Source organism: Streptomyces sp. NPDC058231 (genome assembly GCF_042882275.1).
In the GTDB taxonomy this organism is placed as follows: domain Bacteria; phylum Actinomycetota; class Actinomycetes; order Streptomycetales; family Streptomycetaceae; genus Streptomyces.
On sequence record NZ_JBHVWN010000002.1, the window covers coordinates 219,819 to 277,489 of the forward strand.

Below are 57,671 nucleotides of genomic sequence, written 5' to 3' on the forward strand. Positions count from 1 at the left end.
TGTCGCTGCTGGGGCCCCCGGCGGCCGGGCCCGTTGGGGGGTTGGGCTTTCTCGTCAACCCCCCCCCCCCCCCCCCGACAGGCTGGTTCACGTCCAGCCGACGCCTGAGATCAGCTGCAACCGCTGGTCGAGCCGCAGCCCTCGCAGATGTAGCAGGACCCGGCGCGCTGCATCTTCGTACCGCAGGAGAAGCAGAGCGGCGCGTCCGCGCTGATACCCAGCTGCATCTCGACGAGCTCCGCCGAGGTGTGCGCCGTCCTCGGAGCAGGCTTCTCCGCCTCCTGCGGAGCGGCCACCACCTTCAGCGGCTCCGTCCGGAGCGGGGCGGACTGGGCCAGGCTCTCGATGTCCAGCTCCTCGTCCTCGAGGGACGGCTCGTACGAACCGGTGTCGAGGTGACGCTGACGCTCCTCGGCCGAGTGGATGCCGAGTGCCGAGCGGGTCTCGAAGGGCAGGAAGTCCAGCGCCAGGCGGCGGAAGATGTAGTCGACGATCGACTGCGCCATCCGCACGTCCGGGTCGTCCGTCATGCCGGCCGGCTCGAAGCGCATGTTGGTGAACTTCGAGACGTACGTCTCGAGCGGGACACCGTACTGCAGACCGACCGAGACGGCGATGGAGAAGGCGTCCATCATGCCGGCGAGGGTGGAACCCTGCTTGGACATCTTCAGGAAGACCTCACCGAGACCGTCGTCCGGGTAGGAATTGGCGGTCATGTAGCCCTCGGCGCCGCCCACCGTGAAGGAGGTGGTGATGCCGGGACGGCCCTTGGGGAGACGCTTGCGGACCGGGCGGTACTCGACGACCTTCTCGACCGCGGTACGGATGGTCTCCTCGGCCTTGGCGGTGACCTCGGCCTTCTCCTTCTCCTTGGTCTTGGCGGAGAGGGGCTGGCCGACCTTGCAGTTGTCGCGGTAGATCGCGAGCGCCTTGACGCCCATCTTCCACGCCTCGAAGTAGACCTCTTCGACGTCCTCGACAGTGGCCGTCTCGGGCAGGTTCACCGTCTTGGAGAGCGCGCCGGAGATCCACGGCTGGATGGCCGCCATCATGCGCACGTGACCCATCGCGGAGATGGAACGCTCGCCCATGGCGCAGTCGAAGACCTCGTAGTGCTCGGTCTTCAGGCCGGGGGCGTCGATCACGTTGCCGTTCTCGGCGATGTGGGCGACGACCGCCTCGATCTGCTCCTCCTGGTAGCCCAGGCGCCGCAGAGCCTGCGGGACCGTGCCGTTCACGATCTGCATCGAGCCGCCGCCGACGAGCTTCTTGAACTTGACCAGGGCGAGGTCGGGCTCAAGGCCGGTGGTGTCGCAGGACATCGCGAGACCGATGGTGCCGGTCGGCGCGATGACCGAGGCCTGCGCGTTGCGGAAACCGTTCTTCGCGCCGAGACGGATGACGTCCTGCCAGGCCTCCGTGGCCGCGGCCCAGATCGGGTTGTCCAGGTCGTCCACGTGGACGGCCGCGGCGTTGGCGTCGGCGTGCTGCTTCATGACGCGCTGGTGCGGCTCGGCGTTGCGGGCGTAGCCCTCGTACGGGCCGACGACCGCGGCGAGCTCGGCGGAGCGCCGGTACGACGTGCCGGTCATCAGCGAGGTGATGGCACCGGCGAGCGCGCGGCCGCCGTCGCTGTCGTACGCGTGACCGGTGGCCATCAGCAGGGCGCCGAGGTTGGCGTAGCCGATACCCAGCTGCCGGAAGGCACGGGTGTTCTCGCCGATCTTCTCGGTCGGGAAGTCGGCGAAGCAGATGGAGATGTCCATCGCCGTGATGACGAGCTCGACGACCTTGGCGAAGCGCTCGGACTCGAAGGACTGGTTGCCCTTGCCGTCGTCCTTGAGGAACTTCATCAGGTTCAGCGAGGCCAGGTTGCACGAGGTGTTGTCCAGGTGCATGTACTCGCTGCACGGGTTCGAGCCGTTGATCCGGCCGGACTCGGGGCAGGTGTGCCAGTGGTTGATCGTGTCGTCGTACTGGATGCCCGGGTCGGCACACGCCCAGGCGGCCTCCGCCATCTTGCGGAAGAGGGACTTGGCCTCGACCTCTTCGATGACGTCGCCGGTCATCCGGGCACGCAGCCCGAACTTGCCGCCGGACTCGACGGCCTTCATGAACTCGTCGTTCACGCGGACCGAGTTGTTGGCGTTCTGGTACTGGACGGACGTGATGTCGTCGCCGCCCAGGTCCATGTCGAAGCCCGCGTCGCGCAGGGCGCGGATCTTCTCCTCCTCCTTGACCTTGGTCTCGATGAAGTTCTCGATGTCGGGGTGGTCGACGTCGAGAATGACCATCTTGGCCGCACGGCGGGTGGCGCCACCGGACTTGATCGTTCCGGCGGACGCGTCGGCGCCGCGCATGAAGGAGACAGGTCCTGAGGCGTTGCCGCCGGAGGACAGCAGCTCCTTGGAGGAGCGGATACGGGAGAGGTTCAGGCCGGCGCCGGAGCCGCCCTTGAAGATCATGCCCTCTTCCTTGTACCAGTCGAGGATCGACTCCATGGAGTCGTCGACGGCCAGGATGAAGCAAGCCGAGACCTGCTGCGGCTGGGGCGTGCCGACGTTGAACCACACCGGCGAGTTGAAGCTGAAGATCTGGTGCAGGAGGGCGTAGGCCAGCTCGTGCTCGAAGATCTCGGCGTCGGCAGGAGAGGCGAAGTAGCTGTAGTCCTCGCCCGCCTTCCGGTACGTCTTCACGATCCGGTCGATCAGCTGCCGCAGACCGGTCTCGCGCTGCGGCGTGCCGACAGCTCCGCGGAAGTACTTGCTGGTGACGATGTTGACCGCGTTCACCGACCAGAAGTCGGGGAACTCGACGCCACGCTGCTCGAAGTTGATCGAGCCGTCGCGCCAGTTGGTCATGACGACGTCACGACGCTCCCACGCCACCTCGTCGTACGGATGCACGCCGGGGGTGGTGTGGATGCGCTCGATGCGCAGGCCCTTGGTCGGCTTGGATCCCTTGGCTCGGGAACCTCGTGCCGGGCCGCTCGCCGTCTCTGTCATGCCGCCTCCCATATGGGCAAAAACGCCCTGAAGTGCCCAGAACTTCCCGGGGCACAGTGTGTGTCTGATGCTTCGGATGCCGCGCACAGCACCCGGAGCAGGTCTGTAAAGCCGCCCTGCCGCCGATCCCACAGCCCTGTGAGATCAGCGGGTGTCCTGCTCAGTCGGCGGCGGCAGCAGGAACAGGGACCTCAAGGGGCTCGCCTGTCCCGCATCCCTGCACGGAAGGCCGTCGTTCGCGGAGTTCCGCGATGGCGGCCTCGAAGTCTTCAAGTGAGTCGAACGCCCGGTACACGGACGCGAAGCGCAGGTACGCGACGAGGTCGAGTTCCCGCAGGGGGCCCAGTATGGCCAGACCCACGTCATGAGTGGTGAGCTCGGCGCTCCCGGTGGCGCGCACCGCCTCCTCGACCCGTTGGCCGAGCTTGGCGAGGGCGTCCTCGGTGACCGGTCGCCCCTGGCACGCCTTGCGCACGCCGGAGATGACCTTGGTCCGACTGAAGGGTTCGGTCACTCCGCTGCGCTTCACCACCATCAGCGAGCAGGTCTCCACCGTCGTGAAACGGCGTGAGCAGTCGGGGCACTGGCGGCGACGCCGGATCGACGTGCCGTCATCGGTGGTGCGACTGTCGACGACCCGGCTGTCGGGGTGCCTGCAGAAGGGGCAGTGCATGGCTCCGAACCCTCCTTCACAGCACGACTGAATAGCCTCTTCAGGTCCCGTCAGGGGCCTTCGAAGCAGCCATAAGCATAGGCGATGACCACGACCGGATCGACCGCGGACCACAACTTCTGGGTGGCTGGAACAATCCAACCACTAGATCTTGGGTTTGGTGGCACATTCGGCCCTGGCGCGTGTCGCGCGCCCCGGGCGGCGTACAGGCGACGCGCGGCCGCCCACGAGGTTACGGGACAGCCCCGGCCACCCGGAGCGGGGGGCACCGGGAACAGGACCGCGACGACTGCCCGAAGACGCCCGGCGCCGGACCGTGACGAACACCGATGGGCACCCCGCGAGGGAGCGGCGCGGCGGCGAACGCTACCGTAATGGTCCGAATTGCCGCACGCCCGGAGCGCATGGCCGATCGGGCTCGACCGGCCCTCCGTTCCGGACCCGGACCCGGAGCGGAACGCAGCCGGACCGGCGCCCGGACCTCGCTCATACACCTCACAGTGAACACCGAACAGACTTTTATTCGTTTTTCACTCGAACGTGTGTTTGGCGCAACCTTTCGAAAGCTACTACCGTTGTCCAGCTAGGGAGACCATTCGAGAGGGGCCGACGTGACCACCACCGCAGACAGTGCCACCATCACTGCCCAGGACCGCTCCCAGAGCCGACTCCAGCCGGTGCATGCCATGAATGACTCAATCACGAACACGGAGCCGGAGCCGGCACGGCCAACACGCTCGTTGCCCGGCCGACCTCCAGGAATCCGAGCGGACAGCTCGGGGCTCACCGACCGCCAACGGCGGGTGATCGAGGTCATCCGGGACTCCGTGCAGCGCCGGGGGTACCCGCCTTCGATGCGGGAGATCGGTCAGGCGGTGGGCCTGTCCAGCACGTCCTCCGTCGCCCATCAGCTGATGGCTCTGGAACGCAAGGGTTTCCTGCGCCGCGACCCGCACCGCCCCCGGGCGTACGAGGTCCGCGGATCGGACCAGCCCAGCACGCAACAGACCGACACGACCGGCAAGCCCGCGGCCTCGTACGTGCCGCTGGTCGGCCGGATCGCGGCCGGTGGTCCGATCCTCGCCGAGGAATCGGTCGAGGACGTCTTCCCGCTCCCACGCCAGTTGGTAGGAGACGGCGAACTCTTCGTCCTCAAGGTCGTCGGTGACTCGATGATCGAGGCGGCCATCTGTGACGGCGACTGGGTCACCGTCCGCCGTCAGCCCGTCGCGGAGAACGGCGACATCGTGGCCGCGATGCTGGACGGCGAGGCCACGGTCAAGCGCTTCAAGCGGGAGGACGGTCATGTATGGCTGCTTCCGCACAACTCCGCGTACCAGCCGATCCCCGGTGACGAGGCGACCATCCTCGGCAAGGTCGTGGCGGTGCTGCGGCGGGTCTGAAGAGACACCGGCTCCGACCGGACCCCGGGATCCGCTGCGCCGGTCCCGGGGTCCTTTCTGTGCGGCCGGGGCCGGCCCGCCGCAACCAGGCGTCGTGGCCCGACTGCTCATCCCGATCGGCGGAGAGGAGCGGGAATCCCGGACGGAGACCGCGGTCACTTCCCGTCGGCCTTGGCGGCGGCATCGATCGCCGCGAGGGAGCGACGCGCCTGACTGCGGTCCGTCGTGTACCAGAAGTCGGGTAGCGACGCCCGCAGATAGCTCCCGTACCGGGCATTTGCCAGCCTCGGGTCGAGCACGGCGACCACGCCCTTGTCACCCGTGGCCCGGACGAGACGGCCGGCTCCCTGAGCCATCAGCAGCGCGGCGTGGGTGGCCGCGACGGCCATGAAGCCGTTGCCGCCCGCTTCCTCGACCGCTTTCTGCCGGGCGCTCATCAGCGGGTCGTCGGGGCGCGGGAACGGGATCCGGTCCATGATCACCAGCTGGCAGCTCGCTCCCGGTACGTCGACACCCTGCCAGAGCGAGAGCGTGCCGAAGAGGCAGGTCGCCGGGTCGGCCGCGAAGTTCTTGATCAGCTCCCCCAGCGTCTCCTCGCCCTGCAGCAGGATCGGCTTGTCGAGCCGCCCGCGGAGCTCCTCGGCGGCCGCCTGCGCCGCGCGCATGGAGGAGAAGAGCCCCAGCGTGCGCCCGCCGGCGGCCTCCACCAGTTCGGCGAGCTCGTCCAGCATGTCCGTGCGCGAACCTTCTCGGCCGGGCGTGGCCAGGTGCCTGGCGACGTACAGGATGCCCTGCTTCGGGTAGTCGAAGGGCGATCCGACATCGAGGCCCTTCCACTGGGGGATGTCCTCGCCCGCGGTGCCCTCGGGGGCCAGCCCCAAGGACGCGCCGACGCCGTTGAAGTCCCCGCCGAGCTTGAGCGTGGCCGAGGTGAGGACGACCGACCTTTCGGCGAAGAGCTTCTCGCGCAGCAGCCCGGAGACGGAGAGCGGGGCGACGCGCACGGAGGCGCCGAAGCGGTCGTGCCGCTCGTACCAGACGACGTCGTACTCGGATCCCTGGGTGATCCGCTCGGCGACCCCGTGGATCGTCTCCACCGAGGCCATGGCCTGCTTGCGGACGGCGTCCTCGTCCTGGACGGACTTGTCGCGGGTGGATCCCAGGGCTGTGATCACCGTACGAGCGGCGTCGCGGAGCGCCATCAGGGCGTATCCGAGGTCCTCCGGGACCTCTTCCAGGCGGCCGGGGAGAGCCAGCTCCATGACCCGCTCGAAGCCCTCCGCGGCGGTCTGCAGGGCGTCGGCGGCCTTCTCGTTGACCAGCTTCGCCGCGCGGCGCACGGCCCTGTTCACCTGGCCGGGGGTGAGCTCGCCGGTGGCCACTCCGGTGACCCTGGAGACCAGCTCATGGGCCTCGTCGACGATGAGCACCTCATGCTGCGGGAGCACCGGGGCCCCCTCGATCGCGTCGATGGCGAGGAGCGCGTGGTTGGTGACGACGACATCGGCGAGCTTGGCGCGCTCGCGGGCCATCTCCGCGAAGCACTCCGCGCCGTACGCGCACTTGCTGGCGCCGAGACATTCCCGGGAGGAGACCGAAACCTGCGCCCAGGCGCGGTCCGAGACACCGGGAGTGAGATCGTCACGGTCACCGGTCTCGGTCTCGTCGGACCAGTCACGCAGGCGCAGCAGATCCTGGCCGAGCTTGCTCGACGGCGCCGCCGCTTCGAACTGGTCGAAGAGCCCCTCTTCCTCGTCCTGCGGCACGCCTTCGTGGAGCCGGTGCAGACAGAGGTAGTTCGACCGCCCCTTGAGCATGGCGAACTGGGGCCGTCTGCGCAGCAGCGGGTGCAGCGCCTCGACCGTACGCGGAAGATCACGCTCCACGAGCTGGCGCTGCAGTGCCAGGGTCGCCGTGGCGACGACGACACGCTCCCCGTGCGCGAGCGCGGGCACCAGGTATCCGAGGGACTTGCCCGTGCCGGTACCGGCCTGGACCAGCAGATGGGCGTTGTCGTCGACAGCCTCGGCGACGGCCTCGGCCATGGCGGCCTGGCCGGGCCGTCCCGTACCGCCGACAGCGGTCACGGCGGCGTGCAGGAGCTCGGGGAGAGATGGCTTCGTCATAGCCGTTCCACCCTACGGGGCACCACTGACAACGGCGGTCACTCCCGGACTCACGCGCAGTGGTGGAGCGGGTTGGGGACCGAGCCGTGGACGGCGGCGTGCGGACGCTCCGGCCGGTCACGGTAGCCGTCCCGGTACAGACGGTTGCGGTTGAGACACAGGCGTGCAATGCGCGGTGTCAGCATGTCGAACATCTCGAACCTCTCTTTGAGCTCGGGAAAGCGGGCGTGGTGCCGCAGAATCTCGGCCCGGACGAGTGACCAGAAATCGGCCTCCGGAACTCCGAGCTGCTCCTTGCACAGCCGGGAGAGATAGCGGAAGACCCCGACGAAGAGTCCCGAGTGGATGAACTGGGTGAGGAACGCGGGCTCCTCCGCGAGGAGAATGCTGCGAACGCCCTCCGGCATCGTCGCGTGCTCGGGCAGCGGCTGGGCGCTGATGTTCACGTCATCGACGAAATCCTTGATCGCCAGCCGTACCGGCACGTCCTGGTCGTCGAAGACGACGATGGCGTTCTCGCCGTGCGGGGAGAAGACCGTGCCGTAGCGGTAGAGGAAGTGCAGCAGGGGCGGGAGCAGCGCCGCGAAGAGCCGGGTGAGCCATGCGGCGGGCGCCAGACCCGAGCGGGCCACGAGCTCGGCCGTGAAGGCGCGGCCGTGGGGATCCGTGTGGAGCAGCGAGGCGAGGGTGCGGGCGCGCTCCCCGGGCGTGAGCCGCGGGTGGAGCGGCTCTCGCCAGATCGCGCCGAGGATTTCCTTGAACTGGTAGGGCGTCTCCGGGAGACGGTCGTAGAGCGGGTGCTCGACGGTCACGGAGGCGACTTCGCCGAGCAGGACGACCCCACAGGTGTCGCGCAGAAACGGGTCGCGGTCACAGAGGCCCTGGACCCAGCCGGTGACGGCGGGGGCCGCGAGGGTGCGCTCGGTCGGGAGTCCCCGCCAGACCAGCGTGTTGAGGATCGAGAGCGGCAGTTTGACGGTGTGCCGGTCGGGGCGGCCCAGGTTGGTGAAAGTGCGGATCGACTGCTGCGGCAGCCGGAGGTCGTCGTCGGCGTGCAGCGGGACGATGTCATCTGCGGCGATGGCCGGCGCGAACAGCGGAACGATCCACTCGTCCCACTGCCAGGGGTGCACGGGAAGGAAGAGATAGTTGCGCGGGTCGAGGTCGCGTGCGCGGAGTTCGGCCGCGAAGGACGCGTGGACCGGGTCGTCGAGTTCCCGGGCGTAGAGCTGGTCCGGTGTGGCGAGTCCGGCCACACCTCGGTAGCCGGCGATCCGGGTGCTGACGGCGATCCACGGCAGTCGGACGGGCCGGCGGGCCTCGGGGGTGAAGACGGCGGCGTCGGAGGCGGAGAAGCCGAGGCGTCCCTTGTTGGCGACGAGCCAGGGGTGCCCGGTCTGGTGTCCTTCGAGCTCGGCGTAGTCGAGCTCGGCCAGCTGGGCCGCGGTGAGCGCGGTGTGGTCCAGCCGGGCGTCGGCGGCGAGCGTCGTGGTGATCTCGCGGATGAGGTGGCCGAGAGTGGGTCCGTCGAGGCCGAGGAGACGGTGGGCACGGGCCAGGAACCGCAGCGGGTCGCGGAACGGCACGGTCCGGGCGCGGAGGCCCTGACCGCTGCCCGGGGATGCGTTCCGGTCGCTGACGTGCATCGAGTCGGGGACGACGTGCCAGCCGCCGTAGACGCCCCGGGCGGCGCGGAAGCTCAGGGTCGCGCCGTCGTCCAGGACGAGTGCGTATGTGTCGCTGCCTGCGCTCCGAGGAGTTGCGTCGCTGCCGGTGGCCTGAGGAGTCGTGTCGCTGCCGACGGTCTGAGGAGTCGGCTCGACGATCTCTTCGTAGGCGAACTCGCCGAGCATCTTCGCCAGCAGGCGGGCGGCAGCCCGGTCCCAGACCGTCCGGCTGAGTTCTGGAGTGCTGAGCAACGCGGGCGGCTCCGCTGATTCATGGCTCGCAGGATATTTCGGCACGGGGACTCCTCGGGACGGAACCGATGGGCTTCGAGCGGTGTAAGTAATGCAGCAGGTCGTTCACAGCTGGGCGCGGTGGGCTCGGTCGCGGACCATCAGGGCGGCTCGCTTGTCGGGGAGTTCGACTTCCGCGGAGAACCGGAAGCCGGCGCTCAGGAAGGCGGAGACGGAAGGGGTGTTGCGCAGGTCGGGTTCCGCGACGACGCGTGCGCAGAGAGGACGGTTGTCGAGTACGAGGTCCGAGACGGCCCGGAGCAGTGTGGTGCCGACGCCGTGCCCGCGGTTGTTCACACCACCGATGAGGAGGTGGATTCCGGTGTCTTGCGGTCGGGCGGGGTAGTGGCGCGCCAAGGGGTCGAGGTCCGCACGGTAGATCTCCCAGTAGCTCATGGGGACACCCGCGAGCACACCCAGGCAGGGAACGCTGCGTCCGTCGCCGTCGAGTTGGGGACGTAGGTGGGCTGCGGTGACGGCCTCGGCCCCGGCGAGTTCCCAGAAGGCGGCGACTGCGGGGTCGTTCATCCAGCGGCTGATCACGGCCAGGTCGCGGTCGAGCCGCACAGGGACGAGCTGGAACACTCCGGCGGGTGTGGTGACCGGTCGCCACTCGGCCGGGTTGTCCAGCAGGTCGGAGGAGTCCAGCCTGCCCAGGGAGCCGGATGCGACGGCACCTGCTCCTCTGCCGTTGGCCGTGCCGGGGTTCACGTCGCCCGCCTCGGACGACGTGGATCCGTTCCGGGGCGGGAGTTCCTTCCGGGCCGGGGACTCCATCAGCGACAAGGATCTGCCTCCCGACGGTGGGCCGGTGGAGGGCGGGTCGGGGGTCGGTGTTGCTGCTGCCGGTGTGTTGTCTTCCCCGAACCGAGCGAGGAATTCCTCGGAGAGCCGCAGATCCAGTGTGTCCTCGGTGCCCGAACCGGCCTGGGGGACAGGGCCGGAATCGGCATCGGTATGCGCGTCGGCGGGGGGCACGGTCACGCTCTCCTCTCAGCAGTTCAGGCGGTGGTCATGGTCCTTCACGCACAAAGGGGGTTGGCGATGGTGACATAGACGGACTGGGTGTCGACGGGTCCGACGAGTTCGTCGAGGCCGTGCAGTCGCGTCATCAGGTTGGCCTTGCACCGCAGATACGGGTTCTGCAGCAGCTGCGCGGGAAGTGGGGATCCGAGATCGACGACTCCGGTGAGGAAGCGACGGAGCCCGGCGATGAGCACCCGTTCATCGGCTAGGTGCTGGGCGCCGAAGGCGCCGATCAGACCGAAGATGTTGTTGATGCCGAGGTAGTAGGCGAAGCGCTCGTCGGTCACCGCGTCGGAGACAAAGGTTTCGCTGACCGTGCCGATCCCGGGGAGCCTCTGCTCAAGGGCCGCACGGTGGGACTCACGGAAGTAGTAGCCCTGATTGTCCCGGTAACGGCCTCCGACGGGCCAGCCTTCGGAGTCGAGCAGCACCAGCGTGTTCTGCTGATGGGCTTCGAGGGCGACCCCGGCCGTGGCGTCGAGCCAGAGCACGGGGCGTACGACACGGTCGAGGTAACGCAGGAACCACTCGGCGGCGACGGCTCCCTTGGACCTGCCGGTGGTGCCGGCGAGGCGGAGGACGACGTCGGCAAGACGCGAATGCATGCCCGGCCGGTCGGGCCAGGGGCGCGGGGCGGTCAGCCCGGCGATGCACACCACATCGTCGTGCGGCCCGAACGGGTTGTGGCGCAGCATGACGTCGAGGCCGGCCACGGGTTCGCCGTCTTGCGCGTCCACGGCGAGCCATGCGGGGTCACGGACGATGTCGAAGCCGGGGTGTGCGGCGTGCCACTGCGTGGCGAGGCCGCTGCGGAGAAGCCGATGGACCTCCACTCCTCGGTGGAGTTCCTTACGGAGATTCTCACGGCGGGAGTTGGTGATGCGTACGCCGAGGGAGAGTTTGAGCATGACGTCGGCACCGGGCTGATGGACGGTGCGGACGGAGGAGGTGGGGTGCCAGCGCTCGCCGTGCGGTCCCAGGTCATGGAGGAGGCCCGCGTCGACAAGAGATCCGACTTCGGGCCGGCGGGCCAGTTCACGGGCCTGCCATGGATGGAGCGGAATCGGGACGGTACCGGCGGGCAGGCGCAGTCCGTCGGCATGGGGAATGACGAGATCTTCGGCCGGAACCGGCCGTCCTCCGTCCGTCCAGGAGGACTCGGTGGCCAGCAGCGAGCGGTCGACGGCCATCCAGTGCAGGGGGAAGGAGCCGTGCAACTCGGGCGAGTAGAGCCGCGATTCGGATTCGGAAAGGCCCTCGCGGCTCTTGGGGCTGGGATGCAGGGGATGTCCGAGCAGAAGCGACTGCTCGGCCGTGAGGAAGAGGTCCGCCTCGGCGGGAGCGGTGGGGGTGCGGCGCCGTTCGGTGATGAAGGCTGCCGTACGGCGCACCGAATCGGCGACCCTTCCCACCATGTCGGCACCCTCGTTGCGGTCCGCCTCGCGGCCCAGCAGAGCGGCGACGGTGACGGCATCGGTGGCCGGCGCGCCGTCCGGCGCGACCTCCAGGGTGGGCGGACCGAAACGGTGCCATCCGGCGGCGGACCAGTAGAGGACGGGGACGAGAAGGGCCGTGCCGCTGGCGGGGAGCGGAATGCGGAGCGTGTCCCACTCCGGACGCGGCAGGTCGTTCTCCCGGACCCAGCAACGCAGCAGGTTCTCGACTCCCGCCGCGTCCGCGGCCCGGAGCGGATCGGGGTGGTCGAGTGGATCCGGGTGATCCGGGAGACCGGTTGTCTCCTCGGTGGTGGGTGGATTCTGCGGGGTGAGGCACCCGCCACGGGGCGCTGCCTTCTGGCGTGGCACGGTCGTCTGCTCGACTGCGACTGTGCCGACGAGCGCTGACTGACCTCGCTGCTGGCCGACGGGAGAGCCGTCGGCCTCGGGCGCGGGGGTGGGATTCACGGCGGTCTTCCTTGTGATGATGTGCGGGGTCAGTGGGTCGCCCCGGTCGTGGTTCGGCGGTGGGGCGAACGCTCGGCGGCCGCCAGGGCATCGGCCAGGCGGTCGACGACCGCTGTTGCCTGCTCGTCGGTGAGAGTGAGAGGAGGAAGCAGACGTACGACGGTGGAGTGGCGTCCTCCGAGTTCGACGATGAGCCCGCGGCGCAGACACTCCTGCTGCACGACGGAGGCGAGGACCGGGTCGGGCGCCGGCTCTGAGCCGCCCCCGGCGCCGCCGGCGAAGGCGGACTCCGGGTCGACGAGTTCCACGCCGATCATCAGTCCCCGTCCGCGGACGTCTCCGATGCACGGATGATCCATGGCCAGTGCCTGGAGGCGGGCGAGCATGCGGGCGCCGAGTGTCGCGGCGCGCTCGGCGAGCCGGTTCTCACGTACGTAGGAGAGCGTGGCCGTACCGGCCGCCATCGCAAGCTGATTGCCACGGAAAGTGCCGGCATGGGCGCCCGGTTGCCAGGTGTCCAGCTCGGAGCGGTAGACGATCACAGCGAGCGGGAGGGAGCCGCCGATGGCCTTGGAAAGCACCATGACGTCAGGGATGATCCCGCTGTGCTCGACGGCCCAGAAGGCACCGGTCCGGCCGACGCCGGTCTGTACCTCGTCGGCGATCAGCGGGATGGACCGGGCTGCGGTGATCTCTCGCATCCGTCGCATCCAGCCGTCGGGGGCGGGGTTGACTCCGCCCTCTCCCTGGACCGGTTCGAGGATCATTCCGGCAGGCACGGGTGCGCCGCTCTTGGGGTCGTCCAGCAGATTCTGGGTCCAGCGGGCGGCGATCTCGGCGCCGCGTTCGCCGCCGATACCGAAGGGGCAACGGTAGTTCTGCGGGAAGGGAAGCCGGGTCACCCGGACGTCCTCGGCTCCGCCCGAGGCCGCAAGGGCTCCCTCCGTCATCCCGTGGTACGCACCGGTGAACGCCATGAGCCCACTGCGCCCGGTCGCGGCCCGGACCAGTTTGAAGGCCGCCTCGACGGCGTCGGTGCCGGCCGGTCCACAGAACTGGATCCGGGCATTGTCGGCGAACTGCCGTGGCAGTGTGGCGAACAGCTCCGTGGTGAAGGCGTCCTTGACCGGGGTCGCGAGGTCGAGGACATGCAGGGGGGCGCCCGAGTCGATGACCTTCTTGATCGCTTCCAGAACCACCGGATGGTTGTGCCCGAGCGCCAGCGTGCCGGCTCCGGAGAGACAGTCGAGATAACGCCGCCCGTCCGCGCCCTCGATGGTCAGACCACGGGCCCGCACCGGCACGATCGGCAGCGACCGCGCATAGGTGCGGGCGGCCGATTCCCGCATCGACTGCCGTCGCAGGATCCCCTCGTGCGCTGCGGGTGGTGCCACCGGAGCTGGTTCGGTCACGGCCACGGCTTCTGGTCCTCCCGCTGTAACAGATGCGTTGCACGTCGGTACGTTTCCGCAGGGACGGACTGCGCGGTTGAACGCTGTCCGTGAGTCCCTCGTACGTACCAACGACGCCGGGCGCAATGGATCACGGGTAAATCGGAAGATCCTTGCGGAGACGGAACCGCGGACCTGCTGCGTACCGTCACCACCGGCACCGGCATAGTGGGGGACCGTGTGCGGACTCCGGCCCACGGCGCGGAGTTCACGGCGCGTCAGGCAGTGCCCAAGTGCAGTACAGAAGTGTTGAGTGACGAAGTCCCAGGGGGATCACCACATGCGACCGATTCGACAGGTTTTCACCGCGCGTCAGAGGACGAGGACCCGGCGCACGCCCTCACCCGTGCTCGCCGCGGCTGCGCTGACCGCCGCCCTCGCGCTCACAGCCACCGCCTGCGGTCCGGGCGAGGACAGCGCGAATGCCAAGCCCAGCGCCTCCGCCGTCCAGTCCTCCGACGGAAAAATCACTATTCCGGATGACCTGAAGGACCGGCTCAAGGAGCACGGGGTCGACCTCGACAAGTGGAAGAACGGCGAGTGGAAGAACTGGGACAGGGACAAGTGGCTCCGTGAGGCCAAGGACTTCATCAACCCGATCATCGAGGGTCTCTGGGACCCGGATCGGATGCGGGACGCCGACAAGTCGCCCGAGCAGCCGGTCGAAAACGACATCTCGGGCGACAAGGGAGTGACGGACCCGACGCCCGCGCCGGTCCGGGCCACGGGTGTGCAGCCCCCGTACCACGACAGTGCCGCGGAGTCGGGCAAGCTCTTCTTCGACAGCCCCGAGGGCTCCATGGTCTGCTCCGCAACCGTGGTGCAGGACCCGGCCAATCCCGGCAAGTCCAACATGGTGTGGACGGCGGGGCACTGTGTGCACGCGGGCAAGAAGGGCGGCTGGTACCGCAACATCGCCTTCGTGCCGTCCTACAACGACAGCGGCCTGTCGCTCGCCGAGCTGAAGAACGCGCCCAAGGAGAAGGTCGCTCCCTACGGCGTGTGGTGGGGCCAGTGGGCGCAGACCTCCGACCAGTGGATCGCCGACGGCGGGCCCACCGGCGGCCAGGGCGCTCCGTACGACTTCGCGGTGCTGCGGGTCGCCCCGGAGAAGGGCTCGACCGGGAAGTCCCTGGAGGAGACCGTCGGTTCGGCGCTGCCCGTCGACTTCAACGCCCCGGCGGTTCCGAAGATCGACAGCTTGACGGCGACCGGCTTCCCGGCCGCCCCGCCGTACGACGGCCAGAAGATGCTGCAGTGCAAGGACAAGCCGGGCCGGCTCTCGCTCACCGAGGCCGACCCCACGATGTACCGCATCGGCTGCTCCATGACCGGCGGCGCCTCCGGCGGTGGCTGGGTCACGACCGGCCAGGACGGCAAGCCCGCACTGGTCTCCAACACCTCCATCGGCCCGGTGACGGCCGGCTGGCTGGCCGGACCGCGCCTCGGCAAGGAGGCCAAGGGCATCTACGACGCGGTCAGCAAGAAGTACGCGGGGCAGTGATGCACACGAACTGCCGCCTGCGGCAGTTCGACTGACTGCTGTTCAGGGGCCCGGGCGCGACAGCCGTTCGCCGGGCCCCTCGGGCCGAGCACCCGCACGCCCTGCGCGGCTTCCTTGGCGCTGCCGTGGCCCGGTGACAGAGAAGCTCCCCGGGCCGTCACGGGTGGGAGCCGACTCCTGGGTCGCCACCGGTCCGACCACACCTTTGAATGACACGTTCATGTCAGTGATTGAAGTTCAGGGGGAATTCCTTCCATGCGATCCATATGTCCGCTGCTCGCCGCGACCGGCCTCGTCGCGGCTCTCGCGCTGACGGCCACGGCCTGTGGTCCCAGCGAGGACGGAGCGGCCGACAAACCGGCCGCCGCTGAATCCGCCCCCGCCGCCGAATCCGCCGGTGGCGGCATCTCCGCCGATCTGGCCGAGACCCTGAAGAAGCATGGGGTCGACCCGGGCAGGTGGAAGAACGGCGAGTGGAAGAACTGGGACAAGGACAAGTGGCTCCGTGAGGCCAAGGACTTCGTCAACCCGGTGATCGACGGGCTGTGGAAGCCCGAGCGGATGAAGTCCGCCAAGGATCCGGCGAAGACGATGTCGGCCGGCGATCTCTCCGGTGACCGGGGTGTCACCGACCCGGAGCCCTCGCCGGTCCGGGCCGAGCCCGAGGACCTGCCTTACCACGAGCACGCGGCCCCGGTGGGCAAGGTCTTCTTCGACTCCCCCGAGGGCTCCATGGTCTGCTCGGGCACCGTCGTCAAGGACCCGAAGAATCCAGGCAGATCCAACCTGGTCTGGACGGCGGGACACTGTGTCCACGCCGGTGCGAAGGGCGGCTGGTACCGCAACATCGTCTTCGTGCCGGCCTACAACGACAAGGGCAAGTCCGCCGCCGCGCTGGAGAACGCCCGGCCGGAGGAGATCGCTCCGTACGGTGCGTTCTGGGCGGACTGGGCCACGACCTCCGGCGAATGGATCGCCGATGGCGGCCCCACCGGTGGCGAGGGCGCGCCGTACGACTACTCCGTACTGCACGTGAAGCCGGAGAGCGGCACCAAGTCCCTTGAGGAGACGGTGGGCAACGCCCTGCCTGTCGACTTCGACGCTCCCGAGATCTCGCAGATCAGCGCCATGGGCGCCTGGGGGTATCCCGCGGCCGCTCCGTACGACGGCCTGATCATGCACAAGTGCATCGACCGTCCCGGTCGGCTCTCCATCAGCCCCAGCACCCCGACCATGTACCGCATCGGCTGCACGATGACCGGTGGTTCGTCCGGTGGCGGCTGGTTCAGTGAGGGCTCCGACGGCAAACTGGCACTGGTCTCCAACACCTCCATCGGCCCGGTGACGGCCGGCTGGCTCGCCGGCCCGCACCTGGGCGAGGGCGCACGGAAGATCTTCACCATGATGAGCGACAAGTTCGCCGGCCGGTGAGGACCGGCCGGCGAAAGCCCGGAGGCCCGCTCCCTCACGACCAGGGAGCGGGCCTCCGGTCCGTACGGTCTCGCGCCGTCAGTGCGCCACCGGGACGAACGGCGCCAGGTCGGCGGCGAGTTCGGCGTGCACTCGCGCCTTGAGCAGGGTGCCCTCCGAGGTGTGCTCCTCGGAGATCACTTCGCCGTCGGCGTGCACCCGGGAGACGAGTCCCCCGTGGGTGTACGGAACGAGCGCCTCGATCTCGACCGAGGGACGGGGCAGTTCGGTATCGATGAGCGCGAGCAGCTCGTCGATCCCGGCTCCGGTCCGCGCCGAGACGGCGATGGCGTGCTTCTCGATCCGCAGCAGTCTCTGCAGGACCTCCGGGTCCGCCGCGTCCGCCTTGTTGATGACCACGACCTCGGGCACGTCCAGCGCGCCCACTTCACGGATCACCTCGCGCACGGCGGCGAGCTGCTCCTCCGGCACCGGGTGCGAGCCGTCCACCACGTGCAGGATCAGGTCGGACTCGCCGACCTCCTCCATGGTGGAGCGGAACGCCTCGACGAGGTGGTGCGGCAGATGCCGTACGAAGCCGACGGTGTCGGCCAGGGTGTAGATCCGGCCACTCGGCGTCTCGGCCCTGCGCACGGTCGGGTCCAGGGTGGCGAACAGTGCGTTCTCCACCAGGACGCCCGCACCGGTCAGCCGGTTGAGCAGCGAGGACTTGCCCGCGTTGGTGTAGCCGGCGATCGCGACCGAGGGCACCTTGTTGCGCTTGCGTTCCTGCCGCTTGATCTCACGGCCGGTCTTCATCTCCGCGATCTCCCGGCGCATCTTCGCCATCTTCTCGCGGATCCGTCGCCGGTCCGTCTCGATCTTGGTCTCACCGGGACCACGGGTGGCCATGCCGCCACCGCCGCTGGAACCGCCGCCGCCCATCTGACGGGAGAGCGACTGACCCCAGCCGCGCAGACGCGGCAGCATGTACTGCATCTGTGCCAGCGAGACCTGCGCCTTGCCCTCGCGGGACTTGGCGTGCTGGGCGAAGATGTCGAGGATCAGCGCGGTCCGGTCGACCACCTTCACCTTGACGACGTCCTCCAGGTGGATCAGCTGGCCGGGGCTCAGCTCACCGTCGCAGACGACGGTGTCCGCGCCCGACTCGAGAACGATGTCGCGCAGCTCCAGCGCCTTGCCCGAGCCGATGTAGGTGGCCGGGTCGGGCTTGTCCCGGCGCTGGAACACCGCGTCGAGCACCTGGGCACCCGCCGTCTCGGCGAGTGCGGCGAGCTCCGCGAGGGAGTTCTCCGCGTCGGTCACGGTCCCCGAGGTCCACACGCCGACCAGCACCACACGTTCCAGGCGGAGCTGCCGGTACTCGACCTCGGTGACGTCCTCGAGCTCGGTGGAGAGGCCCGCCACACGCCGCAGCGCCGCACGCTCGGCGCGGTCCAACTGCTCGCCGTCACGCTCTCCGTCGATCTCGTGGCTCCAGGCGACGTCCTCTTCCATCAGGGCGTCGGCCCGAAGGCTCTCGGTGAGGCTCTCGGTGACGTTCTCCGTGGCACTCTGCGCGTCCTGCGCGTCCTGGGGAAGGGAAGAAGAGGAGGTCATTGGATCCTTACGTCGATAGATGTCCGTTACGTCAGTCACAACGCGTGACCCCTCCGGAAGATTCCCGCTGAGGGGAATCTCCGGTCCGGCCGCGGCAGCGACCCGTCGATAGTGGCATGGCCCTGCTCGGCCCGTCACCCGGGTTTACCTGTGTCCTGCCTGCTTCGTGCTACGCCAGTCGGGGTGTCCGGGCATGGGCGGTGTCTTCTTCCCGTACAGCCAGCCCTGGAAGAACGTGGTCAGGTCGCGTCCGGCGATGCTTGAGGCCAGCCGGACGAAGTCGGCCGTGCTCGCGTTCGAGTCCCGGTGGGCCCTGACCCAACTGCGTTCCAGCAGATCGAACGCGTCCTTGCCGATCTCCTGGCGCAGCGCGTAGAGCACCAGCGCGCTGCCGTCGTAGACCACCGGACGGAAGAGGCTGATCTTCTGCCCGGGCGCCGGGGCGGCAGGGCGGGCGGGCGGGCCCCCGACGGCGCGCCAGGCGTCGGAACGGGTGTAGGCGTCGTGCATCCGCTTCACCAGCGACTTCTTGGCGTGGTCCTCGGCGTAGCGCGCCTCGTACCAGCTGGCGTGCCCCTCGTTGAGCCAGAGATCCGACCAGGCCTGCGGGGAGACGCTGTCCCCGAACCAGTGGTGTGCCATCTCGTGCACCATGATCGATTCGACGTACCACTCGGGGTATGCCTTGTCGGTGAACACCGACCGCTCGAAGAGCGTGAGGGTCTGGGTCTCCAGCTCGAAGCCGGTCTGCTCGTCGGCCACCAGCAGCCCGTACGTCTCGAAGGGGTAGCGGCCGACCTGGCGCTCCATCCACTCCAGCTGTCCGGGTGTCTTCTTCAGCCAGGGCTCGAGGCGTGCGGCATCGGCGGCCGGCACCACGTCGCGGATCGGCAGCCGGTGCGGCCCGGTCCGACGGGCGATGGCGGAGTGTCCGATGGAGACCTGGGCCAGTTCGGTGGCCATGGGGTGTTCGGTCCGGTACGTCCACGTGGTCGTGGCGTCCTGACGGACCCTGCCGGCCGGCAGGCCGTTGGCGACCACCGTCAGATCCTTGGGGGCGGTGACGTGGAAGGTGAAGTACGCCTTGTCGGCGGGGTGGTCGTTGCTCGGGAAGACCCGGTGCGCGGCGTCGGCCTGGTTGGCCATGACCAGACCGTCCGCCGTGCGCAGCCAGCCGCCGCTGTTCTGGTCGCCGCTCGGGTCGCTGGTGTGCCGGACGGTGATACTGATCGGCACTCCGGCCGGAAGCGGGCCGAGGGGCTCGACGACCAGGTCCTCGCCCACGACGGCGAAGTCCGCGCGCAGACCGTTCACCGCCACGGAACGGACGGTTCCACGGGTGAAGTCGAGATTGATCCGGTCCAGCGGCTCGGTGGTCCTCGCCTGGATCGTGGTGACGGCGTCCAGGGGTTCGCTGTTCTTGCCGTGGTAGACGAGCCCGATGTCGTACGAGAGGACGTCGTACCCCGGGTTGCCGAGGGTCGGGAAGAGCGGATCTCCGATGCCGAGCGGCACGGGAGCGGGCAGGGTGGCGGCAACGAGGGCGGCCGATGCGGTGGCCAGCAGGGCGGCCCGCAGGCGGCTGGGGATGAACGGCATCCCCAACGGCTACCAGTCATTACCACGGTGAGGGGCGCGGCGCGCTTCGGGCCACCCGAACGAGGTCACCGGCGCGGGCGACGCCGGGGCGGACGGCGGCAGGATCGGGGTGCGGGGCGCCGGGGGCCGGCTCAGACGGCGGCGGCCGGCCGCTGGGCGCGGTTCACGTCGTACACCCCGGGCACATCCCTCATCGCGCGCATCAGCGCAGGCAGTCCGGCGGCGTCCGGGAGCTGCAGGGTGTAGGTGTGTCGCACGCGCTGCTCACTGGGCGGTTCCACGGTGGCGGAGATGATCGCCGCGTCCGCCGACGCGATGGCCTCGGTGAGATCGGCGAGCAGCCGGGGCCTGCCGAAGGACTCGGCGACCAGCGTGACCCGGCACTCGGCCGCATCGCCCCAGCCGACCGCGACCGGAGTCCTGCCCGCGGCCTGCATCCGGGACACCGCGGGGCACTCCTGCCGGTGCACGGTGACGGCGCCCCCTCGCACGGTGAAACCGGTGACGGCGTCGGGCGGTACGGGAGTACAGCACCCCGCCAGCCGTACGGTGGCGTCCGGCCGGCCGGCGACGACTGTCGCGGCTCGGCGTGCGGCCCTGGTGACGGCGGGGTCCGCCCGGCTCTCGGGCTGCGGTTCGGGCCGGCGGCGTGCGGGCTGGCTGCCGTACATCCCCTGCGCCTCTTCCGGGTGGGCGTCGAGCCAGCCGGAGATGGCGATGCGCGCCGCGGGCGTGCGGGCGTGGTCGAGCCAGTCGGGCGAGGGCCCGGACGCGGAGTCCTCCGCGAGCAGCAGTTGCACGGTGTCCCCGTCGCTGAGCACGGTGGAGAGCGTGGCGAGCCGCCCGTTGACCCGGGCTCCGATGCAGCTGTGTGCCTTGTCGCCGTACTGCGCGTAGGCGGCGTCGACACAACTGGCCCCGGCGGGGAGCCCGAGTGTGCCTCCGTCGGTGCGGAAGACAGTGACCTCACGGTCCTCGGCGAGGTCGGCGCGGAGGGTGGTCCAGAAGGTGTCGGGGTCGGGGGCGGACTGCTGCCAGGCGAGGAGCCGGGACAGCCAGCCGGGCCGGGTCGGGTCGGCGCGCTCGCCGTCCGCGGGTTCGGCGGCCGGCGGGACCGGGGCGCCGTCCGCGGTGTAGGGGTTGCCGAGCGCGATGACGCCGGCCTCCGCGACCTTGTGCATGCGATGCGTACGGATGAGGACTTCGGCGACCGCGCCTTCCACGCCGACGACCGCGGTGTGCAACGACTGGTACAGGTTGAACTTGGGGGCCGCGATGAAGTCCTTGAATTCGGAGATCACCGGGGTGAAGCAGGTGTGGAGCTCGCCGAGGACGGCGTAGCAGTCCGCGTCCTCCGCGACCAGGACCAGCAGCCGCCCGAAGTCGGTACCGCGCAGTTCGCCGCGTTTGATCCGGACACGGTGCACGGAGACGTGGTGGCGGGGCCTGATGACCACCTCCGCGGGGATGTCGGCGTCCCGCAGCACGGCCCTCACGTTCTCGGCGATGGCGGCGAGCGGGTTCTCGGCGACGGCCGCGCCCGGATTCCCCGATTCCGGTGGAGCCGCTGCGGCGATCAGCGCGCGGGTGCGTTCATACTCCTCGGGATGGAGGATGGCGAAGACCAGATCCTCCAGCTCGGTCTTGAGCGCCTGCACCCCGAGCCGTTCGGCGAGCGGGATCAGCACGTCACGGGTGACCTTGGCGATCCTCGCCTGTTTCTCGGGGCGCATCACCCCCAGGGTGCGCATGTTGTGCAGCCGGTCGGCCAGCTTGATCGACATGACCCGGACGTCGTCGCCGGTGGCGACCAGCATCTTGCGGAAGGTCTCGGGCTCGGCCGCCGCCCCGTAGTCGACCTTCTCCAGTTTGGTGACGCCGTCGACGAGATAGCAGACCTCCTCGCCGAACTGCTCCCGGACCTGCTCCAGGGTGACCTCGGTGTCCTCGACCGTGTCGTGGAGCAGGGACGCGGTCAGCGTCGTCGTCTCGGCGCCGAGCTCGGCGAGGATCAGCGTGACCGCGAGCGGGTGCGTGATGTACGGCTCGCCGCTCTTGCGCATCTGCCCCCGATGGGAGGATTCTGCCAGGACGTAGGCCTTGTGCAGGATGCTGAGATCGGCTTCCGGATGGTGGGCCCGATGGGCCTCGGCGACATGGCCGATCGCGTCGGGCAGCCGGTCACGGGAGACCGGTCCGAGCAGCGCGACGCGGCCGAGCCTGCGCAGATCGATCCGGGGACGGCCCCGTCTGCGGATGGGAGCACCTGGGTTGGTGGCCTCTGCGCTCATGGGGGCACCTCCGGCAAACGTCGACCGGCGGTGGGGAGGTGCGGACGCGCCTCCGGGCCGGTGCTTGATGCTACCGACCCCACCACGTGGCGGAGTCCGGCTCTCGCTCAGCGTGAAACGGATCACCCATTCGAGCGAAGCTCTAGCCGGTCACCGTTTCGAGCCAGGCCGGATCGATCATGCCTTCGGCGACGATGACGGCGGCTCCGGTCATCTCGATCTCACCGTCGGGCCGCTCGGTGATCACCAGGGTCCCGCCGGGCAGATCGACGGTGTACGTGACCGGCGTGCCGGTCTCCGCTGGGTCCGCGCCGTCCCGCCGGGCGGCGGCGACGGCCACGGCGCAGGCGCCGGTACCGCAGGAACGGGTCTCGCCGGAACCGCGCTCGTGGACCCGCATCGCCACATGGCGGGGTCCGCGGTCGACGACGAATTCGATGTTGACGCCGTCCGGGTAGACCTCCGCGGGGCCGAACGGCGGTACGGCGAGCAGCTCGCCCGCGTGGGCCAGGTCGTCGACGAAGGCGACCGCGTGGGGGTTGCCCATGTTGACGTTGCGGGCGCTCCAGCTGCGGCCGTCCACGGTGACCGTGACGCCGTCCTCGGGGAGCAGTGCGCGTCCCATGGAAACGGTGATGTCGCCGCCCTTGGCGATGTGCACCTTCTTCACACCACCGCGGGTCGCGACCGTGAGGTCGCCCTCCTCGACGAGCGCGGCACGTTGCAGGTAGTGGGCGAAGACCCGCACGCCGTTGCCGCACATCTCGGCGATCGAGCCGTCGGCGTTGCGGTAGTCCATGAACCATTCGGCCTCGCCCGCCATGGCCACCGCCTCGGGGTGCGCGGCGGACCGTACGACGTGCAGGAGCCCGTCACCGCCGATGCCGGCCCGGCGGTCGCACAGCCGGGCCACGACGGATGCGGGCAGGTCGACGGCGTTGTCCGGGTCGGGAACGATCACGAAGTCGTTCTCCGTGCCGTGCCCCTTGAGGAAGGCGATCTTCGAGGTGCTCACAGGGCAACTGTACGAGGCCCCAACGGCAGCGGGCCAAGCCGGACCGCACGGCGGACGTCCGGAGCGGCACGGTGACCGGCCGGGACGCCGAGCCGGACTCAGCGGAGCCGGGCGACCCGCCAGACGGCCAGCGCGACCAGGGCGGCGCACACGGCCACGTACAGGGCGATCACCCGCCAGTCCGGGCGTTCCCCGGACCCTCTGGGCGGCAGGCCGGGCCAGGTGTGGCCCACACGCCGGGCGGCGGTCATCGCCCACCCCGCGGCGCAGCAGCTGATCAGCAGACCGAGCATGGCGACGACCGCGCCTCCGTCGCCGAACTCGAAGGCGAGCGGGAAGGCGAACATCAGCGAGCCGACGGCGGCGAGCGTGACGATCGGGGCGAGCTGCCAGATGCGCAGACGGCGCACGGGCCGCAGCTCGACCTCGACCTCGGGGGCCACCTGGGGCTCGTCCGGCCCGTCGGGGCTCAGGCGCGCCATCTCGTGCTGTGCGTCCGGTGCGTCGTGCTCCATGTCGCGAGGGCCGGCCTCCATCGCCACGCGCCCTCCCAACTCGGACTCCACTGATCGATCGATGCTCGATGATGGCACGCTCACGGTCGCCTTAATGACGGGCAGGGCGTCCCGATGCCATCACGTGATCAGGCTGTAACCGCCCGTTCGACCAACGCCAGCGCCTTGTGCGGGAGTTCTCCGCGGTGCTCCGCGGCGCCGCTCAGCCAGTGGACGCGCGGGTCGCGGCGGAACCACGAGTCCTGCCGACGCGCGAAGCGTTTGGTGGCGCGGACCGTCTCGGCGCGCGCCTCGTCCTCGGTGCACTCCCCGGCCAGCGCGGCGAGCACCTGCTGATACCCCAGCGCGCGGGAGGCGGTGCGCCCTTCGCGCAGGCCCCGCTCCTCGAGTGCGCGCACCTCCTCCACGAGACCTGCCTCCCACATCCGGTCGACCCGGAGCGTGATGCGTTCGTCGAGCTCGGGACGGGCCACGTCGACACCGATCTGAATCGCGTCGTAGACCGCTTCGTCACCGGGAAGGTTGGCGGTGAACGGCTTGCCGGTGATCTCGATGACTTCGAGGGCCCGGACGATGCGGCGGCCGTTGCTCGGCAGGATGGCCCGGCCGGCGCCGGGGTCCGCGGCGGCGAGCCGGCCGTGCAGCACCGCCGAACCGTGCTCCGCCAGCTCCTGCTCCAGCCTGGCGCGTACGCCGGGGTCCGTACCGGGGAACTCCAGGGCGTCGATGGCGCCCTTCACGTACAGCCCGGAGCCGCCGACCAGCACCGGGGTCCGGCCCTCGGCGAGCAGCCGGTCGATCTCGGTTCGGGCCAGCCGCTGGTACTCCGCCACGCTGGCCGTCTCGGTGACGTCCCAGATGTCCAGCAGCCGGTGGGGGACGGATCCGCGCTCGGCCGGGGTCAGCTTCGCGGTACCGATATCCATCCCCCGGTAGAGCTGCATGGAGTCGGCGTTGACCACTTCGCCATCGAGCCGCTGGGCCAGAAATACCCCCAGATCGGACTTTCCGGCTGCAGTGGGACCGACGACGGCGATGACCCGCGGTGCGGGAGATGGACTACTCACCGCCCCAGTCTCGCAAACGTCCGGCCGTCTCCCCGAACGAGTTACGTGACGGCACGGAGCCGGAGTCGTTTGCTGTTGCGAGGTTTCGCGTGCCGATCCGGCGCACGAGGGGAGACCGGTCGGCGAAGGTCCGACGGACCGGCGCGCCCGACTGGCGCAACGGGCACCCCGGGCGGCGCGGAACGTCGCTCACACGAGTAAAATATGGAGCAAATATGGGCATTTTTTCACGGTTTCGCCGTTCGTCCTCCGGGACGGTCGAGTCATCGGCCGAGGTCCCTCCCGCGTTGACGGCGGACGCCCCGCCCGAGGCTCCGGCTGACAGGTCGGCGGCCTCCGCCGGCCGGGAGCCCGCCGAGGGCGTGGACATCCCGAAGCAGCAGTCGGCCGGTGAAGCGGCGGACAACGAGGCCGCGGACGACGCCCGCACTTAGTCCCCAGCAGGGAAGGTGTCCGATGGGCTTCCTGGACAATCTGAAGGCCAAGCTGAGTCCGGCGAAGGAGAAGGTCGGCGATCTCGCGCAGCAACACGGCGCGAAGATCGACCACGGCATCGAGAAGGCTGCCCGCACGGTCGACCAGAAGACGAAGGGCAAGTACACCGACAAGATCGAGTCCGGCACGCAGAAGGCCAAGGACGCGATCGAACGTCTCTCCCACAAGGACGAGGGCGCCCGCGGGAACGAGCGTGGCACGCCGCCGCCCGCGGCCTGACCCCACGGGTTCGAGAGCCAGGCGTGTCCGCGCACGGGGGCGGCCGTGGAGCGATGTCGCCCACGGCCGCCACCTGTGTGATCCGGATGCGTCCGGCCCGGTCTCAGGACCAGGTGGCGACCATGTATCCCACGCCGTACGGGGCGTCCTCGTACAGCAGCCTGCCGCTCAGACCGGCCCCCTCCGCCGCGCCCGCCAGTACCTGCCAGGGCGCCCGGCCCGCCGCCTTCAGTTCGTACGCCAGCGACTCGTCCAGCGTGCTGAGCACGGCGAGGTCCGCGGCGCCCAGTGCCTGCGCCACCTCGGTGTCGAACGAGACGGCACGCTCGTCCAGGTAACCGGGGGCCTTGAGCGTGCGGCAGGCGCTGCCGTCACCCATCACCAGCAGGGCCACCCGACGGGCCCGGGCAGCCAGCTCCCGTCCGGCGTCGGTGCAGCGCTCGGCTTCGAGGGTCTCCCCCACGCCGAGCCCCTCGACCGGTGCGTCCGCCCAGTTCGCACGGGTCAGGAGCCACGCGGCGACCGCGAGGGACTGCGGCAGCGGTCGGCCGTCCGCGGCGTCGAGTCCGCCCCCGAGCCCCAGCCGTACGTCGATGTCGACACCGAATCCCCTGAAGGAGCCGGGTGCGCCTTCGGGGTGCGGTCCGCGGCCCTCGGGATCCGCGGGCCCGATCACGACCAGCAGATCGGGGCGGGCCGCGGCGAGCACGCCCAGGGCGTCGATACACGCGGTCCTCGCGGCCCGGAGTTCGGGCGCGGCACCGGCGGCGACCTCGGGTACCAGCAGGGGCGGACAGGGACAGACGGCTGCGGCGACAAGCATGCCCGGCAGCGTACTGCGTCGGCCGCTGCCCCCTGTCCGTGCAGTCCGCGGGGCCCTCTTCCGTCCCGCTACGGGGTCAGTCGCATCCGCAGCCGGGGGCCGCGGCGGGCGGGAGCGGCGCCGGGGCGCCGATACCGGGCAGACCCAGCATCACTCCGGCCGGCTTGGCGGCGGCTGCGGCCGTGCGCTTCTCCCAGGCGTCCCCGGAGCGGGTCCGGCGCACACCGAGCGGCGCGCCCTCGGCGAGCAGGTGATGAGGGGCGGCGTAGGTGATCTCGACCGTGACCACGTCGCCGGGGCGCACGTCCTCGTCCGGCTTGGTGAAGTGGACCAGACGGTTGTCGGGAGCGCGGCCGGAGAGCCGGTGCGTGGCGCCGTCCTTACGGCCCTCGCCCTCCGCGACCATGATCTCCAGGGTCCGGCCGACCTGCTTCTTGTTCTCGTCCCAGGAGATCTCCTCCTGGAGGGCGGACAGGCGCATGTACCGCTCCTGGACGACCTCCTTCGGGATCTGCCCCTCCATGTCGGCGGCCGGGGTTCCGGGGCGCTTGGAGTACTGGAAGGTGAAGGCGTTGGCGAAGCGCGCCTGTCGTACCGCATGCATGGTCTGCTCGAAGTCCTCCTCGGTCTCGCCGGGGAAGCCCACGATGATGTCCGTGGAGATGGCGGCGTCCGGCATCGCGGCGCGCACCTTCTCGATGATGCCGAGGAAGCGCTCCTGGCGGTACGAGCGCCGCATCGCCTTCAGGATCGTGTCCGAGCCCGACTGCATCGGCATGTGCAGCTGCGGCATGACGTTCGGGGTCTCGGCCATTGCCGCGATCACGTCGTCCGTGAAGTCCCGGGGGTGCGGCGAGGTGAAGCGGACCCGCTCCAGGCCCTCGATCGTCCCGCAGGCTCGCAGCAGCTTGGAGAAGGCCTCCCGGTCGCCGATGTCGGAGCCGTACGCGTTCACGTTCTGGCCGAGCAGGGTGATCTCGGAGACGCCCTCGGCGACCAGCGCCTCGATCTCGGCCAGGATGTCGCCGGTGCGGCGGTCCTTCTCCTTGCCGCGGAGCGCCGGGACGATGCAGAAGGTGCAGGTGTTGTTGCAGCCGACGGAGATGGAGACCCACGCCGCGTAGGCGGATTCGCGGCGGGTGGGGAGGGTGGAGGGGAACGCCTCCAGTGATTCGGCGATCTCGATCTGCGCCTCCTCCTGGATCCGGGCGCGTTCCAGGAGCACCGGCAGCTTGCCGATGTTGTGCGTCCCGAACACGACGTCGACCCAGGGGGCCCGCTGCACGATCGTGTCGCGGTCCTTCTGCGCCAGACAGCCGCCGACCGCGATCTGCATCCCGGGCCGCTTCGTCTTCATCGGGGCGAGCCGGCCGAGATTGCCGTAGAGCTTGTTGTCCGCGTTCTCCCGCACCGCGCAGGTGTTGAAGACGACGACATCGGCGTCACCGTCGGCGCCCTCGGGCGCACGCACGTACCCCGCGCCCTCCAGCAGCCCCGACAGCCGCTCGGAGTCGTGGACGTTCATCTGGCACCCGTAGGTGCGCACCTCGTACGTTTTCAAACCCTCTACCTCGCTCATCTCGTCCACCAGGGTACGAGGTCGCGGGGGCACCTCGCCGCCCCCTTCCGCGGGCCCGGCCCTGGCCATCACGGGGAGTGAGCTGGCAGGATCGCGCCATGCTCCGCGCACTGTCCCGAACCGGCCGCCGGCGCACCCTTCAGGGGGGCGCCGCTCTCGCCGCCGTTCTCGGGCTGCTGCTGTGGTGGGTACTGCCGCTCGGGGAGCCGACGCCCAGCGGATCGCTGACCTTCAGCACCGGCGTGCGCAGCGGGGTCTACCAGCGGTACGGGGAGCGGCTGCGGGGCGTGCTGGCCAAGCGCATGCCCGAGGTGTCGATACGGCTGCAGACCAGCGAGGGTTCCCAGCAGAACATCGAACGCGTGGCGACCGGTAAGGCCGACTTCACCATCGCCACGACCGACGCCCTCGCCACCTATCTGCGGGACGGCAAGCCGGGGGCCGAGCGGCTGCGCGGCTGCGTCCGTCTGTACGACGACTACATCCAGCTCGTGGTGCCCCGGGGTTCGGACATACGGAAGGTCTCCGACCTCGCCGGCAAGCGCGTCGGCGTGGGGCAGAGGGGTTCGGGGGTACGGCTGGTCGCTGACCGTCTGATGACGGCTGCGGGCCTCGATCCGACGCACGGCATCACCCCGGTCCCGGCCGGGATCGACACGATGCCGGATCAGCTGCGGAACGGTCTGCTCGACGCCTTCTTCTGGTCCGGCGGGCTGCCGACCACCGCGGTGCAGCAGCTGTCGGACCGGTTCGCGATCAGGCTGGTGCCGCTGGAGGCCCCGCTGATCAAGCAGCTCCGGGCGGCGGGTGGGCCGACCCGCTACTACCGCTCGGCGGTGATGCCCGCCGACGCCTACCGCAACGCCCAGCAGGGACGGGCCGTCACGACCGTGGCCGTCGCCAACGTGCTGGTCACCACGGACCGCACGGATCCGGCGATGACCGAGGCCTTCACCCGGACCGTGATCGACAGCCGGGACCGTATCGGGAGTGAGGTGCACGCGGCGCAGCTGGTGGACCTCCGGACGGCGATCTACACCGATCCGTTGCAGTTGCACGACGGGGCGAGGCGCTACTACCGCTCGGTCAAGCCGTGACGCACCCGGGCGGGGCGCCCGGGCGGTCTCCCCACGCCGTCGCCGCTGCCCGCCGCGTCCCTGGGACTGCCGTCGTCAGCCGTTGGGCCCGTTGCGCGGCACCGTGACCGTCACCCGCAGTCCGTTCGGTTCGTGCGGTGCGTAGCTGAGCTCACCGCCGCCCGCGGCGAGCAGCGCGCCCGAGATGGAGAGACCGAGACCGGATCCCCGGACGTTCTGGTGCTGGGAACTGCGCCAGAACCGGTCGCCGATCCGTTCCAGCTCCTGGTCGGTCAGCCCCGGCCCGCGGTCGGCGACGGCGACCGTGACGGTGTCGCGGCCGGCCGCGACCGTCACACGGACCTCCTCACCTGCGGGAGTGAACTTGCACGCGTTGTCGATGACGGCGTCCAGAGCGCTGGAGAGCGCGATGGGGTCGGCCCAGGCGGTCACCGCGGACGCCCCGTCCACCGTCAGCCGTACGCCGTTCTCCTCAGCGAACGGCCGCCACGACGCCACTCGCTCCGCGGTGAGCGCGCCGATGTCCGTGAGCCGGAGGTCGGCCGCGGTGTGTTCGGCCAGCGCCAGGTCCAGCAGGTCGTCGAGGACCTGCGCGAGACGTTTGCCCTCCGTGCGCACGGAGGCGATCTCCTCGTTCCCCTCGGGGAGTTCGAGCGCGAGCAGCTCGATGCGCAGCAACAGCGCGGCGAGCGGGTTGCGCAGCTGGTGGGAGGCGTCGGCGACGAAGGCGCGCTGCTGCTCCAGCACTTCCTCGACGTTGTCGGCCATCTCGTTGAACGAGCGGGCCAGCCGCCTGAGTTCCGGCGGCCCTCCGGAGGCCACCACCCGGGATCTCATCCTGCCGCTGGCGATGTCGTGGGCCGCGGTGTCCAGGGTTCGAACGGGGAGCAGGACCCAGCCGGTCAACCGGATCGCGGCGCCGACGGCCACCAGCATCGCGACCGCCTCGCCGGCGGCGATCAGCAGCCAGCCGCGCAGGGTGCGGCTGCGCATCTCGCTGGTGGGCGAGTCGAGGACCACGACGGCGACCACGTCGCCGTCCCGCACGACAGGCGACGCGACGACGACACGGCCGTGCTGCCAGGGCCAGACCTGCGGCGGATCGTGGCTCCGGCGCCCGAGCAGGGCCTCGCCGAAGGCCTCCCGGCCCGCCCCTTCCGCGGGGAGTCGCCAGCTCGCCGGGGCCTTCGCCATGGCCGTGTCGTCGCGGTAGAAGACGCCGGCCCGGATTCCGTACACCGAGTCGTACATCTCCAGCTCCGCCTGCAGCACGCGGCGCCGCTCGTCTCCCCCGACCGCGGAATCCGTGACGAACTGGGCCAATGCCGCGAAGCGTGCCGTGTCGTCGATGCGGTCGACCACGACGCGCTGCTGCTGAGCGGCGGCCACGCTGACCGCCAGCGGGAAACCGAGCGCGAGCAGCACGGCGGCCATCAGGACGATGAGCAGCGGCAGAAGACGGGTGCGCACCGGGGACGTACGCCTTTACGCGGACGGGGCGACGAGCCGGTAGCCGACCCCGCGCACGGTCTCGATCAGCGCGGGCAGCCGCAGCTTGGAACGCAGGGACGCGACATGCACTTCGAGCGTGCGCCCCGTCCCTTCCCAACTGGTGCGCCACACCTCGCTGATGATCTGTTCCCGGCGGAAGACCACGCCGGGCCGCTGGGCGAGCAGCGCGAGCAGATCGAACTCCTTGCGGGTGAGCTGCACTTCGGCGCCGTCGACACTGACCCGGCGGGTCGGGAGCTCGATGTGCACATGCCCCAGACGCAGGGCCGCGACCGGCGTCTGCACCGTGTCCTCGCCGGACGACTTGCGCCTGCTGACCGCGTGGATGCGGGCGAGGAGCTCCCCGGTGTCGTAGGGCTTGACGACGTAGTCGTCGGCGCCGAGGTTCAGACCGTGGATCCTCGAACGCACGTCGGCCCGCGCGGTCACCATGATCACCGGTATGGAGGTGCGCTTGCGGATCTTCCCGCACACCTCGTAGCCGTCCTGGTCCGGCAGTCCGAGGTCGAGGAGCACGACACCGAAGGGCTCCGCGTCCGTGGGTAGGAGGGCCTTCAGCGCCTCCTCGCCGCTGCGTGCGTGCACGACCTGGAATCCGTGCCGGGCGAGCACCGCGGACAGGGCGGCCGCCACATGGTTGTCGTCTTCGACGAGCAGTAGTCTCATGGCCTCCCTTTCGTCTCGCCATCGGCCCGCGACGCGGTCTTCCGCACCCCGGCACCCGCTCATACTCCCCGGCACTTCCCCGTACCGCGGCGTTTCACATAATCACGTACCAAGGCATCCACTCCGATGTCCGGGATTCAGTCAAGGGCGCTCCCATTACATGGGTGTTTCCGTTATGCACCCGGTACGCCCCCGGTATCCCGCCCACTGCCCCGTTCACGCGGAGTGTCCGGTTGCCGCCGGATCGTTATGCTCAATTTCCGCTCAGATGTAATGACGGTGGTCGCACTGCGTCACTAGGGTCCTTCCCAACCGAGGAGGACGGAGCAAGAAGCCGATGAGCGGAGTTTCAGTGACCAAGGCCGCCGAGGATGCCGCGCCTGCGGCGAACGACCTTGTCGTACTGAGCAACGTCAACAAGCACTTCGGCGCGCTGCATGTGCTCCAGGACATCGACCTGACCATCGCACGGGGCGAGGTCGTGGTCGTCATCGGGCCCTCCGGGTCCGGGAAGTCCACACTGTGCCGCACGATCAACCGCTTGGAGACGATCGACTCGGGCGCGATCTCTATCGACGGCAAGCCACTGCCCCAGGAGGGCAAGGAGCTCGCCAGGTTGCGTGCCGACGTCGGCATGGTCTTCCAGTCGTTCAATCTCTTCGCGCACAAGACGGTGCTCGAGAACGTGATGCTGGGTCAGCTCAAGGTCCGTAAGGCCGACAAGAAGGCCGCCGAGGAGAAGGCCCGTTCACTGCTCGACCGGGTGGGCGTGGCGACGCAGGCCGACAAGTACCCCGCCCAGCTCTCCGGCGGTCAGCAGCAACGAGTGGCCATCGCACGGGCGTTGGCGATGGACCCCAAGGTCATGCTCTTCGACGAGCCGACCTCGGCACTCGACCCGGAAATGATCAACGAGGTGCTGGAGGTCATGCAGCAGCTCGCCCGGGACGGCATGACCATGGTCGTCGTCACCCACGAAATGGGCTTCGCACGCTCGGCGGCCAACCGTGTCGTCTTCATGGCGGACGGGAAGATCGTCGAAGAGGCAACGCCCGACCAGTTCTTCAGCAACCCGCGCAGTGACCGGGCAAAGGACTTCCTTTCGAAGATCCTGCACCACTGATCTCCGGATCAGCCGTTCACTCACATCGCGCCAACTCTAGGGAAGTTCACCATGCAGCTTCGTAAGGTCACCGCCGCATCGGCCGCCGTGCTCGCGCTCGCTCTCACCGCCACCGCCTGTGGCTCCTCCGACGACAAGGGCGGCGACTCGGCGGGCGGCGGCAAGAAGATCACGATCGGCATCAAGATCGACCAGCCCGGCATCGGTCTGAAGACGCCCGACGGCAAGTTCACCGGTTTCGACGTCGATGTCGCCACGTACATCGCCAAGGAACTCGGTTACGACGCCAAGGACATCACCTTCAAGGAGACCAAGAGCGCCGACCGCGAGACGGCGATCGAGCGCGGTGACGTCAAGTTCATCGCCGCCTCCTACTCGATCAACGACGAGCGTCTGCAGAAGGTCGACTTCGCGGGCCCGTACCTGCTGGCGCACCAGGACATCCTGGTCCGCTCCGACGACAACTCGATCAAGTCCCCGGCCGATCTGAACAACAAGAAGCTGTGTTCGGTCACCGGCTCGACCTCGGCACAGAACGTGCACGACAAGCTGGCACCGAAGGCCGACCTCCAGGAGTTCGGTGGCTACTCGGAGTGCCTGACCGGCCTGGAGAACAAGGTCGTCGACGCACTGACCACCGACGACAGCATCCTGGCCGGCTTCGCCTCGCAGAAGGAATTCCAGGGCAAGTTCAAGCTGGCCGGCTTCAAGATGAGCAACGAGAACTACGGCATCGGCCTGAAGAAGGGCGACGCCGACCTCAAGAAGAAGATCGACGACGCGCTCACCAAGATGGTCTCGGACGGTTCCTGGGACAAGGCCGTCAAGGACAACTTCGGCCCGGCGAACTACAAGAACGAGCCCGCCCCGAAGATCGGCAACGTCGTCAAGTGAAGCAGGGCTGACAGGGCGCGCCGCCACTGACGGCGGCGCGCCGTGCCCTCCTACACGCGGAAGCGCGGGAGATCGTGTTCGACTTTCTTGATGTTAACGACCTGTTGGGGGCCTTCTGGGTGACGGTGAAACTCACCGTCTACTCCGCCCTCGGCTCCCTCATATGGGGAACGCTGCTGGCCGGCATGAAGGTCAGTCCGGTCCCCCTGATGCGCGGCTTCGCCACTGCCTATGTGAACGTGGTCCGGAACATTCCGCTGACCGTGATCATCGTCTTCTCGTCGCTCGGCCTGTTCCAGACGCTCAGCGTCAAACTCGGCGCCAGCGACTTCACGAACATCAACTTCCGGCTCGCCGTGCTCGCGCTGAGCGCCTATACCGCGGCCTTCGTGTGCGAGGCGCTCCGGTCCGGCATCAACACCGTCCCGGTCGGCCAGGCCGAGGCGGCACGTGCGCTCGGGCTGAGCTTCGCCCAGGTGCTGCGGCTGATCGTTCTCCCGCAGGCGTTCCGGTCAGTGGTCAACCCGCTGTCCAACGTGCTGATCGCGCTGACGAAGAACACCACCGTCGCTTCCGCGATCGGAGTGGCGGAAGCCTCGTACCTGATGAAGGGCCTGATCGAGAAGGAAGCACAGCTGATCCTGATCTCGGCCGTCTTCGCGTTCGGCTTCGTCGTTCTGACCCTCCCGACCGGCCTGATTCTCGGCTGGGTGAGCAAGAAGGTGGCGGTGAAGCGATGACTTCCGTCCTCTACGACGCCCAGGGGCCGCGCGCCAAGCGGCGGAATATCCTTTACACCGTGCTGTTCGTGCTCGCCGCCGCGGTCGTGGTGTGGTGGGTGTACGACGGTCTGGCCTCCAAGCACCAGCTCGACTGGATCAAGTGGAAGCCATTTTTCACCAGCTCCCAGCCCTGGGAGACGTACATCTGGCCCGGCCTCCAGAACACGCTCAAGGCGGCGTTCTTCGCCCTCGTCATCGCCTTGCCGCTCGGCGCCCTGTTCGGGATCGGCAGGCTCTCGGACCACCGATGGCTGCGGATGCCGGCCGGTGTGGTCGTGGAGTTCTTCCGCGCCATCCCCGTGCTGATCCTGATGATCATCGCGAACGCGACGTACTCGGAGTACACGAACATCAGCACCGATGTGCGTCCGCTGTACGCCGTGGTGACCGGCCTGGTGCTCTACAACGCCTCGGTGCTCGCCGAAATCGTGCGGGCGGGTATCCACTCCCTTCCGCAGGGCCAGACGGACGCGGCCAAAGCGATCGGCATGCGCAAGGGCCAGATCATGGTGTTCGTGCTGCTGCCGCAGGCGGTGACCGCGATGCTGCCCGCGATCGTCAGTCAGATCGTCGTGATCGTGAAGGACACCGCCCTCGGCGGGGCGGTGCTGACCTTCCCCGAGCTGCTGGCGTCGGTCCGCCCCCTGAGTGCGAACTACGGCGCGAACACCATCGCGTGCTTCACGATCGTCGCTCTGATCTACATCGTGGTGAACTACGCGCTCACTTCGTTCGCGAGTTGGCTGGAGGGTCGGCTGCGGCACAGGAAGAAGAGCACGGGCGCCGTGGTCGGTGCCGCACCCGGCGGCGGTCTGGAGACCATCGGTGCGCCGGCGCTCAGAGTCGATGACGGAGCCTCCGCCTGACGGCTCGCAGAATCTCGTTCCGCAGGGGCGCCGGTGCATGCACCGGCGCCCCTCGCCGCGTTCCGGTGTCACTTGACGCAAGCACCGGCAGTGGGTTGCATACGTTCTGTGATCGCCGACCGAACCCCCGCTTCCGCATCCACCCTTCCGACCGTACGGGCCCAGGGAGTCGCGCCGTGGACCCGGTGATCGTCGTCGGCGCCGGGCCCGTCGGCCTGACGCTGTCGCTGGCCCTCGCCGCGCAGGGCGTTCCCTCGGTCGTGCTCGACGAGGATCCGGGGCGGGACGAGACACGGCCCGCCCGGACAGTGGTACTGCGCGAGGACACCACCGCCCTGGTCGAGCGGCTCGGATGCAAGGCGCTCCGGAACGAGGGCGCCCGGTGGACGGGCTGGCGGTCCATGCGGCGCAAGCAGCTGGTACGCGAACTGCCGATCGGTGAGGACTCCCCGTACGGTGATCCGCTGCCCGCCCCGATCCATCTGCCGCAGCACGCCCTGATGCGCGGGCTGCGGGCCGCGGTCGCGGAGCAGGGGCTGGTGCACATGGCGCCGCTCAGCCGGATCGACACGCTGGAGCAGGACCCGGCCGGAGTCACCGTGCACACCAGGGAGCCCGACTCGACCTGGTGGCGCGGGAGTTACCTGGTCGGCTGCGACGGTGCCAGATCCACCGTCCGCAAGCTCCTGGACATCCGGTTCCCGGGACGCACGGCGGTGGAGCGGCATGCTGTCGCCGCGCTGCGGACCGAACTGCCCTGGCCCGGTGAGGCCGTGCTGCACCGGCTGCCGCCCTGGCGCACCGGTGGGGCCGAGGTCACCGCGCGGCCGCTGCCCGACGGCGCGTGGCGGCTGGACTGGCTGCTCCCGCCGCGCAGCGAGCTCGTCACCCCCGATGCCCTGATCACCCGGGTCCGGGACACCCTGGCCGGCTGGTGCGGCGGCGAGACACCGCCGTACGAACTGCTGGACACAGGGGTCTACACGCTGCATCACCGGCTGGCCCGGCGCTGGCGCGTCCAGCGGGCCTTCCTGGCCGGAGACGCCGCACATCTGCTGGGCGCCCTGGGTACGCAAGGGCTCGACGAGGGGCTCCGGGACGCCGAGAACCTGGCCTGGAAGCTGGCACATGCCTGGCATCACGGCGCCTCCGACCTGCTGCTCGACAGCTACCAGGCGGAGCGCCGGGCAGCGGTCGCCGCCCGGCTGCGCGCCGCGGACCAGTCACTGCCGATACTGCGCGGCGGCGGAGGGCTGCGGACCCTGGTCCCGGGGAGCGCACGGGGGCACGACTCACTGCTCGCCGACGGTCATCTGGGATCCGGCCCGCTCGGTGCGCCCCCCTCGTACGCGCACTCCCCCCTTGCGCCTCCGTACGCCGAGGCGCACACATCGGTGGGTACGCCCCCCGGCGCGCCGGTAGCCGATGTGCGGGTGACGGCACCCGACGGCACGACGGTGAGGCTGCGCGAGCGGCTGGGGTACGGGCACCTGCTGGTGGTGCTGGTCGCCCCGGGAACCGGAGTGTGGGACCGGCGCCACTGGCTGACGGCGGGCGTGATGCCCCGGCTCGTCGAGGCGGTCGACGCCCTGCCGGTGCGGGGCGAGCTCCTGGTGACCGAGGCCTACCCGGGTGCACCGGCCCACACCGTGCTGCTGATCAGGCCGGACGGCCACCTGGTGGCATCGTTCGGCGGGGTCCGGCCGGCGGAGCTCTTCGCGGCGGCGGACGCGGCGCGCGGCGGTCCGCCACGTACCTCCGTACGTGCCGACCAGACCGCAGACATCAATTGACCGCTGCGGGCGCACGTGGTCTACTCCGGAACATGACCGACACCGATGTGCGCCTGTGGCGGAGGGTCCATATGGACCTCGTCCGCTATGCGGGCTGCGTGTGTCGCCCGTCCTGCTGAATCGCCCTCTCCCTGCCGCGGTGTGCGCTCTGTCGTACGCCGGGCGTCACGTGCGAACTCCCGGGACGGTCCCTGTGTCAGCCTCTCCCCCACCCTCCGTGCACCCGTCCGCCGCCGGTCCGGACACCCGTCCCGGTGCCGGTCCGACCGCCGCGGAGCTGCTCGACTTCGTCCGCCGCACGGCTGCGGACGCCGGTCTCACCTCCTCGCTCCCCCTCGATCCCGAGGGCCGCACCTGGATCCGGCTCGACGGGCCCGGTGGCTGCGAGGCGTGGCTGATCGGCTGGCCGCCCGGCACCGGCACCGGCTGGCACGACCATGCCGACTCGATCGGCGCATTCACCACCGCGGCCGGCGCGCTCACGGAACTGTCGCTCGCGGCGCGACTGCCCACCGACGGCTGGAAGACCCTCGAACTGACCGAAGGTATCGACCGGTCACGGACGTTGACGGCCGGTCAGGGGCGGGCTTTCGGCCGGCACCATGTCCACGAAGTGCTGAACGAGTCCGCCACCGAGCACGCGGTCTCCGTCCATGCGTACTATCCGCCGCTGCCGCGGATCCGGCGCTACAGCCGTACGGGGGCGGTGCTCCGCCTCGAGCACATCGAGCGTCCGGAGGACTGGCAGTGAGCGACGGGCGCAGGACCGGTGCGGAGCGGGTGGGGATCGACGAGCTGCTGGAGCGGGTCAGGGCCGGGTTCGACCGGATGGGTCCGCACGAGGCGGCCGAAGCCGCGGCCTGCGGAGCGTTGCTGGTGGACATCCGCTACGCGGCGCTGCGCGACCGGGACGGGCTGATCCCCGGGGCGCTGGTCGTCGAGCGCAACGAACTGGAGTGGCGGCTCGACCCGCGCGGAAGCCATCGCGCGCCGGAGGCGGTCAGCCATGACCTGCGGGTGGTGGTGGTCTGCAACGAGGGCTACGCGTCGAGTCTCGCCGTCGCGTCCCTGCGGCAGTTGGGGCTGCACCGGGCGACCGATCTGATCGGCGGTTTCCAGGCATGGCGGGCGGCGGGGCTGCCCGTCGACGACTGACGCGCAGCGCCGCGGGGTCACTGCCTGGACGTCACCGCCTCCACCGGGCTGATCTTCAGTGCGAGCCGGCCCAGCAGTGCCGAGGCGGCCAGAGCCAGCACCGCGGCAGCACCCAGCACCGTCGCGTACACCAGGGGCCGCACGGCGGGCCCCTCGCCGCCGGTCATGCCGATACTGAAGGCAGTCAGTACGGCGAGGGCGATGCCGCTGCCGAGGACGGCTGCGATCAGCAGAACCGACAGGGCTTCGATACGGAGCATCCGCAGCACCTGGCGGCGGGTGGCGCCTGCCAGCCGGAGCATGGCGAACTCCCTGATCCGCTCGGACACCGACATGGCCAGGGTGTTGACGACCGCGATCGCGGTGAAGGCCAGGACCAGGCCCATGACAAGGTAGTTGACCTCGGCGTTCGCCTGCTGCCGGTCCGCCTGCAGCCGGTCGGCGGTGGCTGGGGTGAGCACGGCGACGCCGGGGAACTTCCGCAGCGCGGCGGTGAGACGCCCCCGGCCGCTGTGCCCGGCAACGAGGACCGTGGCGGCGAGGGGGTTGTCGATGTGACGGGCGACGAGGTCGTGAGGCAGGGTCAGGTCGCCGAATCCGTGGCCGCGGACGTGGACGGCGGCGACGGTGAGGGCGGCGGGTGTGCCGTCGCCGAGATGCAGTTCCAGCGTACTGCCGGGGTGCAGCCCCAGCCGTTCGGCGGCGAGTTCGCTGACTGCGGCGGTGCCGGGACCGGCGGCGAAACCGGCGAGTGAACCGCTGGTCACCTCCGGATCCCAGGTGCGGGAGAGGCCTGCCTGGGTGACTCCCTGGGCCGTGAACTTGTCGAGGCCGACCCTGACCGTGGTCCGTACGACCTCGGTGGCGGCCGTGACACCGGGAGTCGTACGCACGGCCTCGGCGGCCGCGGAGGGGCCACCGGGGCCCTGCGCGGTGAGGACCCAGCCGGCACGGATGCCTTCGCGTGCCTGGGCGCGGGCGGCGTCCCCGAGCGTGGGCGGGACGAAGAGAACCGTGCAGGTCATGCCGATGAGCAGGGTGAGCGGAGTGACTACGGCGGCCATCCGGGTGGAGTTTCCACGGATGTTCGCGGTGGCGAGAGCGCCGCCGGAACCTGCCGCGCGGAGCGGCCCGGAGAGCAGCGCCGCCGCCCACCGGACGAGGAGCGGACCGAGCAGCGACACCGCCGTGGCCAGCACCACGACGGCCAGGAAGGTGACGGGCGTCGAGGCCGCCTCGGTGCGGAGGCTGCTCAGTACGGCCACGAGGGCTCCGCCACCGGCAAGCAGCGCCAGACCTGCGACGGTCCGGACCGGGGCCGGGCGCCCGCGCTCGACCGCGGACTCGGCCATGGCCTCGGCAGGGCGGATTCGGGTGATCCGGTGGCCGGAGATCCTGGCGGCCGCCCAGGCGCCGAGCAGCGTGACGGCCGCCGCGGCGAGGGCCGGGAAGATGCCCGCGATGCGCTGCAGCGAGGCGGGGATCGCACCCATGTCGATGAATCGACCGTACAGCCAGGTGGCGAGGGGCAGTCCGGCGAGCGAGCCGAGTACACCGGCCACGGCTCCGACGAGCAGCGCCTCACGGCCGAGCAGGCGCCGGACCTGGCGCGGGGTGGCGGCGATGGCGCGCAGCAGGGCCAGTTCGCGGTGGCGCTGCTGGATGGTGAGCGCGAAGGTGCCGACCACCACGAGGAGCGAGGTGCCGCCCATCGCGCCGCCCATGGAGACGAGCATGACACGGGCGCCGGCGGCGTCCAGGAATTCGACGGGCCCACGGTCGTCCCCCGTTGCCACCTGGGCGGTGGTGCCTTCCAGTGCCTGCTCCACCTGCCGCCTCAGCGGGGCGGGGTCGGTGCCGGGCGCGGGCACCACACCGAGGGCGGTGACCTGGCCGGGGCGGGCGGCAAGGCGCCCGGCCTCGGCGCCGGAGAAGAAGAGGGAACTCTGCAGCCGCAGGTCACCGCGGTGGGCCGGGGCCGCGACGCCGCTGACGCGGTAGGAGCGGGGAGCTCCGGTGGACTGCACGGTGAGCCGGTCTCCGGGCCCCAGACCGGCCCGCTCGGCGAGACCGCGGTCGATCACCACGTCGTGGGCGGAGGCAGGGGCGCGGCCTACGACGAGTGCGAACGGCGTGAGGGAGGCGGAGGCCCAGGAGTGTCCGTACGAAGGCACCGAGGACCGGGAGGCGGCCCGGACGACGGGCTCGGCGAGGAAGGTGAGTTCCGGGACCACCTTCCGTACACCGCTCAGGTGCCGGATCCGGTCGGCGGTGGCCGCGGGAAGCCAGGCACGCTCGGCCACGGGCTTCGCCTTGTGCTTGATCTTCGTCCTCCCATCACCCTTGCGCTTGACGGTGGTCCGGTGGACGTTCTGATCTGCGGAGACGACGAGCGGGGCCGCGGCATACCGCTCGGTGGCGATCCTTCCGCGCAAGCCGGTCTCCAGCAGCGTGCCGCAGGCGGTGATGAGGGCGGCGGCGCACATCAGGGCGAGCAGGGCACCGAGGAAGCCGCCCTTGCGGGCCCGGATCGTCCGCAGGGCGTAGCGCAGCATCATGACGCGTCCGTCTCTCTTCTGTCGTCGATGCCCGCGAGGTCCGGGGCCGGGAAGGCGAGCCGCCGGGTGTGCACGGTGCGGGCGCCCGGCGGGGTGCGGGCGTCGGGTCGTTTGTAGCGGTTCATGAGGGCGATGTACTCCTCGAAGAACGCCCGGAGTTCAGGGAGGGTGAGCCGGATGGAACCGCGCGAGTAGGGGAACGCGTCGATCCACTCGTCCTGTTCGTCCGGCTGGCCGCTGTCGCGCTGGAGCCGCTCGAAGAGGGCGAGGTCGGCGGCGTACGCACGGCGATCCAGCTCGTCCATGACGAGCCGCACCCCGGGGCTCCGGCGGGACCGGGGCGGGAAACGCCGGTCACCCGGTACGGCCTGCCACCACCTCACCCGCCGCGCACACGGTTCGTCGGCCGTGGGCGTCCTCCACGAAGCCGTACCGGGCCAGTTCACGCAGGTGATAGCTGGTGGCCCCGGTGTTCAGCCCCAGGGCGCGGGCAAGGATCGCGGATGTCGCGGGGCCGTTCGGGTGAGGTGCTGGAGAATCTCCGGGCGTCGCGGCTGGGCGAGCGCGCCGAGAGCGGCCAGCCCTGCGATCTCGGTACCACCGGGCTTCTCTGCCATGCGTCACACACTGCTCTGCGCACAGACACCTGTGCACTGGAGCGTGCCCGCGTCTTCGTGCGGGGGGCTTACCCCCGGCGGCGGCTCCCCCTGTCCCCCGGATCCGCCCCGACACACCCGAACGCCTCACCCCGGTGGGGAAATTTCACCTCAAGGCGGACATTCGCCTCAATACCCTAGGACCGATATGACGGAGACACCCGCCCATGCCGACCACCGCCCTCACCCCTGACCAGCTCGACCGCCAGGCCACCCGCCTCCATGACACGGAGGCCTGGCAGCAGATCGTCACGGGCTGGGGCATCACCACCCCCGAACCGGTCCGCCCCGTCCAGCCCGCCGGCGCACCGCAGCCGCCGGACCGACACCCTGCCGACTGGCGTGACCTGCTGTCCGTACCGGTCGACCGGCTGATCGCCGAATCGGTCCGCTCGACGCCACCGGCCGCACCCCCCGAGCGCCCCCTGCCCGGACGGCTCGGCGCGGCCCTCCCCGACCGTTTCCACGCCTGGCGTCGCATCGGGCAGCCCGAGCTGCGACCCTCCACCCATCTCGGCTACGCGCGGCAGATCCTGACCGAATGGGGCTGGCAGAACACCCCGTACCGTCTGCGGAACGCCCGCGGCGCCCGGTGCATCTGCGGCGCACTTCTCACCGCGCACCGCCTGGGCTACGGCTCTCTCGACACCGTCGACCGGGCCGGCGCCTGGATCGTCGCCGAACTGCGCTCCATGGGCTGGACCGGCCTCATCGGCCCCTGGAACCGTCATCCCGGCCGCACCGCGGCGGACGCCGTGGCCCTGCTGGACGCCGCCATCCGTCGCGCTTCGCATGCCGGGCAGTGACCCCCACACCTCCCCGCCGCGCGGCGATTCCGGCCGCCCCTCCCCGGTTCCCGTTGTGCGTACGCCCCGACCGGGACACCCTCAGAACGGCTCGTCCAGCCCTTCGGTGTCCTCGCCCTCTTCCTCCAGCGCCTGGCGCACCACGCGCAGGGCCATGCCCTCCCCGTATCCCTTGCGCGCGAGCATTCCCGCCAGGCGCCGCAGCCGCTTGTCGCGGTCCAGGCCCCGGGTGGAGCGCAGCTTGCGCGCGACGAGCTCGCGGGCGGTCTCCTCCTCCTGTTCGGTGTCGAGCTGCCCGACGGCCTCGTCGATCACCGCCGAGTCCACGCCCTTCGTACGCAACTCCCGGACGAGAGCGCGACGGGCGAGCCCCCGTCCGTGGTGCCGGGACTCCACCCAGGCGTCCGCGAACGCCGCGTCGTCGATCAGTCCGACATCCTCGAAGCGGGACAGCACCTCTTCGGCGGCCTCGTCGGGGATCTCCCGCTTGCGCAGGGCATCCGCAAGCTGCTTACGCGTGCGCGGAGTCCCGGTGAGCAACCGCAGGCAGATGTTGCGCGCCTGCTCGACCGGGTCTCGCGGCTCCCCCTTCTCGGCCCTCGACGAGGAAGGGGAGCCGCCGCTCCTGGAGCGGGAACGGGCGCGTCGGCCCGTATCCTCACCGAATCCGCCGCCCGAGCCGCCCCCGTGACCGAGGCCGGCCTCCGGCTCGTATGCGGGCGTGGACCCGGCCGTGCGTCCGGTGGCGGATCCGGGGTCGGCAGCGCTGTCCGGCCACTCCGTACGACGTGTCACGGTCTAGCTCTTGGCCGCCGCAGCCTTGGCCGGCTTGGCCTTGCCGGCCGGAGCGGGCACCGACTTCGCGCCGTCGGCCGCAGCCGCAGTCGCAGCGCCGCCCGCCGCGTCCGCACCCGGCTCGGTGGCCGGGGCCGCCTCCGGCCTGACGCCGATACCCAGCTTCTCGAGGATCTTCTTCTCGATCTCGTTGGCCAGGTCGGGGTTGTCCTTGAGGAAGTTGCGGGCGTTCTCCTTGCCCTGGCCGAGCTGGTCGCCCTCGTACGTGTACCAGGCGCCCGCCTTGCGCACGAAGCCGTGCTCCACACCCATGTCGATCAGGCCGCCCTCACGGCTGATGCCCTGGCCGTAGAGGATGTCGAACTCGGCCTGCTTGAACGGCGGCGCGACCTTGTTCTTGACGACCTTGACGCGGGTGCGGTTGCCGACCGCGTCGGTGCCGTCCTTCAGCGTCTCGATGCGACGGATGTCCAGGCGCACCGATGCGTAGAACTTCAGCGCCCGGCCACCGGTCGTGGTCTCCGGGGAGCCGAACATCACGCCGATCTTCTCGCGGAGCTGGTTGATGAAGATCGCGGTGGTCTTGGACTGGTTGAGCGCGCTGGTGATCTTACGGAGGGCCTGGCTCATCAGCCGGGCCTGCAGACCCACATGCGAGTCGCCCATCTCACCCTCGATCTCCGCACGCGGCACGAGCGCCGCGACGGAGTCGATGACGATCAGGTCGAGAGCGCCCGAGCGGACCAGCATGTCCACGATCTCGAGTGCCTGCTCACCGTTGTCCGGCTGGGACAGGATGAGGTTGTCGATGTCGACGCCGAGCTTCTTCGCGTACTCGGGGTCCAGTGCGTGCTCCGCGTCGATGAAGGCCACCGAGCCGCCGAGCCTCTGCGCGTTCGCCACCGCGTGCAGCGTCAGCGTCGTCTTACCGGAGGATTCCGGTCCGTAGACCTCCACCACGCGGCCGCGCGGCAGGCCGCCGACGCCGAGAGCGACGTCGAGCGCGGTCGACCCGGTGGGGATCACCTCGATGGGCTCGTTCGGCCGCTCGCCGAGGCGCATCACCGCACCCTTGCCGAATTGCCGTTCAATCTGTGCGAGCGCGGCGTCCAACGCCTTCTCGCGGTCGTTTCCTGCCATGGGTTCCACCCGATTTGCTTGAGTCGATCGCTTCACGTCAAAGACGCTAACCCCTGCCACTGACAATGGGCCTCGACGTCCTCCCGGCCTGTGGACAACGCCACGGTCGGACCCGGGGAAAACCCGGCCGGAATCCCATGAGAATGGATGTTCGATTTTGGTGTCAAGCGCACCACGCCGGACCGACGTGCCCCCAGAGTAGCGCCCTAGCACCCCGGATTCAGGGAGTCAAGGAGACATGGTCGGCGCCATGCTAGATTCCGGCCTTATGGGGACATCACCGACAGGGAGAGTGGCTCTGGTCGCCGGTGCCACGCGAGGTGCGGGCCGCGGTATCGCCGTTCAGTTGGGGGCGATCGGCTCGACCGTCTACGTCACCGGGCGGACGACCGGGGGCCGGCGGTCGGAGATGAACCGTCCGGAGACCATCGAAGAGACCGCGGCCCTCGTGGACGAGGCGGGCGGCCACGGGATTCCGGTCCGGGTGGACCATCTCGTGCCCTCGGAGGTCGGCGCGCTCGTGGCGCGCATCCGGCGGGACCACGGCTGCCTGCACGTACTCGTGAACGACATCTGGGGAGCCCGGATCGAGTGGGACAAGCCCGTCTGGGAGTCCTCCCTGGACACCGGGCTGCACACCCTGCGTCTCGCCGTCGACACCCACGCCGTCACCAGTCACTTCGCGCTGCCGCTCCTCATCGAGCAACCCGGCGGCCTGGTCGTCGAGGTGACCGACGGAACGGACGAGTACAACGCCGCCCACTACCGGGTCTCCTTCTTCTACGACCTGGCCAAGGCATCGGTGAACCGGATGGCGTTCGCCCTGGCGCACGAGCTGAAGCCCCACGGCGGGACCGCGGTGTCGCTCACGCCCGGCTGGCTGCGGTCCGAGGCCATGCTCGACGCCTACGGCGTCACCGAGGCGAACTGGCGCGACGCGGTCGCCCGCGTGCCGCATTTCGCCATCTCCGAGAGCCCTGCCTTCGTCGGCCGCGCCGTGGCCGCCCTCGCGCAGGACCCGGAGGTGGCGCGCTGGAACGGCCGGTCGCTGTCCAGCGGGCAGTTGTCACAGGTCTACGGCTTCACCGATCTGGACGGGAGCCGGCCCGACGCCTGGAGATACGTCCCCGAGGTCCAGGACGCGGGCCGGCCGGCCGACGTGACCGGCTACCGCTGAACCCGACGCGGCCGCCGGTCCACCGCGGCCGGCCGTCTCAGCTCCGCTGCTCCGGGACGTGGGGCCCCTGGGCGTCGACGCCGCCGTTCCGGGGAGCACCGCTCGCGCGACGCAGCCGCGAGAGCACCGAATCGCCGCGCCGCCGCTGGCGGCGGCCGTGCACCCGCGGGTCGTCCGTCACGTCGTAGCGCTTCACATAGGCACCGAGGAACGCCTGGAGCGTGGCGACGGCCGGGATCGCGATCAGCGCGCCCACGGCACCCATCAGCGCCGTCCCGGCGATCACCGAGCCGAAGGCGACGGCCGGATGGATGTCGACGGTCTTCGAGGTGAGTTTGGGCTGCAGGACGTAGTTCTCGAACTGCTGGTAGACCACGACGAATCCGAGCACCCACACGGCGTACCAGGGGTCGATGGTGAACGCGATCAGCATCGGCAGGGCGCCTGCCAGATACGTACCGATCGTGGGGATGAACTGCGAGACGAGGCCGACCCAGACCGCGAGCGCCGGCGCGTACGGCACGCCGAGGATCACCAGCAGGACGTAGTGCGCGATCCCGGAGATGAGCGCCATCAGCCCGCGCGAGTAGAGATAGCCGCCGGTCTTGTCGACCGCGATCTCCCAGGCGCGCAGCACTTCGGCCTGCCTGGCGGGTGGCAGTACCGAGCACAGGGCGCGGCGCAGCCGCGGGCCGTCGGCCGCGAAGTAGAAGGAGAACAGGAAGATCGTCAGCAGCCGGAAGAGTCCGCCGAGCACGGTGGTCGAGATGTCGAGCACGCCGGTCGCGCTGTTCTGGACGTACTTCTGCAGCCAGTCGGAGTGCAGCAGGCTGTCCTGCACCTCGAGGCGCGAGAGCTTGGTGTGGAAGCTCTGGTTGACCCAGTTGATCACCGAGTCGAGGTATGCGGGGAAGCCCTCGACCATGTCGACGATCTGGCCGGCCAGCATCGAGCCGAGCAGCACGACGAATCCGGCGCCGCCGATCAGGACCACGAGGAAGACCAGGAAAGTGGCCAGACCGCGGCGCACGCCCCGCGCCGACATCCGGCTCACCGCCGGCTCTATGGCGAGCGCCAGGAAGAAGGCGATCAGCACATTGATCAACAATCCGATGAGCTGGTCGAATGCCCAGCTTCCCAGTCGGAAACAGGCGTAGAGCGCCAGGGCAAGAACCATGGCGCGCGGCAGCCAGGCCGGCATCCGGGCCGGTCCGGTGCCGGACGGCCGGGCCGGTGGCACAGCCGGCGGGAGGGGCGGGGCGATGGGCTGCTGGGTCTGGTCTGTCTCGTCTGTCGGTGCCACGGACCCAGTCTCGCCTACGGATACGACTGTCGGCCGCCCGCCCCGGAGGCCGAGCCGGCCGTCAGCGCTTGTCGGCGGGGATGCCGACCGCCGTGCAGACACTGCGCCACACGTCCTTGGCCTCCCAGCCCGCAGCCAGCGCCTGGTGCACCGTACGCCCGCCGAGCTCGGCCATCACATGGTCGCGGGCGAAGGAGTCGGCGTACCCCGCACCGAAGTGGTCCGCCATCCGTTCCCAGAAAATCGTCAACCGCATGACATCAGTATCCCGCTCCTGAGAGTGCAGCCGGGCCGCTATGCCTCGCCGAGAGGGTCCACCGGCCTACGGTCGGTCCATGGCTGGAACAGGAGTAAGCCCCCTCAACCGCGCCGAGCAGTTCATCTGGCTCACGGCCCGTGTCCTCGAACAGCGGCGCTTCGCCCACCATTTCCTGGACGGGAGCGCAGACGCCGTGGAGACGGCGCTCGCCGCCCATCTCAACGAGGACGGCGGCTACGGGCACGCTCTTGAACCCGATCTGCGCGGCCCCGTCAGCCAGCCCCTGCACACCGCCCATGCACTGAGCGTCCTCGACTCCATCGGGCGCTGCAACGGTCTGCGGGTGGAGCGGATCTGCCGCTTCCTGACCGATGTGTCGACCAAGGAGGGGGCCCTGCCGGCGCTCCTCGCCACGCAGCGCGGTTACCCGGCCGCGCCGTTCATCCCGGTCGTCGAAGATCCTCCGGCCGAGCTGCTGGCCACCGGTCCCGTCGTCGGGCTGCTGCACCGCAACGCGGTGTGGCACGCCTGGCTCTTCAGGGCCACGGATTTCTGCTGGACGGCGGTCGACGCGCTCCGGACGTCGCATCCGTACGAGATCGAGGCGGCGGTCGCCTTCCTGGACGGCGCTCCGGACCGGTCCCGGGCGGAGGCCGCGGCGGACCGCCTCGGGCGGCTGGTACGGGAACAGCGGCTGGCCGTACTGGACCCGGAACGGCGCGCGGAGTACCCGGTGGCGCCCGGGTACGCGCCGGGCGAGCAGCACTTCCCGTACGACTACGCCCGCACTCCCGAATCGCTTGCCCGCCACTGGTTCACCGACGAGGAACTGGAACGCTCGCTCGACCATCTGGCGGCGGAGCAGCAGGACGACGGCGGCTGGCCGGTGACCTGGCGCCAGTGGGCGCCGGGCACCGCTCTGGAGGGCCGCCCGATCGTGACGCTCAAGGCGCTGCTGACCCTGCGGGCCCACGGGCGCAGTCTCGGCTGAGGCCACCCGGGACTCCATGGCACGCCGGCTATCCGAGCGCGCGCACTCCTGCCGTCACGACCACGGCGGCCCCCACCACCACCAGGAAGGGGGCGCGCAGCACCAGTGCGAGCGCCGCGGCGGCAAGCCCCGCACCCCTGGCGTCGAGCGCCAGCTGCTGACCGTCACCGAAGGTCTGCTGCGCCGTGAGGGCGGCCAGGAGCGCCACCGGCAGGAGCGCGGCAAGGCGCTGCACGACCGGGCGTTCCAGCGCGCCCGCGGGAACCAGCAGTCCCAGCAGTTTCGCCAGATAGCAGCCGACGGCGGTGAGGGCGATGGCCATCCATACGTTCATCGGGCGTTCTCCGTGGTGGTCGCGTCCTTGGCCGGGCTGTCACCGGGTGATCCGGTCCGGCGTCCGGTCAGAAAAAGGACCGCAGGTGCGGCGAGTGCGGAGAGCAGCACCGGCACCCCGGCGGGCAGCACCGGGAGCAGTCCGAGCGCGAGCAGAACGGCGAGCGCCGCGGTGACGCGCTCCGTGGTGCTCTTCAGCATGGGCGCGAGCAGGGCGAGGAAGACGGCGGGGCTCGCGGCGTCCAGCCCCCAGGTGTCGGTGTCGCCGAGCGCCTTGGCGCCCACCGATCCCAGCAGCGTGGTCAGGTTCCACAGCACGTACAGGGTGAGACCGGTGACGGTGAAGCCGATCCGTGCGGCCCGTCTGGTGGGCTGGGGCAGCGTCACCGCGGTCGTCTCGTCGATGACCCACTGTGCGGCGAGCGGCCGCACCGCGCGCGGGAGTGCGAGCAGCTGTGACAACCGCAGACCGTAGAAGGCGTTGCGGACGCCGAGGAAGAAGGCCCCGGCGGCGGCGGTGTACGGATTGCCGCCCGCTGCGAGGGCGCCCACCAGCGCGAACTGCGAGGCGCCGGTGAAGACGAGGAGGCTGAGCGCACAGGTCTGGAGCAGGCTCAAGCCGGAGCCTGCCGAGGTGACGCCGAAGGCGAAGCCGGAGAGCCCCACGGCTATGCCGACACCGAGTGCGTCACGGATGACGGCTGCGTCCGGCTTCGCCTCGCCGCCGGTCCGCCCGCCGCCGGACACGCCGCCGCCGACCGTCCCGGCGTCGGCTGTTTCCACTGTCGTGCCGAGTCTTTCTGGGGATGCTGTCTGTTCTGCCACGCCCGGAACGTTACGCGTACAAATCGGGACCCGTCTTGTACGTTCTTGCGCGTTCGCGCTGGTAGGCGCCGGGTGGCACACCCACGATCCGGGTGAAATGACGGTTGAGGTGCGGCTGATCGGTGAAGCCGACCTCGGCCGCGGCGACCGCCGGTGCGACGCCGGCGTCGAGCATCCGCCGCGCACGCCGTACCCGCGCGTCGGTGAGCCAGGTGTGCGGCGGCATCCCGTACTGCTTCTTGAACGCCCGCAGCAGGGCGAACGGGCTGGCGCCGAGTTCGGCGGCGAGCTCGTTGAGCGTCGGCGGCCTGGCCATCCTGCTCTCCAGCACCGCGCGCGCCCGCTCCGCGTCCCGGGCGCCGGCCGACCGGGGCGCGCGAGTGGGCAGAACGGTGCCATGACGGCTGAGCAGCCGCGCGACCAGGATCCGCAGCACGCTGTCGGCGGCGAGCGCGTTGCCCTCCTCGGCCGCCCGGTGCACCTCGCCGATGAGCCGGGAGGCCTCCGGATCCACGACGCAGGCCTCGGAGAACCCGACCGTGCCGCGCGGGCCGGTGGTGTCGGCCGCGACGTCGTCGATCACTTGCGTGGAGGGGTACAACGTGGCGTACACCCAGCCGTCGGGGTCCCCCGCCCGGGCGGTGTGCGGTACCTCAGGGTTGATCATGACGACGGTGCCGGGGCCCGCGTGCACGGTCCGGCCCGGCAGTCCGACGTCCTCGACGCCCCGCGTGACGGTGCCGAAGACGTAGCCCTCGTGGCTGTGGCGGGGGAAGGTGTGACGGACGTACCGGGCACGCAGCAGATCGAGGTCGGGCAGTTCCGCGTACTGCCAGTGCCTCGCCCACTCGCCCGACGCGGAAGCCGGGGCCGAAAGCGCCGCCATACCCGGATTCTCTCAGGCACCGAACGCTGTGACCGTCCGTTGTCAGTGGCCGGGTGCACGATGGGGGACATGGCCGGCTCCGCGCTCGATTCGTTCTCCCCCGCCACCCGCAGCTGGTTCGCGGGTGCCTTCAGTGCGCCGACGTCCGCGCAGGAGGGCGCCTGGCGGGCGATCGGCGAAGGTTCGGACGTCCTGGTCGTCGCGCCCACCGGATCGGGCAAGACACTCGCCGCGTTTCTCGCCGCGCTGGACCGGCTGGCGGCCGTACCGCCGCCCGCCGAGGCGAAGAAGCGCTGCCGTGTGTTGTACGTGTCGCCCCTCAAGGCCCTCGCGGTCGATGTGGAGCGCAACCTCCGCTCGCCGCTGACCGGCATCCGCCAGGAATCGGTGCGCCTCGGGCTTCCCGAGCCCGACGTGCGAGTGGGTATCCGGTCGGGCGACACCCCTCCCGCCGAGCGACGCTCGATGGCGACCCGCCCGCCGGACATCCTGATCACCACCCCCGAGTCGCTGTTCCTGATGCTGACGTCGTCCGCGCGCGAGGCCCTGTCAGGAATCGAGACGGTGATCCTGGACGAGGTGCATGCCGTCGCCGGTACGAAGCGGGGCGCCCACCTCGCCGTGTCGCTAGAACGGCTCGACGAGCTGCTGCCGCGTCCCGCGCGCAGGATCGGCCTGTCGGCGACCGTGCGCCCGGTCGACGAGGTGGCACGGTTCCTCTCCCCGCAGCGGAAGGTGGAGATCGTCCAGCCGCCGTCCACCAAGGAGTTCGACCTCTCGGTCGTCGTGCCGGTGGAGGATCTGGGCGAGCTCGGCGGCTCCCCCGCCGCCGACCCGGATCAGGCGGGCCAGGCGGACAAGCCGTCGATCTGGCCGCATGTCGAGGAGCGGATCGCCGACCTCGTCCAGGCGCACCGCTCCACCATCGTCTTCGCCAACTCCCGCCGTCTCGCGGAGCGGCTGTGCAACCGGCTCAACGAGATCGCGTACGAGCGGGCCACCGGCGAGACGCTGCCGGAGGCCCACTCCCCCGCCGAGATCATGGCCGAGTCCGGTGCGGCGAAGGGCGCCCCCGCCCTGCTCGCCCGTGCCCACCACGGTTCGGTCTCCAAGGAGCAGCGTGCCCAGGTCGAGGAGGACCTCAAGGCCGGCCGGCTGCCGGCCGTGGTCGCCACCTCCAGTCTGGAGCTCGGCATCGACATGGGCGCCGTCGAGCTGGTGGTCCAGGTGGAGTCGCCGCCGTCGGTCGCCTCCGGTCTGCAGCGGGTCGGCCGCGCCGGGCACCAGGTCGGTGCGGTCTCCACCGGGGTGGTCTTCCCCAAGTACCGTGGTGACCTGGTGCAGGCGGCGGTGGTGACCGAACGGATGCGCACGGGTTCGATCGAGGCGCTCCGGATCCCGTCGAACCCGTTGGACGTGCTGGCTCAGCAGCTCGTCGCCATGGTCTCCCTGGACACCTGGCAGGTGGACGATCTGCTGTCGGTGACCCGCCGTGCGGCCCCCTTCGCCTCCCTCCCGGAGTCGGCGTTCACCGCCGTGCTGGACATGCTGGCCGGCCGCTATCCGTCCGACGCCTTCGCCGAGCTGCGTCCACGCGTGGTCTGGGACCGCGTCGCCGGCACGGTCACGGGCCGGCCCGGTGCCCAGCGGCTCGCCGTCACCTCGGGCGGCACCATCCCCGACCGGGGGCTCTTCGGGGTCTTCCTCGCCGGCGCCGACCCCAAGAAGGGCGGCGGGCGGGTCGGCGAGCTGGACGAGGAGATGGTGTACGAGTCCCGGGTCGGCGACGTCTTCACGCTGGGCACCACGTCCTGGCGGATCGAGGACATCACCCGCGACCGGGTCCTGGTGTCGCCCGCCCCCGGCGTTCCCGGGCGGCTGCCGTTCTGGAAGGGCGACCAACTGGGCCGCCCCCTGGAACTCGGCCGTGCGCTCGGCGCGTTCCTCCGCGAGGTCGGTGCCCTGTCGCCCGAGGACGCCAGGTCCCGGCTGCTCGCCGCCGGTCTCGACACCTGGGCCGCCGACAACGTCCTGTCGTACATCGGCGAACAGCGCGCCGCGTGCGGCCACGTCCCGGACGACCGGACCATCCTCGTCGAGCGGTTCCGCGACGAGCTGGGCGACTGGCGGGTGGTCGTGCACTCCCCGTTCGGCGCGCAGGTCCACGCCCCGTGGGCGCTCGCGCTGAGCGCGCGCCTGGCCGAGCGGTACGGCATGGACGCCCAGGTCATGCATGCCGACGACGGCATCGTGCTGCGGCTTCCCGACACCGACATGATGGGCCTGGACCTCCTGGACTTCGATCCGGCCGATGACCCGGTCCGGGAGCCGGCTGCCCCGCGCGCCGCACCGTACGACAGCGAGGAGCCGCCTGTCGGCGCCGCCGATGTCGCCTTCGACCAGGGCGAGATCAACCAGATCGTCACCGACCAGGTCGGCGGTTCGGCCCTGTTCGCCTCCCGGTTCCGCGAGTGCGCGGCGCGTGCGCTGCTGCTGCCCCGCCGCAGCCCCGGAAAGCGCACGCCGCTCTGGCAGCAGCGCCAGCGTGCGGCCCAACTGCTCCAGGTCGCCTCCGAGTTCGGCTCCTTCCCGATCGTTCTCGAAGCGGTCCGCGAATGCCTTCAGGACGTCTTCGACGTCCCCGGGCTCGTGGAACTGATGGGTGATCTCGAAGCGCGGCGCGTCCGTCTGGTCGAGGTGACCACCCAGGAGCCCTCGCCCTTCGCCCGCTCGCTCCTCTTCGGCTACGTCGCGCAGTTCCTGTACGAGGGCGACTCGCCGCTGGCCGAACGGCGGGCGGCCGCCCTCTCGCTCGACTCCCATCTGCTCGCCGAACTCCTCGGCCAGGCGGAACTGCGCGAGCTGCTCGACGCCGAGGTGCTCGGCGAGCTGCAGCAGGAGCTCCAGTGGCTGACCGAGGACCGCCGGATCAAGGACGTCGAAGGCGTCGCCGACCTGCTCCGCGTCCTCGGCCCGCTCACCGACGCCGAGTTGGCCGAACGCGGCGCCGAGCGGCCCTGGGCCTCGGAGCTGGCCTCGGCACGCCGGGCCATCCAGGTGCGGATCGGCGGAGCCGACCACTGGGCGGCGATCGAGGACGCGGGCCGGCTGCGGGACGCGCTGGGTACCGCCCTCCCGGTCGGTGTCCCGGAGGCGTTCACCGAACCGGTGAAGGATCCGCTCGGTGACCTCCTCGCCCGCTACGCCCGTACGCACGGGCCGTTCACCTCCGCCGAGGCCGCCACTCGCTTCGGTCTCGGGACCTCGGTCACGGACGGCGCGCTGCAACGGCTCGCCGCGTCCGGCCGGATCGTCCAGGGGGAGTTCCACCCCGCCGGCATCGGCCAGGAGTGGTGCGACGCGACGGTCCTGCGCCGGCTCCGCCGCCGTTCGCTGGCCGCACTCCGCCAGGAGTTGGAGCCGGTCCCGCCCGCCGCCCTCGCCGGGTTCCTTCCTCAGTGGCAGCATATCGGGAGCAGCAGCCTGCGCGGAATCGACGGACTGGCCCGCGCCATCGAGCAGTTGCAGGGTGCGCCTGTCCCCGCTTCGGCGCTGGAGAAGCTCATCCTGCCGGGGCGCATCGCGGGGTACACCCCCGCACTGCTCGACGAGCTCACCACCACCGGCGAAGTGGTCTGGGCGGGCGCGGGTGCCCTGCCCGGCAAGGACGGCTGGCTGTCCCTCTATCTCGCGGACAGCGCCCCCCTGCTCCTCCCGCCGCCGCACCCTCTCGAACTCAGCGCACTGCACGAGTCCGTCCTGACCGCCCTGACCGGCGGTTACGGCCTCTTCTTCCGCCAGATCGCCGATCAGGTCCGCGCCACCACCCACCCGGACTGCACCGATCCTCAACTGGCCGACGCGCTCTGGGACCTGACCTGGTCCGGCCGGCTGACCAACGACACGCTGGCCCCACTGCGTTCACTCCTCGGCTCCGGACGCACGGCGGGATCGACCGCCCACCGCGCCAAGCGCACCGTCCCGCGCGGCCGTTACGGCTCACTCACCGCGACGGCCCGCCCCGCGTCGCGCACCGGACCGCCCACCGTGTCAGGCCGCTGGTCGCTGTTGCCCACCGCCGAGCCCGACCCCACGCACCGCGCGCACGCCCTGGCGCGTACCCTCCTGGACCGTCATGGTGTGGTGACCCGCGGCGCGGTCCAGGCCGAAGGGGTCGAGGGCGGGTTCGCCGCGACGTACCGCATCCTCGCCGCCTTCGAGGACAACGGACAGGCGCGCCGCGGCTACGTCGTCGAGGGGCTGGGGGCGGCCCAGTTCGCCATGGACGGCGCGGTCGACCGGCTCAGGGCCGCGTCCACCGCCCGTGACCGTGCCGAACCCGGCGCGGCGTCCCGCGCGCTCGTTCTCGCCGCCGCCGACCCGGCCAATGCGTACGGCGCGGCCCTGCCCTGGCCCGAGCCGCCGGACGGTGCCGGACACCGGCCGGGCCGAAAGGCGGGCGCCCTGGTGGTCCTGGTCGACGGCGAGCTGACGCTGTACATGGAGCGTGGCGGCAAGACGCTGCTCGCCTGGCCGGCCGACCCGGAGGACCCCGCGCTCCGGGCGGCGGCCGAGGCGCTGGCCGCCGCGGCCCGCGCGGGGTCGCTCGGCACCGTCACGGTGGAGCGCACCAACGGCGCCTCGTCCCTGACCTCGCCGCTGGGGCGCACGCTGGAGGCAGCCGGTTTCCACGCCACCCCGAGGGGACTGCGTCTGCGCGCCTGATTCCGTGCGCCACCCGGCTCACCCGCCTCCGAACCCACACGGCCGTGCGCCCCTCGCCCGCGCCGCTCCGGCACCACGCATCATGGAGGTATGCCCGAAGGAGACACCGTCCTGCAGACCGCCGTACGGCTGCACTCCGCGCTGGCCGGTGACGTCCTCACCCATTCCGACCTGCGCGTCCCCCGGTTCGCCACCGCTGACCTCACCGGCCGGGCGGTTCTCGACGTCACCCCGCGCGGCAAGCATCTCCTCACCCGGATCGAGGGCGGGCTCACCCTGCACAGCCATCTCCGCATGGAGGGTGCCTGGCGCGTCTACACCCCGGGCGAGCGCTGGAGGGGTGGCCCGGCCCACCAGATCCGCGCGGTCCTCTCCACCGCCCGTCACACCGCAGTCGGATACCGTCTTCCCGTCCTCGAACTCCTCCGCACAGCCGACGAGGAGAAGGCCGTCGGACACCTAGGGCCCGACCTGCTGGGTCCCGGCTGGGATCCCGACACCGCGCTGCGCAACCTGCTGGCCGATCCCGTCCGGCCCCTCGGCGAGGCCCTCCTCGACCAGCGCAATCTGGCCGGCATCGGCAACGTCTACAAGGCCGAACTCTGCTTTCTGGCGCGCGCCACCCCCTGGCTCCCGGTGGGTGAGCTGCCGGCCTCGACCATGGTCCGTCTGGTCACCACGGCCAAGCAGCTCCTCGAAGCCAACCGCGACCGCCCGGACCGCACGACCACCGGTACACGCCCGCGCGGCTACGGCCCCCGTGAGCGTCTCTGGGTCTACGGCAGGACCCACCGCCCCTGCCTGCGGTGCGGCACCCCCATCCGCAGGGCGGAGCAGGACACCCGCCCCGCTTTCTGGTGCCCTCGCTGCCAGTCGGGCCCCACCCCTTAGTCGACACTTCGTCACCTCCGGTGAGGCGGGCCCGGGCCACCCCGTCTCGCGCACGGCGGCACGGGCCCGCCTCGCATGCGTCCCCGGCACCGTGGACGGGGCCCGGCAGGCTCCCCCTCGCGCTCCACCCGCAGGTCGGGTGCCTGCCGCAGACCCGTGAACGATCTCCGCCGCGGGTGGTGAACCCCACACCCGCCGGCTCGATGTCACGGACCGCAGTCGGCTCGGAATCGCGCTCGCCGCGGCGGCCGGGACGGCATCCTGACCACCGTCGCCGGCCGCCTGCGTACGCCCATGGCCCGCCTCGCGACGGCGCGCGCGTGGCAGGGGACCGTCCAGCCGTCCGGGATGCCACCGGGCGAGGACCTCAAGCGGGAGCGACGGTACGGACGTCCCGTTCGGCCGGTCGGGTGAGCTCGATGCTGTCGTCCACAGGTCGCGCAGCCGGGGTCTTTGCCGTCATGACCGGTCGGAACCGCCGCCCGGGCGGCGGTATCGCCATGCCCTGGCAGTGCGCCACGCCGTCCGGGCCAGGCGCAGCCCGGTCGCGCGCCATTCGGCCACGCCGCCGGTCCCCGCCTCTTCCCCAGCGGTCCCGTCGGCGCCGGCAGGCCGGGCCGCTGCGGCCACATGTACGGGCAGCAGGCTCAGTCCCCACCCGCCGGCCATGACCGCTCCCTCGACCAACCCGGCATGTTCCGGCTGAAGCACCAGCCGGAGTACGGCCCACCACCACACCCCACCGAGAACGAGCGCGGGCGCCCACCGCCGCACCATGGCTGCCTCCTCCGGCCGAACCCCGTCCGGCCCGATCACCCGGCGGGTGGGCGCACCGGCTCCGTACCGGCGTGCGCGTCACAGACGGATACCGTGACCCACGACGCCACCCCCGGTGTGTACCGGGGGCTCGGTCGCGGGTCGCGGCCCGGCCTGTGGCATGAAGCAGCTCTCCGGACGGATACCGCTTCAGCATTGCGTGATCTTGGTGACCGTGGCTTTCTCCCTTGCAGTCTCGCCCGGGACCACCGGAGCCGCATCCAGAACCGGCGCCATCGCCCCTGCCCGAGGCAGCGGACGGCGCATCGCACGTCATTTCGGTGTCGCGCGGCGTTCATCTCGGCCGACGAGCATGCGGCTGGCCACCCGTATTGCACCTGACCGAACCGGTGAACACATGAAGAGACGAACCGCCGCCGCGCTGACCCTCGCCGTCTCCGTGGTGCTGACCTCGCCCCTGCCGGCGCTGGCCCACAGCAGCGGATCCGGCAGCTATGCGACGAAGACGCCGTACGCGCCGCAGCAGGACATACGGAGGTACGAGCAGGCACCCCGGGGGTTCGTCCCGGTGTTCACCGAGACCGTCGCCCGTCACGGTTCGCGCGCGGCGACCAGCAGCGAGGACGGGGACCTGATCCTCGCACTGTGGAACGAGGCGAAGAGCGAGGACGCGCTCACCCGCGACGGGATACGGTTCGGCGGCGAGACGCAGGCGCTGCTCGACGCGATGGCCGGAAGCGGTTACGGAAACCTCAGCGGCCGCGGCAAACGGGAGATCCAGGACACCGCCGCGCGGATGCAGCAGCGGCTTCCGGGCCTGTTCTCGCGGATCGCCGAGGATGGTGAGCGGATCGATGTCGTCAGCTCCGGCAAGGACCGCGCGGTGGACAGCGGCAACATTTTCGCCGCAGCTCTCACCGAGAACGATCCGGCGCTGAAGCCGCTCATCGGCCCCGCCAGGACCGACCCGGACCTGCTCTACTTCCACAAATCGGCGGGCGGCGCCGAGTACCGCGACTACATCGAGAACGACGAGCGGCTCTCCGCCACTCTTCGGAAGATCACCGACCAGCCCGCCACGCACCGCGCGGCCCGCAACGTGCTGAGGAAGATCTTCAAGCCCGAATTCGCCGACCGGATCTCGGCCGGCGAATTCGCCTCGATCGGCACCGACGTCGAAGCCGCGCAAGCGGTCTACGCCCTTTACAGCATCGCTCCGACGATGAGCGACGAAGGCGACTGGAACATGCGGCGCTACATCGCGCCGCGCGATGCCGCCTGGTTCGCCTACCTCAGCGACGCGGAGGACTTCTACGAGAAGGGACCGGGTTTCACGGGCAGCGACATCACCTACCGGATGGCAAACGTCCTGCTCGACGACTTCTTCGCAAAGATCGACGACAAGCGGGCGGGAACCGGCGATCTGGGCGCGGAGCTGCGGTTCACCCACGCGGAGGAGATCATCCCGCTGGCCGCGCTCATGAAGCTGCCGGGCAGTACGCAGCAGGTGTCGCAGACCCGGCCGTACACCTACGAAGACAACCCGTGGCGGGGCTCGTCGGTGGCTCCGATGGCCGCGAACATCCAGTGGGACCTGTTCCGGAAGGGGAGCAGGTATCTGGTGCGGATGCTCTACAACGAGAAGCAGACCGCGTTCAAGCAGGGCTGCGCGCCGGTGTCGAGGGGCAGCTACTTCTACGACGTGGACGAGCTGAAGCGGTGCTTCGGGCGGACCGCGTCCTGAACAGAAGAGCCCCGTCCGACCCCGCAGAAGGGGGTCGGACGGGGCTCTCCGGATCACACCGGACCGTGCGGGTCAGGCAGCGACGACATCCACCGCTTCGGCGGGCGCCTTGATCGTCACCCGTCCCGTCGGCACACCTGCCACCGACGTCACGGAAACCGAATTGAGCATCGGACGTACCGGCGCCGGCACCGGATCACTGGCCGCTGCCGACTCGGCCAGCTCAGCCAGCGA

At 70.4% G+C, this 57,671-nt stretch carries 48 protein-coding genes (1 of these 48 only partly in view); 20 read left to right on the top strand and 28 right to left on the bottom strand.

Going from position 1 to position 57,671, the window contains the following annotated elements; genetic code table 11:
- Positions 1-110: 110 nt before the first annotated feature.
- Both ACFVXE_RS02485 and nrdR read right to left on the bottom strand, forming a co-directional pair.
- On the bottom strand, positions 111-3,005 hold the full coding sequence (locus ACFVXE_RS02485; RefSeq protein ID WP_389668396.1) for a vitamin B12-dependent ribonucleotide reductase: 2,895 nt from the start codon (positions 3,003-3,005) through the stop codon (positions 111-113).
- A 160-nt stretch (positions 3,006-3,165) separates the two neighbouring features.
- Positions 3,166-3,678 (bottom strand): transcriptional regulator NrdR, encoded by a 513-nt coding sequence (gene nrdR, locus ACFVXE_RS02490; protein ID WP_389668398.1) that lies wholly within the window; start codon positions 3,676-3,678, stop codon positions 3,166-3,168.
- Between the two features lie 611 nt (positions 3,679-4,289).
- On the opposite strand from nrdR, the gene lexA reads away from it, so the two are divergent.
- The gene (lexA, locus tag ACFVXE_RS02495) at positions 4,290-5,081 is read left to right on the top strand and encodes a transcriptional repressor LexA (protein ID WP_389668400.1); all 792 of its coding nucleotides are present in this window, start codon (positions 4,290-4,292) and stop codon (positions 5,079-5,081) included.
- Between the two features lie 155 nt (positions 5,082-5,236).
- Here lexA and ACFVXE_RS02500 read toward each other — a convergent pair whose 3' ends face one another.
- From ACFVXE_RS02500 to ACFVXE_RS02520, 5 genes are read right to left on the bottom strand one after another with little or no spacing between them, the layout of a single operon-like run.
- A complete protein-coding gene (locus ACFVXE_RS02500; RefSeq protein ID WP_389668402.1) occupies positions 5,237-7,207 on the bottom strand; it encodes an ATP-dependent DNA helicase in 1,971 nt (656 codons plus the stop codon).
- Positions 7,208-7,257: 50 nt separating this feature from the next.
- Positions 7,258-9,171: an IucA/IucC family protein gene (locus tag ACFVXE_RS02505; protein WP_389668404.1), complete on the bottom strand. Its 1,914-nt coding sequence runs from the start codon at positions 9,169-9,171 to the stop codon at positions 7,258-7,260.
- 60 nt (positions 9,172-9,231) lie between these two features.
- On the bottom strand, positions 9,232-10,143 hold the full coding sequence (locus ACFVXE_RS02510) for a GNAT family N-acetyltransferase (RefSeq protein WP_389668504.1): 912 nt from the start codon (positions 10,141-10,143) through the stop codon (positions 9,232-9,234).
- 44 nt (positions 10,144-10,187) lie between these two features.
- Positions 10,188-12,095, bottom strand: coding sequence for an IucA/IucC family protein (locus ACFVXE_RS02515; protein ID WP_389668406.1), 1,908 nt, complete (start codon positions 12,093-12,095; stop codon positions 10,188-10,190).
- Between the two features lie 29 nt (positions 12,096-12,124).
- Positions 12,125-13,513: a diaminobutyrate--2-oxoglutarate transaminase family protein gene (locus ACFVXE_RS02520; RefSeq protein WP_389668408.1), complete on the bottom strand. Its 1,389-nt coding sequence runs from the start codon at positions 13,511-13,513 to the stop codon at positions 12,125-12,127.
- A 313-nt stretch (positions 13,514-13,826) separates the two neighbouring features.
- Between ACFVXE_RS02520 and ACFVXE_RS02525 the strand changes: the two genes are divergently transcribed.
- Both ACFVXE_RS02525 and ACFVXE_RS02530 read left to right on the top strand, forming a co-directional pair.
- Positions 13,827-15,050 (top strand): trypsin-like serine peptidase, encoded by a 1,224-nt coding sequence (locus tag ACFVXE_RS02525; RefSeq protein ID WP_389668410.1) that lies wholly within the window; start codon positions 13,827-13,829, stop codon positions 15,048-15,050.
- A gap of 255 nt (positions 15,051-15,305) precedes the next feature.
- Positions 15,306-16,481 (top strand): trypsin-like serine peptidase, encoded by a 1,176-nt coding sequence (locus ACFVXE_RS02530; RefSeq protein ID WP_389668412.1) that lies wholly within the window; start codon positions 15,306-15,308, stop codon positions 16,479-16,481.
- Positions 16,482-16,559: 78 nt separating this feature from the next.
- On the opposite strand, the gene hflX is transcribed toward ACFVXE_RS02530, so the two are convergent.
- From hflX to miaA, 6 genes are all read right to left on the bottom strand, one after another.
- Positions 16,560-18,080, bottom strand: coding sequence for a GTPase HflX (hflX, locus tag ACFVXE_RS02535; protein ID WP_389668414.1), 1,521 nt, complete (start codon positions 18,078-18,080; stop codon positions 16,560-16,562).
- Between the two features lie 144 nt (positions 18,081-18,224).
- Positions 18,225-19,679 (bottom strand): M1 family metallopeptidase, encoded by a 1,455-nt coding sequence (locus ACFVXE_RS02540; RefSeq protein WP_389668416.1) that lies wholly within the window; start codon positions 19,677-19,679, stop codon positions 18,225-18,227.
- 131 nt (positions 19,680-19,810) lie between these two features.
- Positions 19,811-21,970, bottom strand: coding sequence for a RelA/SpoT family protein (locus ACFVXE_RS02545; protein ID WP_389668418.1), 2,160 nt, complete (start codon positions 21,968-21,970; stop codon positions 19,811-19,813).
- A gap of 142 nt (positions 21,971-22,112) precedes the next feature.
- The gene (gene dapF / locus ACFVXE_RS02550; RefSeq protein WP_389668420.1) at positions 22,113-22,985 is read right to left on the bottom strand and encodes a diaminopimelate epimerase; all 873 of its coding nucleotides are present in this window, start codon (positions 22,983-22,985) and stop codon (positions 22,113-22,115) included.
- A 98-nt stretch (positions 22,986-23,083) separates the two neighbouring features.
- Positions 23,084-23,521, bottom strand: a complete 438-nt coding sequence (locus ACFVXE_RS02555) for a hypothetical protein (RefSeq protein WP_389668506.1) — start codon at positions 23,519-23,521, stop codon at positions 23,084-23,086.
- A gap of 107 nt (positions 23,522-23,628) precedes the next feature.
- The gene (gene miaA, locus ACFVXE_RS02560; protein ID WP_389668422.1) at positions 23,629-24,567 is read right to left on the bottom strand and encodes a tRNA (adenosine(37)-N6)-dimethylallyltransferase MiaA; all 939 of its coding nucleotides are present in this window, start codon (positions 24,565-24,567) and stop codon (positions 23,629-23,631) included.
- Between the two features lie 215 nt (positions 24,568-24,782).
- On the opposite strand from miaA, the gene ACFVXE_RS02565 reads away from it, so the two are divergent.
- Both ACFVXE_RS02565 and ACFVXE_RS02570 read left to right on the top strand, forming a co-directional pair.
- Entirely contained in the window at positions 24,783-25,001 is a 219-nt protein-coding gene (locus ACFVXE_RS02565; protein ID WP_389668424.1) for a hypothetical protein, read from the top strand.
- A gap of 22 nt (positions 25,002-25,023) precedes the next feature.
- Positions 25,024-25,281 carry an antitoxin gene (locus tag ACFVXE_RS02570; protein ID WP_389668426.1) on the top strand — a complete coding sequence of 86 codons (258 nt, stop codon included), beginning with the start codon at positions 25,024-25,026 and terminating at the stop codon, positions 25,279-25,281.
- A 103-nt stretch (positions 25,282-25,384) separates the two neighbouring features.
- On the opposite strand, the gene ACFVXE_RS02575 is transcribed toward ACFVXE_RS02570, so the two are convergent.
- Both ACFVXE_RS02575 and miaB read right to left on the bottom strand, forming a co-directional pair.
- A complete protein-coding gene (locus ACFVXE_RS02575; protein ID WP_389668428.1) occupies positions 25,385-26,104 on the bottom strand; it encodes a class III extradiol dioxygenase subunit B-like domain-containing protein in 720 nt (239 codons plus the stop codon).
- A gap of 76 nt (positions 26,105-26,180) precedes the next feature.
- A complete protein-coding gene (miaB, locus tag ACFVXE_RS02580) occupies positions 26,181-27,683 on the bottom strand; it encodes a tRNA (N6-isopentenyl adenosine(37)-C2)-methylthiotransferase MiaB (RefSeq protein ID WP_389668430.1) in 1,503 nt (500 codons plus the stop codon).
- 98 nt (positions 27,684-27,781) lie between these two features.
- Between miaB and ACFVXE_RS02585 the strand changes: the two genes are divergently transcribed.
- A complete protein-coding gene (locus tag ACFVXE_RS02585; protein WP_389668431.1) occupies positions 27,782-28,780 on the top strand; it encodes a TAXI family TRAP transporter solute-binding subunit in 999 nt (332 codons plus the stop codon).
- A gap of 75 nt (positions 28,781-28,855) precedes the next feature.
- Here the strand turns inward: ACFVXE_RS02585 and ACFVXE_RS02590 are convergent, their stop codons facing one another.
- Positions 28,856-30,250 carry an ATP-binding protein gene (locus ACFVXE_RS02590; protein ID WP_389668433.1) on the bottom strand — a complete coding sequence of 465 codons (1,395 nt, stop codon included), beginning with the start codon at positions 30,248-30,250 and terminating at the stop codon, positions 28,856-28,858.
- A 15-nt stretch (positions 30,251-30,265) separates the two neighbouring features.
- The gene (locus ACFVXE_RS02595; protein WP_389668435.1) at positions 30,266-30,958 is read right to left on the bottom strand and encodes a response regulator transcription factor; all 693 of its coding nucleotides are present in this window, start codon (positions 30,956-30,958) and stop codon (positions 30,266-30,268) included.
- Positions 30,959-31,295: 337 nt separating this feature from the next.
- Here ACFVXE_RS02595 and ACFVXE_RS02600 point away from each other — a divergent pair, with 337 nt between their 5' ends.
- From ACFVXE_RS02600 to ACFVXE_RS02635, 8 genes are all read left to right on the top strand, one after another.
- Positions 31,296-32,081 (top strand): amino acid ABC transporter ATP-binding protein, encoded by a 786-nt coding sequence (locus ACFVXE_RS02600; RefSeq protein ID WP_389668437.1) that lies wholly within the window; start codon positions 31,296-31,298, stop codon positions 32,079-32,081.
- 51 nt (positions 32,082-32,132) lie between these two features.
- Positions 32,133-32,975 (top strand): glutamate ABC transporter substrate-binding protein, encoded by an 843-nt coding sequence (locus ACFVXE_RS02605; RefSeq protein ID WP_389668439.1) that lies wholly within the window; start codon positions 32,133-32,135, stop codon positions 32,973-32,975.
- A gap of 74 nt (positions 32,976-33,049) precedes the next feature.
- A complete protein-coding gene (locus ACFVXE_RS02610; RefSeq protein ID WP_389668440.1) occupies positions 33,050-33,715 on the top strand; it encodes an amino acid ABC transporter permease in 666 nt (221 codons plus the stop codon).
- Positions 33,712-34,623 carry an amino acid ABC transporter permease gene (locus tag ACFVXE_RS02615; RefSeq protein WP_389668442.1) on the top strand — a complete coding sequence of 304 codons (912 nt, stop codon included), beginning with the start codon at positions 33,712-33,714 and terminating at the stop codon, positions 34,621-34,623. The genes ACFVXE_RS02610 and ACFVXE_RS02615 overlap by 4 nt, the downstream gene beginning before the upstream one ends.
- 176 nt (positions 34,624-34,799) lie before the next feature.
- Positions 34,800-36,416, top strand: a complete 1,617-nt coding sequence (locus tag ACFVXE_RS02620; RefSeq protein ID WP_389668444.1) for an FAD-dependent monooxygenase — start codon at positions 34,800-34,802, stop codon at positions 36,414-36,416.
- Between the two features lie 32 nt (positions 36,417-36,448).
- Positions 36,449-36,535 (top strand): putative leader peptide, encoded by an 87-nt coding sequence (locus tag ACFVXE_RS02625; RefSeq protein ID WP_311605579.1) that lies wholly within the window; start codon positions 36,449-36,451, stop codon positions 36,533-36,535.
- Between the two features lie 98 nt (positions 36,536-36,633).
- On the top strand, positions 36,634-37,167 hold the full coding sequence (locus tag ACFVXE_RS02630) for a cysteine dioxygenase (RefSeq protein ID WP_389668508.1): 534 nt from the start codon (positions 36,634-36,636) through the stop codon (positions 37,165-37,167).
- A complete protein-coding gene (locus ACFVXE_RS02635; protein WP_389668446.1) occupies positions 37,164-37,571 on the top strand; it encodes a rhodanese-like domain-containing protein in 408 nt (135 codons plus the stop codon). The genes ACFVXE_RS02630 and ACFVXE_RS02635 overlap by 4 nt, the downstream gene beginning before the upstream one ends.
- 17 nt (positions 37,572-37,588) lie before the next feature.
- On the opposite strand, the gene ACFVXE_RS02640 is transcribed toward ACFVXE_RS02635, so the two are convergent.
- A complete protein-coding gene (locus ACFVXE_RS02640; protein WP_389668448.1) occupies positions 37,589-40,129 on the bottom strand; it encodes an FtsX-like permease family protein in 2,541 nt (846 codons plus the stop codon).
- Positions 40,126-40,434 carry a hypothetical protein gene (locus ACFVXE_RS02645; RefSeq protein WP_389668450.1) on the bottom strand — a complete coding sequence of 103 codons (309 nt, stop codon included), beginning with the start codon at positions 40,432-40,434 and terminating at the stop codon, positions 40,126-40,128. Before ACFVXE_RS02645 ends, ACFVXE_RS02640 begins: the two co-directional genes overlap by 4 nt.
- Before the next feature lie 518 nt (positions 40,435-40,952).
- On the opposite strand from ACFVXE_RS02645, the gene ACFVXE_RS02650 reads away from it, so the two are divergent.
- A complete protein-coding gene (locus ACFVXE_RS02650; RefSeq protein WP_389668452.1) occupies positions 40,953-41,591 on the top strand; it encodes a hypothetical protein in 639 nt (212 codons plus the stop codon).
- Between the two features lie 81 nt (positions 41,592-41,672).
- Here ACFVXE_RS02650 and recX read toward each other — a convergent pair whose 3' ends face one another.
- Together recX and recA are read right to left on the bottom strand one after the other, a co-directional pair.
- A complete protein-coding gene (recX, locus tag ACFVXE_RS02655) occupies positions 41,673-42,386 on the bottom strand; it encodes a recombination regulator RecX (protein ID WP_389668454.1) in 714 nt (237 codons plus the stop codon).
- 3 nt (positions 42,387-42,389) lie between these two features.
- Positions 42,390-43,526, bottom strand: a complete 1,137-nt coding sequence (gene recA / locus ACFVXE_RS02660) for a recombinase RecA (RefSeq protein WP_389668456.1) — start codon at positions 43,524-43,526, stop codon at positions 42,390-42,392.
- Between the two features lie 292 nt (positions 43,527-43,818).
- On the opposite strand from recA, the gene ACFVXE_RS02665 reads away from it, so the two are divergent.
- The gene (locus tag ACFVXE_RS02665; RefSeq protein WP_389668510.1) at positions 43,819-44,703 is read left to right on the top strand and encodes an SDR family oxidoreductase; all 885 of its coding nucleotides are present in this window, start codon (positions 43,819-43,821) and stop codon (positions 44,701-44,703) included.
- Between the two features lie 37 nt (positions 44,704-44,740).
- Here the strand turns inward: ACFVXE_RS02665 and ACFVXE_RS02670 are convergent, their stop codons facing one another.
- Together ACFVXE_RS02670 and ACFVXE_RS02675 are read right to left on the bottom strand one after the other, a co-directional pair.
- Positions 44,741-45,904, bottom strand: coding sequence for an AI-2E family transporter (locus ACFVXE_RS02670; protein WP_389668512.1), 1,164 nt, complete (start codon positions 45,902-45,904; stop codon positions 44,741-44,743).
- Positions 45,905-46,067: 163 nt separating this feature from the next.
- Positions 46,068-46,262, bottom strand: coding sequence for a DUF3046 domain-containing protein (locus ACFVXE_RS02675; protein ID WP_389668458.1), 195 nt, complete (start codon positions 46,260-46,262; stop codon positions 46,068-46,070).
- A 79-nt stretch (positions 46,263-46,341) separates the two neighbouring features.
- On the opposite strand from ACFVXE_RS02675, the gene ACFVXE_RS02680 reads away from it, so the two are divergent.
- Positions 46,342-47,256, top strand: coding sequence for a hypothetical protein (locus ACFVXE_RS02680; RefSeq protein WP_389668460.1), 915 nt, complete (start codon positions 46,342-46,344; stop codon positions 47,254-47,256).
- 28 nt (positions 47,257-47,284) lie between these two features.
- Here the strand turns inward: ACFVXE_RS02680 and ACFVXE_RS02685 are convergent, their stop codons facing one another.
- Genes ACFVXE_RS02685 through ACFVXE_RS02695 form a run of 3 tightly spaced genes read right to left on the bottom strand, consistent with a single transcriptional unit; the run spans position 47,285 to position 49,300 of the window.
- Complete coding sequence (locus ACFVXE_RS02685) at positions 47,285-47,590, bottom strand: AzlD domain-containing protein (protein ID WP_389668462.1); 306 nt, start codon at positions 47,588-47,590, stop codon at positions 47,285-47,287.
- On the bottom strand, positions 47,587-48,414 hold the full coding sequence (locus ACFVXE_RS02690; protein WP_389668464.1) for an AzlC family ABC transporter permease: 828 nt from the start codon (positions 48,412-48,414) through the stop codon (positions 47,587-47,589). The genes ACFVXE_RS02685 and ACFVXE_RS02690 overlap by 4 nt, the downstream gene beginning before the upstream one ends.
- A gap of 10 nt (positions 48,415-48,424) precedes the next feature.
- Positions 48,425-49,300, bottom strand: a complete 876-nt coding sequence (locus tag ACFVXE_RS02695) for an AraC family ligand binding domain-containing protein (protein ID WP_389668466.1) — start codon at positions 49,298-49,300, stop codon at positions 48,425-48,427.
- Between the two features lie 69 nt (positions 49,301-49,369).
- Between ACFVXE_RS02695 and ACFVXE_RS02700 the strand changes: the two genes are divergently transcribed.
- Together ACFVXE_RS02700 and ACFVXE_RS02705 are read left to right on the top strand one after the other, a co-directional pair.
- A complete protein-coding gene (locus ACFVXE_RS02700) occupies positions 49,370-54,025 on the top strand; it encodes a DEAD/DEAH box helicase (protein WP_389668468.1) in 4,656 nt (1,551 codons plus the stop codon).
- Positions 54,026-54,115: 90 nt separating this feature from the next.
- Positions 54,116-54,916 carry a DNA-formamidopyrimidine glycosylase family protein gene (locus ACFVXE_RS02705; RefSeq protein ID WP_389668470.1) on the top strand — a complete coding sequence of 267 codons (801 nt, stop codon included), beginning with the start codon at positions 54,116-54,118 and terminating at the stop codon, positions 54,914-54,916.
- 459 nt (positions 54,917-55,375) lie between these two features.
- Here ACFVXE_RS02705 and ACFVXE_RS02710 read toward each other — a convergent pair whose 3' ends face one another.
- Positions 55,376-55,693 (bottom strand): hypothetical protein, encoded by a 318-nt coding sequence (locus ACFVXE_RS02710; protein WP_389668472.1) that lies wholly within the window; start codon positions 55,691-55,693, stop codon positions 55,376-55,378.
- A 397-nt stretch (positions 55,694-56,090) separates the two neighbouring features.
- On the opposite strand from ACFVXE_RS02710, the gene ACFVXE_RS02715 reads away from it, so the two are divergent.
- Positions 56,091-57,437: a histidine-type phosphatase gene (locus tag ACFVXE_RS02715; RefSeq protein ID WP_389668474.1), complete on the top strand. Its 1,347-nt coding sequence runs from the start codon at positions 56,091-56,093 to the stop codon at positions 57,435-57,437.
- A 72-nt stretch (positions 57,438-57,509) separates the two neighbouring features.
- Here the strand turns inward: ACFVXE_RS02715 and ACFVXE_RS02720 are convergent, their stop codons facing one another.
- Positions 57,510-57,671 carry the final stretch of a helix-turn-helix domain-containing protein gene (locus tag ACFVXE_RS02720; RefSeq protein WP_389668476.1) on the bottom strand. It continues 222 nt past the right edge of the window, so 162 of the gene's 384 nt are visible here — the last part of the coding sequence; the start codon falls outside the window, past its right edge; it ends in the stop codon at positions 57,510-57,512.

Bases quoted from the DNA above. Each gene is read 5' to 3' on its own strand.
- ACFVXE_RS02695 (WP_389668466.1), bottom strand. From the start codon at position 49,300: ATGGCGGCGCTTTCGGCCCCGGCTTCCGCGTCGGGCGAGTGGGCGAGG.
- nrdR (WP_389668398.1), bottom strand. From the start codon at position 3,678: ATGCACTGCCCCTTCTGCAGGCACCCCGACAGCCGGGTCGTCGACAGT.
- ACFVXE_RS02530 (WP_389668412.1), top strand. From the start codon at position 15,306: ATGCGATCCATATGTCCGCTGCTCGCCGCGACCGGCCTCGTCGCGGCT.
- ACFVXE_RS02525 (WP_389668410.1), top strand. From the start codon at position 13,827: ATGCGACCGATTCGACAGGTTTTCACCGCGCGTCAGAGGACGAGGACC.
- miaB (WP_389668430.1), bottom strand. From the start codon at position 27,683: ATGAGCGAGGTAGAGGGTTTGAAAACGTACGAGGTGCGCACCTACGGG.
- ACFVXE_RS02545 (WP_389668418.1), bottom strand. From the start codon at position 21,970: ATGAGCGCAGAGGCCACCAACCCAGGTGCTCCCATCCGCAGACGGGGC.
- ACFVXE_RS02605 (WP_389668439.1), top strand. From the start codon at position 32,133: ATGCAGCTTCGTAAGGTCACCGCCGCATCGGCCGCCGTGCTCGCGCTC.
- ACFVXE_RS02600 (WP_389668437.1), top strand. From the start codon at position 31,296: ATGAGCGGAGTTTCAGTGACCAAGGCCGCCGAGGATGCCGCGCCTGCG.
- ACFVXE_RS02555 (WP_389668506.1), bottom strand. From the start codon at position 23,521: ATGGAGGCCGGCCCTCGCGACATGGAGCACGACGCACCGGACGCACAG.
- ACFVXE_RS02640 (WP_389668448.1), bottom strand. From the start codon at position 40,129: ATGATGCTGCGCTACGCCCTGCGGACGATCCGGGCCCGCAAGGGCGGC.
- ACFVXE_RS02625 (WP_311605579.1), top strand. From the start codon at position 36,449: ATGACCGACACCGATGTGCGCCTGTGGCGGAGGGTCCATATGGACCTC.
- ACFVXE_RS02700 (WP_389668468.1), top strand. From the start codon at position 49,370: ATGGCCGGCTCCGCGCTCGATTCGTTCTCCCCCGCCACCCGCAGCTGG.
- ACFVXE_RS02500 (WP_389668402.1), bottom strand. From the start codon at position 7,207: ATGACGAAGCCATCTCTCCCCGAGCTCCTGCACGCCGCCGTGACCGCT.
- ACFVXE_RS02710 (WP_389668472.1), bottom strand. From the start codon at position 55,693: ATGGTGCGGCGGTGGGCGCCCGCGCTCGTTCTCGGTGGGGTGTGGTGG.
- ACFVXE_RS02570 (WP_389668426.1), top strand. From the start codon at position 25,024: ATGGGCTTCCTGGACAATCTGAAGGCCAAGCTGAGTCCGGCGAAGGAG.
- ACFVXE_RS02705 (WP_389668470.1), top strand. From the start codon at position 54,116: ATGCCCGAAGGAGACACCGTCCTGCAGACCGCCGTACGGCTGCACTCC.
- ACFVXE_RS02645 (WP_389668450.1), bottom strand. From the start codon at position 40,434: ATGGACGAGCTGGATCGCCGTGCGTACGCCGCCGACCTCGCCCTCTTC.
- ACFVXE_RS02540 (WP_389668416.1), bottom strand. From the start codon at position 19,679: ATGCCGTTCATCCCCAGCCGCCTGCGGGCCGCCCTGCTGGCCACCGCA.
- ACFVXE_RS02615 (WP_389668442.1), top strand. From the start codon at position 33,712: ATGACTTCCGTCCTCTACGACGCCCAGGGGCCGCGCGCCAAGCGGCGG.
- ACFVXE_RS02595 (WP_389668435.1), bottom strand. From the start codon at position 30,958: ATGAGACTACTGCTCGTCGAAGACGACAACCATGTGGCGGCCGCCCTG.
- ACFVXE_RS02670 (WP_389668512.1), bottom strand. From the start codon at position 45,904: ATGCCGGCCTGGCTGCCGCGCGCCATGGTTCTTGCCCTGGCGCTCTAC.
- ACFVXE_RS02680 (WP_389668460.1), top strand. From the start codon at position 46,342: ATGGCTGGAACAGGAGTAAGCCCCCTCAACCGCGCCGAGCAGTTCATC.
- recA (WP_389668456.1), bottom strand. From the start codon at position 43,526: ATGGCAGGAAACGACCGCGAGAAGGCGTTGGACGCCGCGCTCGCACAG.
- ACFVXE_RS02485 (WP_389668396.1), bottom strand. From the start codon at position 3,005: ATGACAGAGACGGCGAGCGGCCCGGCACGAGGTTCCCGAGCCAAGGGA.
- ACFVXE_RS02685 (WP_389668462.1), bottom strand. From the start codon at position 47,590: ATGAACGTATGGATGGCCATCGCCCTCACCGCCGTCGGCTGCTATCTG.
- ACFVXE_RS02675 (WP_389668458.1), bottom strand. From the start codon at position 46,262: ATGCGGTTGACGATTTTCTGGGAACGGATGGCGGACCACTTCGGTGCG.
- ACFVXE_RS02650 (WP_389668452.1), top strand. From the start codon at position 40,953: ATGCCGACCACCGCCCTCACCCCTGACCAGCTCGACCGCCAGGCCACC.
- ACFVXE_RS02575 (WP_389668428.1), bottom strand. From the start codon at position 26,104: ATGCTTGTCGCCGCAGCCGTCTGTCCCTGTCCGCCCCTGCTGGTACCC.
- ACFVXE_RS02715 (WP_389668474.1), top strand. From the start codon at position 56,091: ATGAAGAGACGAACCGCCGCCGCGCTGACCCTCGCCGTCTCCGTGGTG.
- hflX (WP_389668414.1), bottom strand. From the start codon at position 18,080: ATGACCTCCTCTTCTTCCCTTCCCCAGGACGCGCAGGACGCGCAGAGT.
- ACFVXE_RS02585 (WP_389668431.1), top strand. From the start codon at position 27,782: ATGCTCCGCGCACTGTCCCGAACCGGCCGCCGGCGCACCCTTCAGGGG.
- ACFVXE_RS02565 (WP_389668424.1), top strand. From the start codon at position 24,783: ATGGGCATTTTTTCACGGTTTCGCCGTTCGTCCTCCGGGACGGTCGAG.